Here is a 57,671-nt window from a genome sequence, read left to right on the forward strand (position 1 = left end):
ACCCATAATATAAACATCAGGGCGTGGCATATAACGAACAACACCGCCGGCATTACCTGAAGGCCAGTCACGGCCACCGTTCAGATATTTACCTGGTGTTACGTTACCGCACAGCCAGACGTTCATAAAGCTACAGACCCATGGAGAGTTGTTAAAGAACGTGCCTGGTGGAATCCAGCCGACAGAAACATCAAGGCGGTTCTCAAGCATCGATTTTTCAAAATAAGCCCAGACCAGATGCGCAACAACGTTACCACGTGCGCCATAAATCTGCTGCACCTGGTTACCATTATCCCCCATCAGGCGACTGAGATTCTGCCCGTTACCATTCACAACCAGCATGTGCAGCCACAGGTCACGGGACCATTCACCGGCATTGAGCAATTTTTCAAATTGCAGATCAAGCGTAGAACCAACCTGCCCGGCAAGAGTATGTGACTGACGTTTACCACCGACAGGGTTACCGGAAATGCCTTCATAAATATTCACGGCAAAGTAAATACCATGCTTTTGCAGCCAGGGCTGCGCGCCCCACCAGTCACCAAAGGCATGAGTTGTGCCGTAAGGCGCACCAAAAGAAGGAGGACCATAAGGTGAACGCAAAAAGCCAGGAATCGTTGGTTTGAGACGAAACTCGCCCAAAGCATATTTCTGTGCCTCGTCGGGTTTCACCGTCTGATCGACAACCTTCTTACTGACAATGGAGGAGTTTGTGGCAGGGGTACCACCCGCATCAGGAAGGGCATCGGCAGCATATGAAGATGAAACGGCAAACAACGACAACGTAAAAATTACGTATGTAACACAACGCGAAAAAGAAACTGACAGACGGGGGAACAAAAGAAACCTCTTTTCGTTGAAAATTTGAAAAAAACTCAAAAACGCGTTGCTATGTATGACCATCAGAAACTGATCGTCTTATAACTGAGAGAACCAGCACTCAGCCCTGCTACATACTCAGACCTCCGACTTAGGTGAGATAAGAACAAACATGCCTTCTGAAGAAAAGAAGGCACAGTAAAAACAAGAACATCCGCAGCCGGAGCCGCGGGAAAACCAGCTTTTACTTACCAGGCCACTACAGTTCTGCCTGAAATAAAAACAACCATAAAAAGCCTCTTTTTTTTATTTTTTCCCAAATTCTCTTTTAAAGAAAAGGCACTTTTTTCTGGTAGACAACACCTGTTATGTAACAAAAAAATATAAACTTTACAAACTTTCTTCCTGAATTTTTTTTCTCATATCCTGGTTATATATTTTCATAGCCTCGAATTTAATCGGGAAAGGTACGGCAAGAAAATGAATGAAGCCACGACGTTCAGAGGGAAATAATGCAAGATTATTTTCTTTTATTCTGTGCAGCGTGACCGCCTGACCGATCAGTTCAAAGCGGCGGATATTTGCTTTCAGGAAAATATAATTAGCAAGGCACTGGTCATAACCTATAAACGGGCGGTCCTGCCCCGTCTCCTTCCGATAAGCCTGAGCGACCTGCATAATCAGCCTGGCGTACTCACATGCTACAGAGCTATTACCATAACCTATTGATCCGGATGAAAAACCTCTCTGATGGCGATCAAACCCCATGCCATCAGCCTCCATCATGCGCCAGCCATACCAGTGACCTGATGAATTATCATTCCCTTCATTCAGCCGGCCTTCAGGTGCGACGTGAATCGCCGGTGAAAATGCAAGATCAACTAAAAGTGATTCAACCGGTTTGTTACATAAGATATCGACATCAAGATACAACAGCGGCTGCCGCGACTGAAAAAAAGCCCGATCGTAAAATCTGAAACGGGACAGGTAAAAATCTACCTCGCTGTGACAATCATCCAGCACTTCTATAGAAAAATCACCTGTGAGAGGGAGTTCCCGCTTCATCTGTTCAAGACGCGCAACACCGGCACTGTTTGTAAAGACAGCAATATCCCCCTGATACTGCCCGATATCGAGCAGTGAGCGTAAGGACAGCTCCAGAGTGTCAAAAACAATATCATCACCAAATGCAGCATAATAAATGAGAGGGTTAAAAAGCTGCAGTTGTATAAATTTCCACCTGTCTGCAAGAAAATTCAGAGTACGCAGCGAACCAGGATTGCTGCCGCATGCTTCGGGAGGCAAAGCCGCCTTCTCCACGACTTTACCGTCAACAGAAAAATGCTCTGAATCCAGAACCTCAACCGAGGCAAAACGGACCGGAGATGTTGCCAGCCAGCGATATTTTTCAAGAACAGACTGCACCATCATTATAACTTCATAAAATTGAGGATGATGCCTTTTACGCAATAAGGGCATGAGCTGTCATGCCTTTTTGATACCTCTGATCTCTAACGTATCCTGATCCGAGCGTATCCAGCCCCCAAGTGTTTCAGTTACCTCAGGCAGCGGCAGTTTATTACGCCCTTTCAAAGCACATTCCCACACATATGCCACCCGCCACCCCATCTCCCTCAGAACCGCCAGCACACGTGCATCATTCAGTTCATTTTTCGTAATCTTCTCACGCCAGAACGCCTCACGCGAAGCTGGCCATTTAAACAAATAACAGTCATGGTGATGCCAGAAGCACCCATTCACCATAACGACAGCCCGATACCGCGGAAAAACCAGGTCAGGCCGCCCCGGCAGAGCTTTAACATGAAGTCTGTACCGCAGCCCCGCCTGCCAGAGCGCTTTACGAATAATTAGTTCAGGCCTGGTGTCACTGGCACGAATAGCGGACATATTACGACTACGCGTTACCTTATCGTGCACATCTGCCATAATACTCTGCCTGTAATTCAGCTCTGGCCAGCCGGATAATATGAGGCTGCATTATCCGCGCAATGGCAGAAAAAACTGGTACGGCAACAGAATTACCAAATTGTCTGTATGCCTGCGTGTCAGATACAGGAATATTAAAGGTATCCGGATACCCCATCAGCCGGGCACACTCCCGCGGTGTCAGACGGCGTGGGTTTTTGCCCGGTCCCCGCTTAATAAGAATTTCTGATCCATCCTTATAATATCGGGCAGACAACGTGCGGGCCGTATCATCAGGACCGACCAGACCAAACCCAAAACCATTACCTGCGGCTTTATGTTTTGCTGCATAATTTTGCAGATACAGCCACAGACGGTCGGTCAGAATGTATTTTTTATCAACTTTAGCGTTAGCACCAGACGTATAAGGCAGTTCAGCTTTTTCCCTGCCGCTTTCATCATGCAGAATACTCTGTAAACGCACGCTCCCTTTCTCTGGCAGTTTAAGGGCATCCCATGAAAAAGGCACTTCCTCACGAAAGCCGACAATAGCAATACGTTCACGGTGCTGCGGCAAAAAATGCTTCGCATCAATTACACGATACGACACATGATACCCAAGCTCTTCACGCAGGGTTTTCATAATGACGGCAAAAGTATTACCCCGGTCGTGGCTTTCAAGATTTTTTACATTCTCAAGTAAAAATGCAGCCGGGCGCTTATCACGAATAATGCGGGCAACGTCAAAAAACAGCGTCCCCTGGGCATCACAGGCAAAGCCGTGACTACGCCCCAGCGAGTTCTTTTTCGAGACACCGGCAATAGAAAACGGCTGGCAGGGAAAACCCGCAACCAGCACGTCATGCGCAGGAATATCAGCCGTATCTATCTGAGTAATGTCACCATAAATCTGCCCGGCCTCAGGATAGTTCGCCTGATATGTCTGCCGGGCAAACTTATTCCATTCAGAGGTAAATACACATTTGCCACCAATGGCATCAAAACCACGTCGCAAACCGCCAATACCGGCGAATAAGTCAATAAAAGTAAATGAGTCATATAAAGAACTATCGTGACTCATAATACCTCTTAATCTTTTTATATTTCAAAACCTGACCGCAAGCTTATATCCGCAGCGCCCCTGTGTCACGCAAGAGATATCACCCTCGCGGGGTTACTGCGGCATATCTTTCGTAACATCAAAGTGATACTAGTCAGATCCTGAGAGCAAAGACAACATCTGCACCTCCATGCCACTCTCACATCTTTCTGTCTGTACGCTTTGAAAGACTACCTGTGACACGCACCTCACCATCTGCTGCTGATCTGCCCGTATGGCAACGCCGTACCGTTATGACCTGTGCTCTGCTGGGTCTGGTACTCGCTGGTATTGATGCCGCTATTGCCAATATTGCTCTGCCAACCATTGCAACTGACCTGAATACCGGTGTCGGCCCGGTGACCTGGATCGTCAACGGATATCAGATTACAGCTGCTATATTTTTGCTCCCGGCTGCTGCATTGGGTGAAACACGAGGCTTACGGGCTGTTTACGCATTCGGGCTTGGACTGTTTACGCTGGCTTCACTGGCCTGCGCTCTCTCCTCAACTCTGCCACTTTTGCTGCTCTCTCGCGTGGCTCAGGGGGCAGGCAGTGCCTTTATGGCCGCCCTGAGCGGGGCCATTGTGCGCAAAATAACGCCCCCGCCCCTCTTACACCGCGCATTTACGGCAGTCGCCTTATGCGTCGCCCTCTCAGCTGCTGTTGGGCCGACGCTGGCCTCAGCCATTCTTTCTGTCGCGTCATGGCCCTGGTTGTTTCTGGTTAATCTGCCCATCGGCATCGTAACCGTGTCACTCTATCTTTATGCCGCCCCCCACCATCAGAAACATGCTCAAACACCACGTTTTGACTGGACAGGTGCCCTGTTTAACGCAGGAGCTCTCGGCCTTGGTGTTCTGGCCGTTGATGCTCTGAGCGCAGGAGCACATAAGCTGGCTGAACTTGAAGCCGCCCTTTGCATAGCCAGCACCATTGCTCTTATTTATCATCAGCGCAAACAGCCTCATCCGCTCCTGCCACTCGATTTACTGCGCATTCCTTTATTTGCTCTCTCTATTGCTGCTTCAGTCTGTGCATATGCGGCTCAGATAATGGCTTATGTGTCCCTGCCCTTCTTCTTTGAAAACTTTTTTCACTATAGTCCGGTTATGACTGGTCTGCTGGTTACTCCATGGCCGCTCCTTGTCGCCTGTGCAGCGCCCGTCTCCGGCCATCTGGCCAGCCGCCACCCGGCTTCACTTCTCAGTAGTGTAGGCCTGGTTTTACTGGCCTGCGGCATTGGCAGCCTCGCAATGATGCCAGCAAACCCCGGACTGGCAGATATACTGCCACGCATGGCCATATGCGGCATTGGTTTCGGGTTTTATCAGACCCCTAACAACCTGACTGTTATGACAGCAGGCCCGGTGCATCGTAGTGGTGCCGCAAGCGGTATGATGGCTGTGGCACGCACAATGGGCTGGTCACTCGGTTCAGCACTGGTGGCTCTGATTTTCGATTTCGACAAAGCCAGCCCTGATGGTGGCACACGCACCTGTTTGTGGGTGGCTATGGGCATTGCTTTGCTGGGCGCAACAGTAAGCGTGGCACGCAGGTCAGTGCGCAAGGCATCGCACTGACATTTTGCTTGCCTGAGTTTACTCAGGCAACTTTAACCACAACCCGCCCTTTGACCTGACCATTCAGCAGCTTTTCAGCCTCAGACACAGCCTGCAATAAAGATATTTCAGTCGTTACACTCTCAAGCTTTGCAGGATCTGTCAGTGCTGCAAGATCCTGCCAGGCAGCAAGACGCTCTGATTGAGAGCAGTACACACTATCAACACCAGCCAGAATAACACCGCGCAGGATAAAGGGCGCCACCGTGGCCGGCAGGTCCATACCAGCGGCAAGACCACAAGCCGCAACAACACCAGATGACTGCATAGAAGCACAGACTGCAGCGAGCATCTTCCCGCCTGCCACGTCGATGGCACCTGCCCACCGCGCCTTTTCAAGCGGGCGAATTTGCCCTTCAAAAAACTGCCGGGGGATCACGTTACAGGCTCCGAGAGAGAGCAGTGTATCTTTTTCTTCCATACGCCCGGTCACAGCCGTCACGTTATAGCCCAGACGAGCCAGTAACATAACGGCCACGCTGCCAACCCCACCTGTTGCCCCGGTGACCAGAATATCACCACAATCGGGTGTCACACCTTGCTTTTGCAACATTCTGACACACAGCATAGCGGTGTAGCCGGCCGTACCCAGCGCCATAGCCTGACGCGTTGTAAACGCTGAAGGCAAAGGCACCAGCCACTCACCAGGCACACGAGCAAGACCAGAAAAACCGCCCCAGTGCTTTTCGCCGGCACCCCAGCCGTTGAGAATAACCTTTTGCCCCGGGCTGAACCTCAGGCAGGAGGAGTTTTCAACTGTGCCTGCAAAATCTATCCCTGGCACTATCGGAAAGCTGCGCAAAATCGGGCCGTTGCCTGTCAGAGCCAGGGCATCTTTATAATTCAGAGCTGAATACTCGATACGAACTGTCACATCACCGGGTGGCAGTTGCTCCTCACTTAACCGGCGCAACGTTATACTCTGGAGACCGTCCTCTGATTTTTCAGCTAACAACGCGTCAAACATGCCACCACCTGTATCATTTTATGAGAACAGCAAGAGTAGCTGAAGAGGAACTACGACATCAAATAACGAGCGCGCGTTCATTGCAAATGAAATAATCAGAGCAAAAAAATATAATATTCCTATAACTGGCCAGATTCTGGAATAGATTATAAAAAATGAAAATTGCGCGCCCCAGAAGGTGTTATGCACTTTGCGTGAGCACTCGGGCTGCGTTTTTCAGTATGAAACCTGCGAAGACTGTGGTGTGCATTGCGGCGAGTGTTGAAGCGCAACGCTCGTAGTCTTTCACAAGCCTTCTGCACCGCGTTGCCCACGCGAATGATCTCTCCACGATCCATCGTCAGGGCAGCAGCACAACACCCCGTTTTGTCTGAGGCCGCCTGACGATTTCGAGAGTAGTATTCTGCTCTTCAGCTGCTTTTGATCCGTACCAGACAGGGTGAGTGCATCCCTTATACACCATAATTTTATGACGTTGCAGGCGTAACCTTACGAAGCTGAAGGTAAGCGCCATAATAATATGGCAGATCAATTTCTGTGTGTGAGTGAACTATAATATTCCACTGAGCAGCAGTATCTTTTTGAATATGTGTTTTTTTACCATCAGGAGAGTCATCATCTTTCATAAAAATAAGACGATGACTACATTTTACCTTTTCATAGGTTACTTTTTCTGGAAATTTAGGTAGTCTGTCATAATCAGTAGACAGTGGCCCACTTATACCACCAGTAAACACTTTTTTAAAACGCCCTGTGCTGTGAGTAACGCTTTCTACTTCACATCCAAAATCTGTCAGAAGTATTTGTCGGGGAGTAATAGTTATATGTTTCTGGGGATAAGATTGTTTTGGATCAAAGTAAGTTCTGTCAATACTTTTTGACTGATAAACATGGGTTACAACCCATTCCCCCAGCATCCATTCCGGCAGAGTTTTTGTTGTAGCAGGTGCTGCTGTGACTGACTGAACTGCCAGCAGGCTGCATGTCAAAGCGAGTGCAGCACGCATGTAAACGCTCATCCTCTGTTCCTTAATAAACCGGGCATCACGTCGAGCATCAGCTGAATGTTCCATGATTTACCGAGATTTTTGATCTGATATTGCGCGTCGGTCAGCATTTTTGTTTCTCTGTCTCTGCGAAAAGCTATACCTCTGCCGCCCGCTATTAAGGTCAGCCAGCTCGATACAGCAGAAACAAAATCGAGATGGTTAATATCGTTATTGCAGCCATAAGTACCATAGCGTGAGGTGTTCCAGGCAAGGCTTAACAGCGCATCAAACTCATGCTGAAACAGTCTGCTCTGAAGTGAAACAGGTAAATGTTTCACAACCAGTGCTTCATATTTCGGAACAACTTTATAAAAAACAGCAATCTGCTCGAAAGAATTTAATATAACTTTATCTTTATGCTGAGCAACGAAATTTTTGGCATCAAAACTAAATTTACCACCTGCCGGAGCGATAATATCAGCCATCATATCAGCAACGCCGGCACTGGTTAGATCATCTTTGATATTTGCAGGTAACCTGTTGCCCATATCGTAGCCCGGGCCAATCGTAACACCACTGGCTCTATTGCCCGGCCAGTACAGTTTTGAACCATCCCCTTCTTCACCCAGAACAAAATTACGCCCTTTCAGTGAAACTCTCAGGTCAGATCGGGCAATACCTCCCAGAACATCTGCTGTGTCAGCCACCAGAAAGCCGATCCGCATCAGAACAGAAAGGGCTTTTATAAGGTCATCAGCCGTCGCTTTGGCAGCCGGTGGTGCCGCACTGGTATAAACTGCGGGGTATCCCTTAAAAAAATCTGGCCAGAGCTGTGCCTGGTTTTTCCAGACATCTGCGACATAGGTGTGGAGTTTTTCATCAGCCCCATACCCAACGACAGCGCCGGCAAGAAAACTCATACGGTTCGTATCTGGTATACTACCAGCCTTACGCTTAACCGGTGGCACATTGGTAACGGATGTGAGCTTCAACACACCCTTTTCCAGAAGAGTTTCTTCAACAGGAACAGAGGCAGGTGTTGGCTTTCTGGCTGCTGGTGAAGCAGGGTTTTTTGGCATGTTTCACACTTCAGATAAAAAATTCACCGATCGGGGCTTATATCACATTAATTATATTTAACGATATTTTTTATTTTTCCTGGTCGGTATCAGAGGCAAGACCCTTACCCAGCTCAATATATTAACAAGGCCTGAATCTACCTGTTTAGTCCCGGGGTTTGATGGGTTGCATTGATAACGAAACACTCTGTTTCTGAAGTCCAATATAAGAACCATCTCGACCATCAGCGGGCAATGATTACCCGCCGAGCCGACCTCCGCAACCTTAAACACCACCGCATCATGGCTGCGGGCAAAACCCTCTCCGTTTCCAAACGCAACCTGCAAACAGAGATACGATTGGCCGCGGCGAAAGCGCGGCTGATGACCCGACCAATATCATCGGGCTGTTGAAAACGAACAGACGGAAACTACCGTCAGGCTGGTCTTCCAGAAATGGTGGGACACGATGCCAGAGACTGAACGGAACCGACTATGGATTGCGGACATGTTTTCAATGAGGTGGCGTTTTTATACAGATGCCAGTCGTAGGGCGGCTTTGATTTCCGGTAATTCTTCAAAGGGATCAGGCAGTGATACTCCGGCCATCCACATGCGGAGCCCCACGCGCCAGCGGGAAAAGGCTGGATCCGTCATCTGGCGCTCAGAAAGCAAAAACAACTCACTCACAGGCCTGCCCTTCATCGGTAAACCTGTGAATCACAACAGCCCGCTCAGTTCAATGGATTAACAGACCCTGAGCCTGGTCGCTTAATGTTGCACGACGCAGGCAGGCGATGGATTATCTGCCAGCAAGTACCTGTTAACTGCTTGAAAAAATTGGCGCGCCCTAGTGGATTCGAACCACTGACCCACAGCTTAGAAGGCTGTTGCTCTATCCAGCTGAGCTAAGGGCGCCCGGCAGGGCAGCTATACTACCCTGAAATAACAGACCATTATTCTAGTAAATTAATGGGTCCAGTTTTCAACACGATTATATGCAAAATTATCTGCATAAATTTTAGGAGAACGAATTCTCTGTGCTGTTTTTTCTATCTCTGCATGAATACCATGACGTTCAGCGTAAGCAACAGCCTCTTCACAGGAAACGAAATAAAGCCTGATCTGAGAGATGGTGTCATCTGTGCTGCCATTCCACCCCATAAGCCTGCTACGCAGCCTAGGAGCACTCTGCCCGTATTCAAGGATCCATTCCTTCGTGCCAGCCAGTCCTGACTGACCTGCGGGTTTGGCCTGCTTATAAATCCGTGCTGGCATAATCATGCCTCCAGAGAGATATGGTCGGGGCGCCCGGACTCGAACCGGGGGCCTCTTGTACCCAAAACAAGCGCGCTACCAGGCTGCGCCACGCCCCGAACTGAGGCGGAACTTAGGGGGGTTTTTCGCAGCTGGCAACCCCAAAAATGAAAAAATTAAATCTTTTTTTCTAAAGAGCGTTCTGCAAGTGGCGCAACAAACAGCGGGGCCGTATCCCAGGGGAAAAGAACCCAGGTCTCCTGCGGTACTTCTGCAATGAAATGATCTGTCAGAGCCCGGCCATCCGGCTTAGCATAAAGGCAGGCAAAAACTGCTTTTGGCAGGCGCTCTCTCACCACACGAGCTGTCACCCCCGAATCAACCAGATCATCAATTATCAGAAAACCTTCCCCGTCACCGGCTACACTGGCTTCTTTAATGATCTGAGGTTCACCACGGTTCTCTTCATCGTAGGTTACCACAGAAATCGTATCAACCAGACGGCACCCAAGCTCACGGGCAACGATAGAAGCCGGTATCAGTCCCCCGCGTGTCACAGCAATAATCCCCTTAAAGGGCATTGAGGGCACCAGAGCTTCAGCCAGCAAACGCGCATCTCTGTGCAGCTGGTCCCATGTTACTGTGACATACTGAATGGCCATATGATGGGTAATCCTTATATTTCATGACGTACGATACTAAGACTATACTGTAATACAGATTATTATGTAAAAATCACATCATCATATTCTGTTTGTTCCTGCCGTTAAAAGCAAAGTAATACCATCATCATGACAGCATATAACCCGGCGCACCTGACCGTGCTTGATCATCCTCTTATCCAGCACAAGCTGACACTTTTACGCAGAGCCGATACCTCCACTGCCAGTTTCCGTACCCTCGTACGGGAATTAAGTCTGCTCATGTGCTATGAAGCCACACGCCACCTCCCTCTTGAAACGGTTGAAATAACAACCCCTCTTGAAACCATGCTCAGCAAGCAGCTGGCCGGCCCGGCTCTGTGCTTTATTTCCATCTTACGTGCAGGCAACGGATTGCTTGATGGCATGCTTGACCTGGCACCATTTGCAGCCGTTGGTCATATTGGCCTGTACAGAGACCCCGAAACATTAGAGGCCGTTGAGTATTATCTGAAACTACCGGCCCGTATCTCCGACCGTCTGTGCATTGTTGTTGACCCGATGCTGGCCACAGGGCACAGCGCAGCAGTTGCCCTGACACGACTCAAAGAAGAAGGGGCAAAAAATATTCTTTTTGCCTGCCTGTTATCTACCCCTCATGGTATCGAACACCTTAAGAAAACACACCCCGATGTATCAGTTATAACCTGCGCAACAGACCCTGGACTTGACGATCATGGCTATATTCGACCTGGACTGGGAGATGCTGGAAATCGCCTGTTTAAAACACGATGAATAAGAATTATTCTATAAATTTACTTTGACTTCCAACTATAAGAAATATTAAGCTTTATCCATCATATCTGTTTTTATGCGGTGAAATGATGGATAACTTTCAAAAGCCGGAAACCACGTTAACTCGTAAATCTTTTTGTTATCCATCAGCTGCAAAAGCGATCATCTCCGGGTATAAACGCCACTTTATCCCTCTCTCCCTGCTGGCTCTGAGCGCGTGCCATACCGGCGATCAGTGCAAGGTTTCCAGCTTCGTAGACCTGATCGTCATCAACGATGAGGAATCTCCTGTTATCGAGGCCGAAATCAACGGCCATAAAATAGCACTTATTGTCGATACAGGTGCACAGGGCAGCATTTTATGGCCAGGAGAGGCTAAAAAACTCGGTCTTGCCGCTAACTCAGAGCGACTCTATTTGCGCGGCTCAGGAGGCTACACATCAGCAGGAACTGCGGTCGCCGATACAATTCACCTGGGGAGTGCAGCAGCGACTAATGTATCTTTTATGACTACAGGAAAGACATCAGCTACAAGAGTTATTAATGGCAGGCCTGTTGTCGGGCTCTTTGGTAATGACTTTTTATCAAATTATGATGTTGTCTTTAACCTGCCACAGCATCGCATGAATTTATATACTTTCAGCGGATGCAAAGAGGACTACTTACTAAGCTGGTCTGGCTGGTCTGGCGAGTTTTTTAAGGTCAGAATTAACCACCCAAGAAATGATCAGAGAAAAACTGCCGTTCCTGTTAAGATCAACGGCCATGAATTTGATGCTGTTCTCGACAGCGGCGCTGCCACAACTTTGATCTCACGTGACGATGCTCTGAAAGCAGGCATAAGCAAAAACGATCTTACCAATGACCAGACCATAGATGTCTATGGCATAGATCAAACTAAACGCACAGGCTACCTGCATCGTGTTAACAGCCTGGAAGTAGGACCTTTTATTTTCAACAACCCTGAAATTCTGATTCAAAAAACGCCGACATCACTCCTGGGAGCAAATTTTTTACGCACTCACAGAGTGTGGATACCGCGAGCTCCTGATTATATTTACATTCAGCCTGCAGAACCGCTGTCTCTCCAGAATATTAACCCTGCAACACAACAGGAACATACCCCCTGAAACCGGCCATAGTTTAAGCGGCATAAAACTATCATCCCCGGCATAATCACGGCCCCCGTCTGCCTGGGGTATTCTTATGATTGCGTATTTTTTCCCAATATGTAATATTATAACATAACATTCGTGGGGATGTTATAAATTATAATGGCGTGAGTATATATTCTTTGTTAAGAAATGCCCTGCGCAAACCGGTGGTTCCCGCAAGGGATGAAAAGGGAACGCAGTGTGATGCTGCGGCTGTCCCCGCAACTGTAAGCGGTAAAGCAGACATGCAGGGACGCACTGTCCGGTCACTGGAGTTTACTCTCCGGGAAGGCTCGCTGTCTGCTCATGACCCGCAAGCCAGGAGACCTGCCACCACACACAGTCACAGACGAAGCGAATGGTCGGGGATATGCCAGACGCAGCTAACCATGCTCACCGTAGTGACGCGTACGAACCAAGGCCTGTACTCTTTATGAGGCACTTTTCTTTGTCTAAAGCGCTGCCACTTGCGGCAGCTGCTGTTTTCTACCCGTCTTTTTCTTTCGCTGCCCCTCAGGAAGACAAAAACCACCAGCAGAACAAGGCTGAGCATATTACCGTACACAGCCGGTCACAGCCGCTTAAAGAAACACCTGCAATTGGCGGTAAACTCGGCCTGTCCATACAGCACTCTCCTGCTACGATTGATGTCATTGACCGCTCAGTCATGAACCAGCGCGGCTACGCCCATGCGGAAGAAGCTGCAGACAGTGCGCCTGGCGTATCATCCGGTGGCTCGCCAGGCAGCCCGGCACAGTTTGTTATGCGTGGCTTTTCGGGCAATCAGATTCTTATGCTGCGTGACGGCATTTATTACGGCCCGACCACAATGGTGAACCGGCCACTCAACACCTTTAACCTGCAAAGTGTTCAGGTGCTTCAGGGGCCGTCATCGGTACTTTACGGCCAGGGTGCTGTAGGTGGCACAGTCGATATGCGCACACGCGACCCGGCTTTTGACCATGCTCATGCCAATGCTCTGGTATCATACGGCAGCTTTAACACCTGGAATGCAGGCATAGGCGGCTCTGTGCCGGTTACAGATACACTGGCTATTCGTACAGATTTCAGTCGCACATCATCAAATGGTTATGTCAAAGGCGCTGATCCGCACAGTAACGATTTTACAACCACACTGATCTGGAAACCAACCCGCAAATTCTCGGCCCGTTTCAGCATTGATTATCTGACGGACAGACTTTCAACCTATTACGGCACCCCTCTGGTCCCTTTATCAGAAACCGGAGGACGCGCTGGCGGGCTTTTACACTCATCACAGGGACTGGGCATCACCCGCTCTTCCATGTGGCATAATTATAATGTCAAAAATCCACAGGCCAGTTCAACTAACGTAACCCCTACCCTGCACCTGCAATGGCAGCCGACAAAGCATATCACATTTCATAACAAGAGTTATTTTGTGTATGCCAAGCGCCGCTGGAACAATGCTGAAACTTACAGCTATATCTCATCACCAGGAGCGACTGACGCAGCAGGCAATGCGATTGCCCCCGGGCGGGTCGGGCGCGACCGGTTTTATGTTTATATGAACCAGCATCAGGTGGGAGACACGCTCGACGGCACCTTAGACTTCTCACTGTTCGGGCTTAAGAACCGCCTGGTTGTGGGGGGAGATGCCTATTATATCCGCCTCATCCGTGACAGGGGCTTTCCTGATGCAACCTATGCAGACAGCGTTGCACTCGACAGCTCAAATACCGGCCCGACTGCCGGCTTTGCCGGAGAATACCCCTCACGCAAATCCCCCACCACGATGATTGATGCCGCCGTATTTATGGAAGATGTCATCACCGTTACCAGTAAACTACGTCTGGTGGGTGGCTATCGCTATGACTGGCTGCATCTTGACCGCCAGAACTATAATCAGAACGGGTCATTTAACGCAGCAAGCAGCTTTAAAAAGCTTTATAATCCATCAAATTTTCGTATTGGCCCGGTTTATGACCTGACAAAAAATATCAGCATTTACGGTGTGTTCACCACAGCTGATGACCCGCCAGGCAGCAATATCTTTCTGGTTAATAAGGGGCAGTTTAACCGCCTGAGTCATACGCGCCAGGGTGAGATCGGTGCCAAAGGCAGTTTCTGGCACGGACGCTTTACATCTGCCATCGCGTTTTATGATATTCGCCGCACGCATATTCTGGTCGCTAACGGGCAGGATTCTGTCACGACAGCAGGCGGGCAGAAGTCACGCGGCCTCGAATGGCAGGGTAACCTGGTGCTTAACCCGCACTGGAACATCTCAGGTAACGTCGCCTACACCTGGTCACGCTACGGTTCTTCCTTCTACCCTTCAGCCGGAGTCAACGCATCAGGCAATGCCGTGCCAAACGTGCCTGCTGTCACAGCCAATTTGTGGGCTGTATGGTCGCGTGTTGAAAACCTGCCACTCGATCTGGGAGCAGGCATGCGTTACATTTCCTCGCGTAAAGGCGACTATGCCAACACACTGACCCTCAAAGACTATGCCCTGGTGAACGTTTTTGCAGCATGGCATGCGTATAAGGGTGTAACTGTATATGGAAGAATTGATAACGTGGGGAACAAGCACTTCATTCAGTGGGCTTCAACTGACTACCCCTCTGAAGTGATCCTCGGTGCCCCCCGCTCATTTTCTATCAGTGTGCAGGCTGGTTTCTGACCTATGCAAGTTCCTGCTCTTCAGGCTGATGCTGCTACACATTTTGTGCTGCCAGAAAAAATCAGCCTGATCGTAGCCAGACATGAACATATTGCTATTGTCGGCCCTAACGGGGCCGGCAAAAGCACCCTTCTGCGCCTGCTGGCAGGTCTTCTCACTCCCGAAACGGGGCAGATATGGCTTGAAGGCCGGGCACTCTGCACCTTATCACGCACAGACATAGCGCAGCATATTGCCTGGCTTTCACAAACAGACAGACCCGCCCCCGAAATTATAACCCGTGATTATATCGCACTTGGGCGCCTGCCTTTTCGTCGTACCTCACAGGCAAAGCAAGACCACGCAGCCATCAATACAGCCATTGAACATTGTGAGGTTGCTTCATTACTCGACACGCCTTTTGGAAAACTTTCCGGCGGAGAGCAGCAGCGTGTCATGCTGGCACGCTGCCTGGCGCAGACACCCCAAATTTTATTACTGGATGAACCGACCAATCATCTCGACCTTGCGGCACGAAGCCGCTTTCTGAAACTCCTGGCTCAGCTACCCTGCACAGTGATTGCTGTTTTACACGACCTTGCTCTGGTGCCTCAGTTTGCTCAGCGCATAATTCTGCTTGATAAAGGGCAGATCATACTCGATGGCACTACAGAGGATGTTTTATTTTCGCCTCAGCTTCAGGCAGTTTTTCAGCTGAGCGTAGAAAAGGTGAGCCTGAAAAATGGCCAGAGCACTTTTGTTTTTACGGCGCTGCCTTCATGATGCGCTCATTTCTGCTCAGCCTCATAACAGTCAGCCTTTTTGCAACGACAACGCAGGCTACAACCTACCCCATAACGGTACAAAGCTGCGGGCAGCCAGTGACCATCACCCACCGGCCTGAGCATGCGGTCATTCATGATATTAATATGGCTGACATGGCCTTTGCCCTGCACCTGCAACCCTATATTTCAGGGTTTAGCGGTCTCTCCGGCTGGAACAAGCTCACCCCGGCATTTAAAAAACAGCAAGAAAACATTCCGGAAATTGCACCACGCTACCCGACTATGGAACAGCTGCTGGCAGCCAAAACAGACCTGTTCTTTGCCGGATGGAATTACGGTATGCATCCGGGAGGCGACGTAACCCCTGAAACACTGGCCGCGCAGGGTATTCCCACCCTTGTGCTCTCTGAAAGCTGCTTCAGAAACGGACAGAAACCTGCCCCGGCAACGCTTGACCTTTTATACCAGGATGAACTGCGACTGGGGCAGGTTTTCGACCGTGAAACCGAAGCACAGGCACTCATTACGGGCTGGAAAAAACGGGTTGCAGCGGTACAGCACCGCCTGAAAAACACCACTCCATTACGGGTCTTTTTATATGACAGTGGGCTAAGCACACCTTTTACCGCCGGCGGGTATGCTCTGGCCTCCACCCTGATCAGTATGGGAGGCGGAGAAAATATTTTTAAAGATCTGCCAGCCAGCTGGGGTAATGCCTCGTGGGAAGCCGCAGCACTCCAGGACCCTGAAGCCATTCTGATTATCGATTACGGCCAGAACCGGCAAAATATTTTTAATTTTTTGCAGCACCACAACCTGATGTCAGAAACACAGGCCATTAAAAACCGTAAAATTCTGTTTGTACGCTATGATGAAATGACCCCCTCACCTTACAATATTGATGCAATCGAAAAAATTGCTTCTTTTTTACATCCTGATGTAAAACTCTGACATGACCTTACGTTTTTCGCTCGCTGCTGTTTTTATGTTTTACCTTCTTGCAGCAGGTGAAATGATTTTGGGCAATGTCACACTCTCATGGCACTCCCTGGCCCAGGGATTACTGGAAGGGCCATTCAGCCATCAGATCACAGCCCGTATTTTATGGCTTTTTCGTCTGCCCCGTTTGCTTCTGGCTTTTCTGACCGGCGCTACCCTTGCCGCAGCTGGCGCACTACTGCAAACGGCCACCCGCAACCCACTGGCCGACCCTTTTTTGTTTGGCCTTTCAGCCGGTGCCTCAGCCGGTGCCGTTACTGTCATCATCTTTATGGGTAATATTGCCGGAATATGGACAACAACAATGGGGGCAGCAGCAGGCGCACTCTGTGCCACAACCCTGCTTCTGGCACTGATAACCCGTTCTGCTCACAGCCTGCCTCCGCAAAGGATCATACTGACAGGGCTTGCTGTCTCATTTCTTTTTACATCTGTGACAAATTTTTTGATTTTTCAGGGCGACAGAAATACCGCTCAGTCAGTTCTGTTCTGGACATTAGGAAGCTTCTCCGCCGCATCATGGTCTTCACTGCCCGTTGCGGCACTGGCTCTGCTCCTGATCTGCACCTATGGAGCCCGCTTCCGTAAAGAGCTTGATGCTCTGCTGGCTGGAGAAGACACAGCAACATCACTGGGCGTAAATGTACGCACTCTGCGACTGAGCACTCTGCTGTTATGTGCACTTAGCTGCGCCATGACGGTGGCTTTATGCGGGCCTGTTGGCTTTCTGGGCCTGGTTGTACCGCACCTGGCACGCTTCATGACGGGTAATACGCTGAAGCATATGTTTTTTCCTGCCGCTATACTGGGTGGCCTCACCGCTATGCTTGCTGACCTGCTGAGCCACAGCCTATTTGCGGCTCAGGAGATACCAACCGGCATCCTTATCTCAGGTGCCGGGGCTTGTTTCTTTTTGCTCTATTTACGTAAAATATAAAAAACCTGCATCCCTGCACGGCTTACTCTTTAAGACGCGTAACAATCTCTGCGCCGTTCGCCAGCGTTTTATGCACCGGGCAGAGATCTGCAATGTCGATAAATCTTGCACGCTGCGCATCGTCGAGTTCACCCTCAAGGGCAATGGTACGCTCAAAAATATGCCCTGAACCATCGGGCTTCTTTTTACAGGCGACAAAAGCTGATGCACGATAAAGATTATGCTCTTTCTGCGTGGCATACATACGTAGTGTCATCACAGTGCAGGCAGCCAGACCCGCTGCAAGGAAATCATAAGGTGCCGGGCCTGTATCATTACCTCCAAAGGACAGGGGCTCATCTGCCAGAAAATAGTGCTTACCGCTTTGCATCTCCAGCTGAAATGCACCCATGCCCGTTTCAGCAGCACTTACACCTGGCACCCCGGCCTCAGCTGGCAGAGCTGCCGCCTCAGGCAGATAACGCTGCCCCCACACTGACATGATGCCTGCAACATAATCGACGTCAGCATGATCTGAAAATCTGTAATCAACATTATCAAGGGCAATAAAACTTCTGGCCTGCGTTGAATCCTGAGTAACTGAGGCAACACCATCAGCATCAGGTTCATCCAAAATCAAAACTGGCTGAGGCACCTCTTTTAAATGTGTCAGTATATCCTGGCGCAGAGCATGATCTGTATCAACAGGCAGATAAAGCAGAGAAACGGCCTTAATAACCTCATCACTGATGGCAGCTGCGTCGATCACTGTACCGACTGCCAGGCTATGCCCGGCGAGCATGAAGGGCTGCATACCCATTTCGGTCATTGCGGTCACAGCACGTAAAATATCTTCTGTTTTTTCTATAACGGCAGCACTCAGGCACACAACACCTACCCCTGCACGCACAAAACTTCGTGCAATACCAGAGATAACCTGGCCCTGTTTTTCTGTATCAAAACAATGTACGAAAATAATATAACCACGCACATCTGAGTGTGGCCGCTCAAGACTGGCGGCAAGCATTTCTCCCGATGAGCCCTGAAATTTAAAAACCTGCTTTAACATTATTATTTCCCTCACATAAAAATAAGAATTGTTTTTCTAATATTCACAACTCTGGTCTGTTTTTCTTATTAGGGAAAGAGGGTTAAGCCTGAAAAATTGCATAAAAAAAGGCGCCCCCGATGACGGAAGCGCCTTTTTAAATAAAACGGTAACCGACGTTATCAGGCGTCTGTCAGGCTTTCAGCCACGATTTCACGCAGTTTACCATAAATATTACCATTACCGGCAACAATGAAGATATCATCTGGCAGATCATCAATATCTTCACCTGCCGGATTGGTCGCCTGACCACCAGCCTCACGCACGATAAGAATACCGGCAGCACAGTCCCATGGTTTAAGACCAAACTCCCAGAAACCTTCATAACGCCCGGCCGCAACCCATGCGAGGTCAAGAGCAGCAGCACCAAAACGACGGATACCTGCAACGCGTGGCATCAGGTTACCCATCACCTTAGCGAAAGGTAAACGCCGTGAGGCAGGCACTTTTGCAAACGGAATACCGGTAGCAAAAAGTGATTCTGACATTTCCCGACGCGCTGACACACGAATACGACGCTCATTGAGAAACGCACCTGAGCCTTTTTCTGCATGGAACATTTCACCGGAAGCAGGGTTGTAAACAAGGCCTGCTGCCAGCTCGATTTTACCATTTGGCAGACGACGCTGAAGGCCAATAGAAATAGCCCAGTGAGGAATGCCATGCAGAAAGTTGGTTGTGCCATCGAGCGGGTCAACCACCCAGCGCCAGGTCCAGTTATCTGTCCCTGAGCTGCCTGATTCTTCCATCAGAAAAGCATAACCAGGCCGTGCCCGGTCGAGCTCTTCACGCAGAATTTGTTCTGCACGAAGATCTGCCTGTGAAACAAAGTCACCAGGCCCTTTGATGCTGACCTGAAGCTGTTCGACTTCGTTAAAATCGCGCAGAAGACGCCTGGCTGCTTTCTGGGCGGCTGCCTGCATCACCGTCATAATGGGGGAAAGTCGAAGAGCCACTCTGCTGTGTCCTGCCTAAAAGAAAGAAATATCCGAAGTTAGTTTTTAGCGCGCTCAACGTAAGTCGCGTCTTCTGTTCTGACCACGATACGCTCACCAGCTTCGATAAACGGCGGCACCATGGTCTTTACACCATTTGACAGCTTAGCCGGTTTATAAGACGAGCTGGCTGTCTGACCTTTAACAACCGGATCAGCTTCAACCACCTCGAGAGTAACCTGAGGAGGAAGATCAACACCAACCGGGTCACCTTCAACCAGATGCAGGTTAATAGTCATATTATCCTGCAGGAACGGTGCCTGATCGCCCAGAAGGTCAACAGAAATAATAAGCTGCTCGAAAGACTCGGGGTCCATCAGCACGAGAGAGTCGCCGTCTGTGTAGGAATAGAGATACTCTCTGTCCTCGGTCATCAGACGCTCAACGCTGTCAGCTGTACGCCAGCGCTCGTTCGTTTTATTGCCGGTTTTAAGGTCGCGCATTTCAACCTGAATGAATGCACCACCCTTACCTGGGGTAATAATCTGCTGTTTCAGTACCGTCCAGCGACGGCCGTCATGCTCAATGACCTGTCCGGCCCGGATCAGGTTTGCCTGCTGTTTCATAACACGTCCCTGAGTGGATCAATGTGAGTTAGAGTTTGGGGTTCTACAACTCTGACAACGCCAGAGCAACCCGAAGAACACTTAAAGACGATATAAATGCAATTTTCTTGCATCAGGTGACTAGACAGACGGGTAAAGTCGTGATTATAAGACGGCCAAGGCGAAAGCAGGAAGGGTGGCCGAGTGGTTGAAGGCTCCAGTCTTGAAAACTGGCGTACGGGCAACCGTACCGTGGGTTCGAATCCCACCCCTTCCGCCATATTTTTAAAAAGTGAAATGTAACGCCTGCTATGCACCCGTTACATTATGCCTCCTTAAATATTAAGCCGATAATTAATCCACCCTGATTCCGCCTCTTTGTATTATCAGATCATATTCATATTAAGATTCTGCCATATTCAGCTTCTAAAGCAAAAGATCTGCTTACGAAAAATAGTTTCGCACGCAGCATCAATCCTAACCGCTTAACGTAGCAGCACTGCATTACCCAAAAGCAAAGCCCCCTTATAAAAGGGGGCTTCTTTATTTTTAACCACGCATAATGTTTCGTATCTCTTTTCTCTCAATATAATATTTATGAGATGATAAAATATCTATTTTTACAATCTTCATTTTTCCACTAACACCTGACGGCAGATCAATTGCAGCGAGCCCCGTTGTCCAGCGTCCATCACCCCCTTCATATACTGACCATCCCGACAGCTCTTTATCTTCAAGATGCTCATTAACAATCAAAATTTCATTATCATTCAGAACTTCTATATCGCCAACCCTAACCCCGAGTTCGCGCCGGTCATCAACAAATGGCCCAATTGTATCAGCCGGTCGTGAAGCCAGAGACGACAGATACACCCGGGAAACCTCATTCCTTATTGTAAAGAAGACATGCACACCGTCCTTTTTAAAAGGGTAAGTCATTGCACGCGTAACCGGATCATAAAGATATAAATCGGGATTAAGCGTTGTCTCCGTCTCTGCCTGCACTTGCCTGGCGTGACAATTATTCAGAATTTTTCTGAATACAGGCTCAACAAGCTCACGATGCGTAGCCAGAGGCGCAGCTGCATCTTCCAGCCAGCTTTTAGGTCTTTCAAAATACCCCTGAACAACGCCGGCGTCGCTCCCTCCCGGATTACTGAAAGAATTTTTATTACCCGTATTCAGATAACTCTCTGTCAGCGCACCATTCGCATCAATAACAGCATGCTGCTCTGTTTCAATGTGATAATAGTCATACTGATTTATTTCCAGATCATAATAAATATTCACACCATTAACAAGCATACGAACCGGTATAAAATTCCCGTCAATAAAGAGACTATGCTCTGGTGTAACCAGAAGATCTTTAAAAGGCACACCTTCTGCCAGGGCATCTTTTTTAATACAAACAGGATATCCGGCGAGGTCAGGATATTTTTGTGCAATTCTTACATTATGGTGTTTCCTGCCAACCCATTTTACGGTCTCCTCAGCAAAATTTCCATCTGCCTGCCGAACCATTATTTTATCGCCAGCTTTAATTTCCTCAACTTTTACATAACCAGAGACCATCTGAATGAGCGTTCCAGCCAGGAAACAAATCTCCAGGTCGATATAACCATTATCAAGCTCAAGCAATGTATATCCCGTTGAACCAATACCTGGAATATTCAACGTAAATGTTGTGTCACCCACCTGCAGTGAAATGGTATTATTGCTAGTCAGTGTAGCTTTAGTGCTTGTAAATGGCCCTTTAAAAATAATGTGGTCATAACCCGTACCCCACCCGGAAAATGTCTGAGAAACCGTCGACTTACCATCAACAACATCGTCACTCAGAACAACGTAAGAAGGATGCTCCTCACTCCCCGAGAACGTAATCGTACCTGTTCCGTTGTTACCAGCCAGTTCAAGCGTACCATCCTGCCCAATATTAGCAGTGCCCACCATGGTTGCGCCGCTACTAAGCCCTACAGTTCCACCGGAAATTGTTGTCGTACCAACGGTCCCGCCGGAGGATACATAAGTCGTACCCCCATAGTTAGAGAGAGTATTTACAACCGTCGAAGGACCACTAAGAGTTGCTATACCGCCACCACTTACAATCAGAGCCCCGCTGGTCATTCTGCCATAGGCACCAAGAAACAAGGATCCTCCCGAAGCAACCGTCCCAGAACTCAGGAGGTTGGAACCACCAGCAGAACCTGTCGCACTCAAAACTGCACCAGAACCAATAAAGGTATTGCTCACAAAATTATTTCCGGCACCGGCAGAAACCAGCTCATTGGCTACATTAACACCGGAAATAGTATTTCCACTACCAATAGTGAATGTCCCACCAGAACCTGTAAAACCACTACTATATATAGTATTTCCGTTACCAATACCAATAACACTATTATTGGTACTAACCCCATAAATACTATTATTATTTCCGTAAGTGACATCAGAATCATCAAGGTCAGTGCTATAATAAAATGTATTATTATCCGCCACGGCTCCGCTTACTATATCCACAAGCCTTAAGTCATTATTATAAACGGTATTCTGAGAGCCAAAGCTCAGCGTGCCACCTGAAATAGTTACGCCATTTGAAAAGCTATTCTGATTTCCTATGGTTGTCTGTTCAGGATCTGTTATTATAAGACCGCCGTTATCAACGCCCGGGTTGGTAATAGTATTATTATTTCCGATATAAACTGACGTTGCACCGGAAACAGTCATTCCGGAACTGATTGTGTTATTTGATATTACATTAACGTGCTGTGATCCATTACCACTTATAACCAGACCGCCGCTAATAGTGTTACCACCATTGCTGCCATCCATATCAAAGTCAGCATTTGAAACCACAACACCACCACTAATAGTGTTGTATTTATAAACACTTACAGTATTTGATCCATCACCGTAAACAAAAAGACCTGACTGAATTGTGTTGCCGCCAGCAACTTTAGCACCCCCATCTATGTTTACATTTCCACTATAAACCCTAACTCCACTAAGTATAGTATTAAAATTACCTATATCAATATAATTACTTCCATTGCCTGAAAATACGATCCCATTAACAATTGTATTTCCACCATTCAGGCCGGTAGCAGAATCATATCCTGACATAACCAGATTGACATCAGAAGTAATAATAGCACCAGAAATTGTGTTATCAAAACCTACATCAAGAGTATTTTCACCGGTCCCGTTAAAAACTATTCCACCACTAATAGTATTACCATTACCAGAGCCATTAATGGCAATACCTGCGTTTTCGCTAGGGCCTGTTAGATCTTGAAACTCTTCCCATATTGTAGAGATGGAAGAAGGAGACGGAACAGGCACTTTCACTGATGAGACATGGGCGATCTGGGAACCTCTGATTGAGGCGGTTCGCCCACGAGGCAAGACGCCGCCCCATGATCTGCGGCGCACGATTGCAGCGATTTTCTGGCGTCATGAGAATGGCGCGAAATGGCGCAGCATCCCTGCGGAACTGGGGCCATGGTGGCGGGCAGCCCAGCTTTTCATCCGCTGGGCGAAGCTCGGCGTGTGGGAACGCCTGCTCACACTGGTTCAGGAGCAACACGGAGTGGCGCTCGGAATGACTTTTCTGGATGGCACAAACATCAGGGCTCACCACAAGGCGGCAGGAGCCCAAAAAAAGGAGCCTCTTTCGAAGAGCGAGACCATCGTGAAGCACTTGGCCGCTCTCGCGGCGGCTATGGCACAAAAGTCTGCGTGATTGCTGATGGACACGGACAAGCCATCAGTTTTGCACTGGCTCCCGGACAGGCCCATGAACTGCCACTGGCGCCAGCCATGCTCAATAGTCTTCCCGCCATTCCCCTGTGGGTGGTGGCGGACAAGAGCTATGCATCGGATGCCTTCCGTGAGCATATCTGGGACATGGGAGCCCGACCGGCCATTCCCACGAAACGGCGCGATGCGCCTGTTTCCTGCCCCAAATGGGCCTATCGGTGCCGACATCTTGTGGAAAATCTCTGGGCTCGCCTCAAGGAGTGGCGCGCTGTCGCCACCAGATACGAAAAAACAGCAGCGTCATTCCTTGCCGTCATCCATATCGCAGCAACAGCAGACTGGATTAAGTTCTAACAGGCCCTAGCGCTTATTCCTTTCCTTATAGTGTTACCCAGACCAATATCAAGAACACCACTACCCGTTACAAGCAAAGGCCCATTAGATGGAGCAGAGTTATCAGTAATATCATCTAACTGATCAACTGTAACACTCTCATAAATATTAAGCGTACCGCCACTGACCTGGACATCATTTAACCATGAACCTGTAAACGCAGCTGAACCGCTATTAACGGTTAAACCAAAAATACGAGCCTGACTTGTTCCGCTGACAACACCATCATCCAGCGTTACATCTTTCGAAACCGAGTCATCTAAAAGATTAAGCTCTCCGCCACTGACACTCACACCATCAATAGCCGCTGTGAAGTCCGTATCATTACTATACGAATCTAGGGCACTTACAGTTGCACCAGATTCGATAACAGAACTCTGAAGAGAACCTCCATCCTGTATTATATAAGTGCTGCCACTCGTTACATTGATATTAGCACTTGTTTGCCCTGAACTGATATTAATAGTGGTAGACATAGCGTCTTCCTAATTTAGTTTGATTAATGTTAACTTAACCCTTTAAATATATTAAGATTTTAATAAACAAAACTTAATTTATATTAAAAAATTTTAATATATTAAACCCGAAGTAGCATAAAACATTAAATGTTTGTTAATTGTTTGTAAAAAATCGACAAAAAAATATCGCAATCTTTATTAAATAAAAATAAAAATAAAAATATTTACATGATTATAATAATAAAATTAAATATTGAAAAATAATTTAAATTATATTGTTTTATATTTATTTTTTATTTTTACTCTTCTTTTAAAAATGAATATTTACACAAATTAACTGGAATAAAATATGAATCAATTTTACTCTTCAACCCGACATCATGTTACATCTAACACACGTCAGTAGCAGCACAATGAATGACCGCAAAGCTTAGGCACTCCCTCGCCTTAGCTCTTATTTTAATATACGCTTAATTCAATCTTAATGAGGCCTCGGGGAGAGCAAAGTGAAACGTTTTTTCATTCTGGCTACAGCGCTAGCTTTAAGTGCATGTGCGAGCTCTAAGCCCGTCAATAAATGGGCGCCCTGTGGCCTGACTGAGCAGCAGGGATTCTATCTTGAATCACATGGGTTAATGAACCCCATTGAAGCTCAGGACTGGATTGTTGCCGGTGTATCCAGCCCCGAACAGATTATTGCATGGCGTGCAACGGGTCTGTCATCTCTGATGGCAAGCAAATTTATACAGGCCGGCATTACCACACCTGAAGCTGCACGTTCATGGCTTTATGCTCTTAATGCTAATCAGTCTCCCGCCACCCTAAGTGTGGCAACCATCAAAACATATAAAACTGCCGCAGATACCGGAACCGTCACCCCTGCGAATATTGGCAGTGTCATTCACTCACTCAATATAGACAGAAACAATACACGTAAGGTGCTTGCCATTGCTAAAAGCGTCAACCAGCAGGGTTTAAGCCCGGCTAAGGCGGCAGAGCAGCTAAAACTCTAAAATACAAAAACTATATATGACCATAAACTGCACAATAGTTTGTGGTCATACTATCCGCTCCCGACAGAGCAAGAAAAAATTCTATTATGTAAACCACCAGCTGGTCACCACAGCTGCTAAGGCCACACCGAGAAGAAGACACACAGGAAGCATCAGGACAGACATTAAAGACTCTCCTTCTTCCGTCATAGCCAGGTCAACGTCATCTTCATCGAAATCTGTCTGGTCTTCCATGCAACTCAATCTATGCCATAGCTTAAAAGTAAGCGAGTCAATTATATCACTCTGCGTATAATACGATGTGCAGGCCCATACTGCACAAGGCAGAACAGTCATAAACAACCGTAAAAAATATTAACCGCCACGCCATTCGCAAAACGCAGAAGACGTGCGTCTTACTGACATTGTCAGCCTTACTCTCTTGTTTTAAAGCAGAGCATTACACACAACAGAGTATCTTTTATAATGTACCAGAAGCGCGTCAGTAACAGATGGGGAGTTCAGCTTGCGCTGCGACTGCTTATCTTTCTGACGCTTACAGGTACAGTCGCACAGGTTCTGCTTCAGGGCTTTACTCTCCCTGATGAAATGCCCCGCGCGGCTATCGAGCGCCTGACCGGCATTGATATTAACCCGCAGCACCAGACTGACTGCACCATAATGCCGATGATGCACATGCATCATCATCACGGGCATCATCACGGCCCGTCGCACGAAAGCTGTATCCTCTGCCCGCTTCTGGTCATGACAGCGCTTATTCTGACAAGCCTGCCGGCCCTGCCTGGTTGCTCTGCCGAACGATACAGGCAGGAGCATCAGTCTTATCAGGCCAGAGCACCTCCCCCTGCTCCGCGCACGTTACCACCGTCGCGCGCTCCCCCCTTATCCTTCTGAACTGACCACACCGCCTCTTTTCCTGCGCTCAAAGGGTTGCTGCCGGCTGCCCTGCACACCCTGAACGAAGTGAAAAAGGCCGCGTATTTTTTTCTGTTCAGGATGATACCAATGCTTTTCACCGCAAAGCCCTGCGGCTGCGGTCGTATACGATCACACTATGCTGCATTTACATGCCTTCTGCTGGCAACGACGCCTTATACCTGCCTGACGGCAGCGTACGCAGACACACTGACACCTGTCGTCAGCACAATGACACATCCTGTGTCTCCCGCACCGGGGCAGCCCGCACCTAAAGCCGAAACGATTATCGTTAACGGCATACGCCATAGCGCCATTACCAGCCCCGACACAGCTAATCTGCTCAAAAACAGCATGGGGTACAGCAGCTACTCTGCCGGGGGTGTCTCTTCCCTGCCGGTTCTGAACGGTATGGCAGATGACCGGGTCAACACCCTGGTTGACGGCATGAACATTCCCCCTGCCTGCCCCAACCACATGAACCCGGCCATGTCGTATGTCGACCCTGACAGCGTTTCAGAAGCCGTTGCTATTGCCGGCATTACACCTGTCAGTCTTGGCGGCGACAGTACCGGCGGTACTATTCAGATCAGGCGCAAGGACCCGCTTTTTGCAAAAGCAGGTAAAATTCTTGTCACTGGTCATGTTCGTGCTGACTATAAAAGCAACGGTGCCGGGTCAGGTGTTTCCGGCAGCATTACCGCTGCTAACGACACGATAAGCCTGCGCTATACCGGGTCATATGCCCACGCCACCAATTACCGTGCCGGGGGCGGCACTCTTGTACGCTCAACCAGTTATCTCAGTTACAACCATGCCGTAACGCTTGGGATTCAGAAAAAGAATCACCTGCTTGCTATCACTTTCGGGCAGCAGGACATTCCCTACGAAGGTTTTCCTAACCAGTATATGGATATGACCAACAACCGCTCCACGTATGTTGATGGTAAGTATAAAGGTGACTTTAACTGGGGCACCCTTGAAGTGCAGGGATACTGGCAGCGTGTTTCACATGTCATGAACATGCTGGGCGACAAAGGTGGCCACTCGGCAACAACCGGCATGCCCATGAACACTGATTCACGCACAGCCGCCTATAACATTCTTGCCACGATACCACTCAGCACCAGCCACACCCTAAAAGCCGGTAGCTCTTTTAACCATAACGGGCTGAATGACTGGTGGCCACCACTACAGGGCAGCATGATGATGGGGCCGAATACCTATAAAAACATCAACAATGGCCATCGTGATCATCTGGGGCACTTTGTCGAATGGAATGCCCGGTGGACCTCTCGTTTTTCTACGCAGCTTGGCGTGCGCAATGATATTATCATGATGAACACCGGCCAGGTGACCCCCTACTCATGGAGCGGCATGATGTCAGCCGCTGATGCTGCTGCAGCCCGTAATTTTAACGCCGCACGCCGGGGACGCACTGATGTCAACTTTGACGTAACCGCCACCGGAAAATGGCTGATTACTGACAGTCTTTCACTTGAGGGCGGATACGCCCGCAAAACCCGCTCACCTAACCTGTATGAACGCTATGCATGGGGCCGTGGCAGTATGGCTACACGTATGATAGGCTGGTTCGGTGATGGCAACGGCTATGTCGGCAACCTTAATCTCAAACCAGAAATTGCCAACACCATCAGTGCGACGCTCGACTGGCATGACCCTTCTTCTCAGAAGTGGAATATCAGCGTTCAGCCCTTTTATACCTACACGCATAACTATATTAATGTGATACGCCTCTCTTCAGCGACCGCATCACCGGCAACACTTCAGTTCGTTAACCACAACGCCCGCAGCTATGGTATCAATGCCAGCGGACACCTGAATTTGTGGGATACAAACAAATATGGCAGAGCTGACCTGAAAACAAACCTTAACTGGGTCAGAGGCCAGGATCTGGTTACCCACTCAGGGCTTTACCATCAGATGCCGGTTAACGGCTCCGTTCGCCTGACAGAAACTTATGGCAACTGGTCAGGGCGTATGGACCTCACACTTGTCAAAAGCAAAACAACCGTTGACTGGCTGCGCAATGAACCGCGCACACCAGGCTATGCCCTGCTTGGGATAGGCAGCAGCTACCGATGGAAAATGTTTACCATTGACGGCAGTATCGACAATATTATGGACCAGAAATATTACCTGCCACTGGGTGGCGTTGATACAGGTGTTTATAAACAGACCGGATCTTTCGTCCCGCTTCTGGGGTTTGGCCGCTCCTTCAACCTCAGCCTGACAGCATCATTTTAAAACTTCAGCCGTAAGATCAGCGGGGCTGGATAAAGCAAAGAACAAAGGAAGACACGCGATACACCCGGTGATGACAGTGCCTTATCAGGCACTGTCACGATACCCGCTGATTACACCTGCTCAGGCACAGGCGTTGGTTTATTGTTTTCATCTACAGCAACAAAAACAAAACGCCCTTTTGTAACAAGCCGCAACCCGGGGTCACGGCGCGGGCGCGCCCATGCTTCAATATTGATTGTCAGCGACGTGCGACCAATCTTTCCGATCGATGTATAAACTGTCAACTCATCACCAACAGCAACGGGTGCATGAAAAGAAACCGCATCCATCGCTATTGTTACAGTTTTGGCACGGGCACGCTGCGTAGCAACAGACCCTGCAGCAAGATCCATCTGCGAGATAATCCACCCACCAAAAATATCACCGGCGGGGTTTGTATTTTCGGGCATAGCAATCACACGAATAGTGACATCCCCTACCGGAGCAGTCTGCACCTGCTCCGCACCTTCTGCTACATGGCTCATATGTGTGCTGTAACCTTCCCCTTTTTATGTCTGATTTTGTACTTTGTTCGTAAAAATCATGACACATGCGTCTAAAACTTATCTGCTCCGAACAGCTGCCCTGACCTGCTCAGCCGTTAAAAACGTGTCCGGCACTGTGCCGAAATTACATGTGCCGGTAAAGTCAACATTACGACAGTGAACAAGGCTGGCTCTTACGAAGCTTGTTGCGTATGAAGGGTAAGATCATGCCCAGCTCATTCCCCTCTGCCCGATATGCACCTGCCCTTATGGTTCGCCAGCACCTCTTCTCTTTACTCACAGAAGATGGCGAACTTCTGACGCTTTCAGCCTCAGAAGCATGCAGGCATTTGCGCACGATGACACCCCCTCTGGTTGTCAATGCACCCGACACACTCTCTGAGCTGGGCCTGCGCACGTCTGAGCAACCTTTTCCATGCTTCGACCTGCTTGAACTCTACACCTTTGTCTATCCGGCCCGGCCCGTCGTACCAACGCCACGCGGACTGGCTATTGCCCTGGGTCATGAGCCTGATGATATCCCATCCGAAGAGGCAGACCTGTTACATACTCTGCTCTCTCAGATACTCGCCGACCTTGAAACGCTGAGCAACGGCCCGCAGGCAGAGTTTCTCAACGCTCTGACAATACGCCTTGGGCAGGCAGAGTGGCCATGGGCCAGCACAGTTGCAGAGTGCATCAGACTAAACAGCAGGCTTACGTCATCAGGAAAACTGCCTGATGACGCCATGCAGCCAGCTGATGCGCTGCGTATCTGGCATAAACTTCCCAAATGGGAAGAAGCAGCCCCCCGCCCCCCTGCCTCAGCTTACCCGATCACGGCGGCTGAAGCCCGCACACGCCTTGCTGCCCTTCTGGGAGAAACAGCAGAAAACCGTGCCGGCCAGGCTGACTTCTCCAGTGTGTCAACCATTGCTTTTACACCAGCAACACATGCCGCAAGCCCCTCGATTGTGCTGGCGGAGGCCGGTACAGGCACAGGTAAAACTCTGGGCTACCTTGCACCGGCCAGCCTGTGGACCGAACGTAATGACGGCACGGTGTGGATCAGCACCTACACACGCCACCTGCAACGTCAGATAGAGCAGGAAACGAAACGGATTTTCCCTGATGAAGCCACCCGCCGCCGCCATGTTGTGCTGCGGAAAGGACGTGAAAATTATATGTGTCTTCTGAATATGGAAGATCTCGTCAACAGCGCCGCTTCCCGCCCGGCACGCCTGACTGTCGCACTGGCTATGCTGGCCCGCTGGGCCATGACCTCAGCCGATGGTGATCTGACAGGTGGCGACCTGCCCGGCTGGTTTGGCTCAGTCTTCGGGCATAATATTACATCAGCCGTCGCAGACCGGCGTGGTGAATGCATCCACGGGGCATGCGCGCACTACCAGCGCTGTTTCGTTGAACACACCATCCGACGCGCACGTGAAGCCGACCTGGTTATTGCTAATCATGCTCTCGTTATGGCGCAGGTTGCCTATGCCCGCCATGACGGGGACGCAACCGAAGAAACTCCGCAGGAAGAGACGATCCCCTCCCATTATATTTTTGACGAAGGCCACCACCTTTCAGATGCCGCTGATGGCGCTTTTTCAGCCGAGCTTTCAGGGCTTGAAGCAGCTGAATTACGACGCTGGCTGCTTGGTGCAGAGGGCAACCGCTCTCGTGCCCGCGGGCTGAAGCGCCGCCTTGATGACCTCGTATCCGGCCACAAAAAACTTGAAGCACAGCTGGATTCCGCTCTTATGGCAGCCCATGCCCTGCCTGCACCAGGCTGGTCCGTTCGCCTTAATGAATCAGAAACAACGCAGGAAAAGACAGACACGCCTGAGGAGGCGGACACCACACCACCAGCCCCGAAACTTGAAAACCCTACTGAAGTTTTTTTACGCCTTATTCGCCAGCAGGTCATGGCACGCAACCAGACAGACCAGAGTTACGGCACAATAGAATGTGACCTGCACCCGCCCCTGCCTGAACTGACGCATGCAAGCCATACACTGGCCCAGGCCTATATGCAGCTTGCTCAGCCTTTGCGGGCATTAGCCAGTGCTCTGAACTTCCGCCTGCAGGACGAAGCTGATACGCTCGACAGCACAACACGCGGACGTATTGAAGCCATGGTGCGCTCACTCCAGCGCCGTGCGATCACCCGCGTGGAAGCATGGATATCCATGCTTGAAACCTTTGACCAGCCAGCCAGAGAACCTGGCACTATGCCTGAGCATGTTCATTTTCTGCGCCTGACCCGACGGGGCAAGCAGCACCTGATTGAGCAGGATGTCGGTCTGCACCGTCACTGGCTTGACCCCACTATTCCATTCGCGGGCATTATGGCATTACCCGCTCAGGGTCTGCTGATTACCTCAGCTACTCTGCGTGATCGTTCAGAAAGTGCCGACCCGCCAGCGCCCTCGACGCCCGCACAGGCAGAGTTTGATACTGAGGAAGCTGAACGCTCATGGGCTGCGGCTGAAGCGCTGACCGGAGTCTGCCATTTTCCTGCCCCGGCAGTACGGGCCAGTCTGAGCAGCCCTTTTGATTATGCCAGCCAGACCCGCACCTTCATTATTAACGATTTGGACCACAATAATCTGCATGATCTTTCCGCTGCTTTCAGAACATTATTCACAGCGTCTGGCGGCGGCGGACTGGGTCTGTTTACCGCCATTTCACGCCTGAGAGGTGTGCACTCTCATATTGCCACCCCCCTCAGAGAACAAAATATCCCCCTTTATGCACAGCACGTTAACGCATTGGATAATGCAACACTGATTGATATTTTTCGTACTGAGGAAAATGCCTGCCTGCTGGGTACGGATGCCATGCGAGACGGCGTTGATGTACCAGGCCGGGCCTTAAGGCTTGTCGTATTTGAGCGTGTTCCCTGGCCGAGACCGGACATTCTGCACAGAGAACGCCGTGTGCATCTGTCAGGTGGTGACCCCAAGGGATATGACGACAGCATTGCCCGTATGAAACTGCGTCAGGCTTTTGGCCGTCTTATTCGCAGTCAGTCAGACCGCGGTGTATTTGTATTGCTGGACCGACGCACACCCTCACGTCTTCTTTCTGCTTTTCCGCATGGTGTCAGCCCTGAACGCAGGGGGCTGGCGAAAGCCGCTGAAGAAATCAGAAGCTTTCTACTCCCGAAAGATTAAAAACCTTCCGTCTGAAATTCAGCTCTTCTCTACAGAGAGTCATGCTTCCTGATTAAAGGTCACATGCACCCGCAGAGAAAATTATATTCAGACTCAGAGTGTTTTAAGGTTTGTAGCAGCTTCTTTACCACGCTCTGTAACCAGGTCGTAAGAAACTTTCTGATTTTCATCCAGGCCGCGCAGGCCAGCAGCCTGAACAGCTGTGATGTGCACGAACACGTCTTTACCGCCTTCTTCTGGGGCAATAAAACCAAAGCCTTTAGTGGCATTAAACCATTTAACTGTTCCGGTAGGCATCTGCAGGTAACTCTCTTATAGTCTTCTCCCTGCCGGACAAACCGCATGGCCGGCTGCAGGATTGTTTATTCCGGCCATGAAGCTCTGCAAATGTCAATAAAAATACCACCCTGCCTCAGGGCGGAAATGGCAGAAATGGCGTTTACCCGCTGATTATATTGAGGAAATAAAGTTTGTAACGGCAGCAGATATCGCTTCAGATATGAACGCTCAGATAACAAAACAAAAAATCAGAAAGTTTTTTTCTCCCTTCCTTGACTTGTCTGAGAGGCAGACCTATCTCCTGATTTGGCACTCCCGGGGTGGGAGTGCTAACGTAACGCGGCGTGTGTTACGCGCGGTAAACGCAGATGGTATAGCTTCCTGATAAGGATACCATCGCACAGATAAGAAACGTGGAGAGATCCATAATGACGAAATTTCGTCCTTTGCATGACCGTGTGGTCGTGCGTCGTCTCGAAAGCGAAGAAAAGACTGTTGGCGGCATCATCATTCCTGACACGGCTAAAGAAAAGCCTATGGAAGGTAAAGTTGTCGCTGCTGGTCCTGGCGCCCGCAATGAGCAGGGTCAGATCGTAGCGCTTGATGTTAAGGCTGGCGACACCATCCTGTTCGGCAAATGGTCCGGCACAGAAGTGAAGATCGACGGTGAAGACCTGCTGATCATGAAAGAAAGCGACATTCTGGGTATTATTTCCTGAGTGACGTGTCTGTGAGACGCTTTTCAATATTCAACCGATCCTCACTGGAGAAATTCTATGGCTGCTAAGGACGTAAAATTCGGTGCTGATGCACGCCAGCGTATGCTGCGTGGCGTTGACATCCTGGCTGACGCTGTAAAAGTTACACTCGGCCCAAAAGGTCGTAACGTAGTGCTCGACAAGAGCTTTGGCGCACCACGCATCACAAAAGACGGCGTGTCTGTTGCTAAAGAAATCGAACTGGCTGACAAGTTCGAAAACATGGGCGCTCAGATGCTGCGTGAAGTTGCATCTAAAACCAACGATGTTGCTGGTGACGGCACCACAACAGCCACCGTTCTGGCTCAGGCTATCGTTCGTGAAGGCCACAAAGCTGTTGCAGCTGGCATGAACCCGATGGATCTGAAACGCGGCATCGATAAAGCTGTTGCATCAGTTATCGAAGAGCTGAAGAAAAACGCAAAGAAAATCACCACACCGGCTGAAACAGCTCAGGTTGGCACGATCTCTGCAAACGGCGAAAGCGAAATCGGTAAAATGATTTCAGAAGCCATGCAGAAAGTCGGCTCTGAAGGTGTTATCACCGTTGAGGAAGCTAAACACTTCCAGACCGAGCTGGACGTTGTTGAAGGCATGCAGTTCGACCGCGGCTACATCTCTCCTTATTTCGTGACAAACACGGAAAAGATGACAGCCGACCTCGAAAACCCCTTCATCCTGATCCACGAGAAGAAACTCTCTTCTCTGCAGCCAATGCTGCCACTGCTGGAATCAGTTGTTCAGTCTGGCCGTCCGCTGCTCATCATCGCTGAAGATGTTGACGGTGAAGCTCTTGCTACCCTCGTCGTTAACAAACTGCGTGGTGGCCTGAAAATTGCTGCGGTTAAAGCTCCTGGCTTTGGTGACCGTCGCAAAGCTATGCTCGAAGATATCGCTATTCTGACCGGTGGTCAGGTTATCAGCGAAGATCTGGGCATCAAGCTGGAAACCGTTACTCTGCCAATGCTTGGCACAGCGAAAAAAGTACGCATCGACAAAGAAAACACAACCATTGTCGATGGTGCAGGTAAAGCTGACGACATTAAAGGTCGTTGCAAGCAGATCCGCGCTCAGATCGAAGAAACAACCTCTGACTACGACCGCGAAAAACTGCAGGAACGTCTGGCTAAACTGGCTGGTGGTGTTGCCGTTATCCGCGTTGGTGGTTCAACAGAGATCGAAGTTAAAGAGCGCAAAGACCGCGTTGACGATGCTCTGCACGCAACCCGTGCAGCTGTTGAAGAAGGCATCGTTCCTGGCGGTGGTACGGCTCTGGCACGTGCAACTCTGGCTCTGGCCAAACTGCACTACCACAACGAAGACCAGCGCGTTGGTGGCGAGATCATCCGCAAAGCTCTGCAGGCTCCTCTGCGCCAGATCGCTCATAACGCTGGTGAAGATGGTGCAGTCATTGCCAACAAAGTCCTTGAAAACACGGACTATGCATTTGGTTTTGATGCTCAGGCAGGTGAATACAAAAACCTGGTTGAAGCCGGCATTATCGACCCTGCTAAAGTTGTGCGCACAGCCCTTCAGGACGCAGCATCTGTTGCTGGCCTGCTGATCACAACCGAAGCTATGGTTGCTGAACGCCCTGAGAAAAAAGCAGCTCCTGCTGGTGGCCCGGACATGGGCGGCATGGGCGGCATGGGCGGTATGGATTTCTGATACCACTGTCGTCTTTCCTTCGGAGTGCTTCCGCATTCCGAAGGGGGATACAAAAAGGGCGTGCCGCTTTCATCAGTGGCACGCCCTTTTTTACATCCTCTGTGAAATACAGATCAGATAATATAGTCAACCGGCGGAAGAATCTGGTCCATTGTCAATGCAGGCATGCCTGAATGACGTGTACCGACCTTGCGGGCCGGGTTACCAACAACCGTAGTAAATGCGGGTACATTTTCGAGAACAATAGAACCCGCCCCCACCTTGGCGCCTTCACCCAGCTGAATATTACCAAGCACCTTTGCCCCGGCACCAATCAGCACACCCCGGCAAACCTTGGGGTGTCTGTCACCACTATGCTTACCCGTACCGCCAAGAGTTACCCCCTGTAAAATCGATACATCATCTTCAATAATACAGGTCTCACCCACCACAATACCGGTACCATGATCAAAGAGAATACGCTGACCGAGACGGGCCGCCGGGTGAATATCAACTGCAAATAATTCAGAAGCCCGGCTTTGCAGATGCAAAGCAAGGTGCCGCCGTCCTGCCCGCCAGAGCCAGTTCGCCACACGGTAGCTCTGCACCGCGTGATACCCCTTAAAAAACAAAAAAGGGGTCACAAAATCAGGGCATGCAGGGTCACGCTCACGAATAGCAACAAGATCAGCGGCTGAGGCGTACACTATCGAGGGATCAGCCCGGTAAGCCTCAGCCACAAGCTCTGATAATGCCGAAACTGCAACAGAGTGATCGCCAAGTTTACGACCCATAAGAGCTGCCAGAGCTGAAGCAAAATCAGCATGGTTGCGCACGCCGGTTGCCAGGAGGCCTTTGACCAGAGGGTCATAACACTCACAGGCCTGCATCGTCATATTCTGCCACAAAACATTCAGCCATGAGGCTGCGTTCTCAGCCTCAGCAAAATAACCTGAGAGAACCTGAGACGGCTGATTACGTGTCACTCACAGCTCCTTTCCGGGCAGCAGCAATAAAAAAATCGGTTTATCCTACACGCCCATCGCGTGACGTACAAACGCGCGGCGCAAAGCAGGAATACGATTAACGCCCGCCAGCCCGAGATCTCTTGTCAGACGCAGAAGAGGGTTATTATTGCTAAACAGCCTGTCAAGCACATCAGTAGCCGCCAGCATCATCATATTTGCAGGGCGACAACGCGCCTGATAACGGGCAAGCAGTGCAGGAGAGCCATAATCTTCCCCTCTCTGATGTGCTTTTATCAAAATATCACTCAAAGCAATAACATCACGAAAACCAAGGTTAAGCCCCTGCCCCGCAATAGGATGAATACCATGGGCAGCATCACCAATCAGCAGCAGTCGTGTCGCGGTATAACGCTGTGCATATTGCGCTGAGAGCGGATATGTCCAGCGACGACCCACGGGGGTCACTTTACCCAGGCGTGAATTACCCATACGACGCTCAATTTCGCGGGCAAACTGATCATCCGGCAAAGCCGCAAAACGCTCAGCGACACCGTCTTTATCACTCCAGACGATTGCTGAAAGGTTAGGATACTCCTCCGTTCCGGCCATGGGCAGCTGCGCAAAAGGCCCGGCTGGCAAAAAATGCTCCAGGGCAGCATTATCATGCGGATATTCATGGGCAATGGCCGCGACAATTGCCGTCTGCTTATAAGCCAGACGTGTCAAAGGAATACCGGCCTCATTACGCAGCCGACTTTTACGGCCATCAGCAGCAACAACCAGAGAAGCCTTGAAGCTTCTGCCATCATGCAAACGAATAACCACTGTATCAGCCTGGCGTTCAACCTTCACTTCAGCGGGAGCCAGAACTGTAAGATTAGCCTGGTGATGCATGGCTTTATTGAGTGCCACACGCAGACCGCGGGCTTCTGCCATCCAGCCAAATGGCTGACTGGCATCCTGACGGGTGAACTCTACAAACAATGACGAGGCAGGCTCACCGGGGCGGCCATCTGTTACAAGAATCTCTTCAATAGGGCATGACTCAAGTGGCAGGTGTTCCCACACGCCGGCATCCTCCAGCAACTGCCGGGGACCGGCCGCAATGGCATAAGCCCGCCCGTCAAAATCAGGATGCTCCATAGGCTCAAGCGCCATGCGATCAACTATAGCTACTTTAATACCGGCTCTTGCCAGACGACAGGCCAGAGCCGCTCCGACCGGACCAGCTCCGACAACACACACATCAACATCAGTCAAAGATGGTGTGTCAGACGTGATTTCAGATGCAGCAGCCATAACTGTTTTTCCTCATATACCTGGCAGAGTATTCTGCTGCCCGCAGCACAAAGCACGAGCACAGTTTTCACTATCTAGACCATCCCTCTTCAGATGCCAAAGAAGAAGACTCGTCAACACCGGAAAATTCTGGCAGGATGTTTACAAACAGTTACATTCGTCACAATTATTCATTTTTTACAAAAAGATAAAACGGCACATAAAACTCAGGGAACCAGACTGCAATGAAACTTGTGACTGCAATTATCAAACCCTTCAAGCTCGATGATGTGCGTGAAGCGCTTGCTCCGCTGGGCATTCAGGGTCTTACCGTCTCAGAAGTCAAAGGGTTCGGACGCCAGAAAGGCCAGACCGAGATTTACCGCGGTGCAGAATATCGTATCAGCTTTCTGCCCAAAATTAAGATCGAGGTTGCTGTCTCTGATGCCATGGCAGACCAGGCTATCGAAGCGATCCTTGATGCGGCACACACAGGCAAAATTGGTGATGGCAAGATTTTTGTCAGTGAACTGACGCGTGTTATCCGTATCCGCACACGTGAAACCAACGACGAAGCACTATAATTTTTACTACTTATCGCACCAGAGAGGAAAAATAAGATCCCTGATGTTTTTTCTGATCAAGGTTATTCTCTCTGGGCTTATTGTTGCGATTGTCTCCGGCGTAGCAAAACGCTACCCGGCGTTCGGTGCGCTGATCGCCTCCCTTCCATTCATATCTATACTCGGTATGATATGGCTGTGGACGGAAACACATGATGCAGATGGTATGAAACAACATACCTACGCAACCTTCTGGTATATTCTGCCATCGCTGCCTATGTTTCTTTTTATTCCATGGCTGATGGAAAAAAAAGTTTCATTTTACCCTGCTCTTTTGAGCGGGTGCCTGCTTACTATTGTACTTTATGTCATTACCGCATGGGGCCTGAGCCTCATAAAACCCACACCCTAAACTACATACCATCTCTGTCATTACAGATAAAACAAACGCTATTCTGGTATACATAATTCATAACCAGAGTTGATAAACAATATTTCGGCTATTAACCCGGATATGTTAGACTTATTTTTTACGAGGTTCAGAGGATAAAATGGGTTTTCGCTCTGCTGCAATAACTATGGTTTACAATGAAAGTAAAATCCTGCCTGTATGGCTCGATTATTACGGCAGCAACCTTGGCTATGATAACCTTTATATTATTGACCACGGATCAGACGATGGATCCACGACCAGAATACCAGGAAATGTTATAAAAATACCCCGTGATGAGTTTGACGACGTTCAGCGAGCCGCTTTTATCACCCATCTCCACACAGCACTGCTAAAATCTTTTGACTGCGTTATTTATACAGACTGTGATGAGTTTCTCCTCCCACGCCCCGACCGCTATAACAGCCTTGCCTCTTACCTGAAATTACAGCCACACGGCAATAATATCAGAGCAGTCGGCATTGACGTTATGCCGGGCAACCTCTCACTTCCTCCTGTCGATTTCTCACGTGATATTCTTCCTCAGCGCCCTTACGGTTTCCTTACGCCATGGGAGTCAAAGCCGCTGGTCGCAAAAATTCCGACACAGTGGGAGCCAGGCTTTCATGAATGCAACCAGCACAGCCTGCTCGATGAAGACCTCTGGCTGTTTCATCTGAAATTGTGCGACATTGATTATGCTATGAAACGCTTACATGTGACGCGCTCAATGAAATGGAACCTCAGTCACAACCCCGACAGTGGCGCGCATCAGCGGCGCAGTGACCAGGAAATGCGAGATTTTTTTGATGCCGTAGTGCGGGGCCAGGAACCCGGCTATCTCAGTGACCTGCCTCTCACAGAGCTTCTGTCGCGAGGCAGCACAAGTAAATTACGTCGTATTCCAGATATGTTTTTACAATATTTATAAATTATTGAGAGGATTTACCTGTGGCCATCAGCTACCCAGCCATTAAAGCAGGCCTGACAAACCAGAAAATCGCAATTATTGGCCTTATTCATAAAGCATTACGCGACAAAAAATCTCTGACGCTGCCTTCTCTGACATCCTATTATCCTGAAACCCGCAAACATGATTTTTGCAGTTTTGAAAAAATCTATAAAGAAGCGACCCTGGAGCGTGCGCTGAGCGCTTTTGGCCTCTCATCTGTAGCTGAGCCAGAACCCGAGATGACAGACAGCGGACAGTGCTTTTTAGAAGGAGCCGATCGCTGGGCAGAAACAGCACTTAAGGGACAGGTCGAATGGCCTGACCTGACCTGTCAGATTATACGCCACCTGCAGCCGTCTGATCTGTTACTGGATTTTTGCAGGCTGCTGCTACAGAAAATCAAAGCAGAGGGCATTACTCATGCCATACAGCTTCGCGTAGAGAATGACTGGCAGTCTTATGCCGAGCATGTTCTGGCAAGTTTTGCTGCGCCGCACGAAGAATATAAGCCCACTTTTCTGGAAATTATTCAGAAAGCAAAGCGCACATGGGGAAATACATTTACAAAAGCTTATGTTCTTTCCGATGAAGGCGGTCTGCCAGCTGACAAAGAAACCATCCGCGCTGAAGTTTTAAAAGAACTTGGTGTGGAGCTCTTCTGGAAATCAGACTTTTTATCCCCGTCCATTCTGAGCTCGAACCTGATTTCTTCCATCATTGATTTTGAAATTGCTCTGGCACTGCCATTTTTTGCGGGAAACAGCCGGTCAACCTTCGCCTGTTTTGTCTCTTTTGAAAAATTCTGCCGCACAGGGCGTTACGCAAAAAACCACTATATTTACAATAATTCAGGCCCGCACCTCATGCTCCGTTATGACAACGGTGCTCTTATGGCCCCCGAACAGCTTAAGGATGCTCTTTTTGCCCGTCAGCCACTGCTGGAAGTCAGCCCTTACGACCGGGAGTGGGCACTGACACTCACAGCACATCTGGCACAAACGGGTGATTTTATCAGCCGCACACAATTTGTTATGGGCGTACCTTCCGGCCACCTGGTCATTGATGGCTCTTCTGATCCTTTGCGCTCAATCGAAGGTTTTCAGCTTGATGTAAACTCTCCCCTCCCCTCGCTTGAATACAGAGCCCGCAATAAAGAAGGACGCCATACCCCCTGGCAGCCAGCCGGGTCATTCTGCGGCAGCAGAGGGAAAAATGCCCCTCTGACCGGCTTTAGCTTTCGCATTAAGGGCCCCGCCAGCCTGACAACTGACTGTATATATGCTGCCCGCTTTAGCGAACATTCTGAAGTGATACATGCTAAGAATGGCGAGTGGTGCACCCTGGGGAATGATCATAACCTCACGGCTATCCACCTGCTTTTCCGTCCGCAAAAACCTTTCGGACGCTGAGCGACTCTTCACCTGAATGCTGATCAGGTGCGGTTGTTTTTGTAGTTTTGCGACTTTAATACCATTTTTTAAAAATTTATTACCCAGGACTACGATACGATACAGAAACATCTTGCAGGAGGCAGAAACCTTAAGGCATACACTTAGAAAGCAAGTATCTTTCTTCTAAGGAGAGTTGTCACCATGTCTTCGCAGTTTCGCATGGTCAGGCCTGAATCTGTCAAACTGACTACACGCTGCCTTCTGCCAGCTGTTGCTGGTATTTCTTCTCTGCTTTACAGCGTGACACCTGCTCATGCGGCTGATGCTTCACCGGCTATTGACACCGGTGATACAGCATGGATGCTGACAAGCACGGTTATTGTCCTCATGATGACAATTCCGGGGCTGGCTCTTTTTTATGCCGGCATGGTGCGCAAGAAAAACGTTCTGGCAACCCTCATGCAGTCTTTTGCTCTGTGCTGCATTATCTCCATTGTCTGGATGGTTGCCGGTTACTCCCTGACATTCAGCAACGGAACAGCCTGGATCGGTGGTTTTTCACGTCTGTTTCTTAATGGGCTGGGTGAGCACATCCATAACGGCACCGATATTGCCTTTACGCTGGGAGCAGGAACAGCCGGGGCAACCCAGATGACGATCCCTGAGAGCGTCTATATGCTGTTTCAGATGACATTTGCTGTCATCACCCCCGCGCTGATTTCCGGCGCATATGCTGAACGCATGAAATTTAGCTCCATGTGTGTTTTCTCCATCCTGTGGTCATTGCTGGTATATACGCCTGTTGCTCACTGGGTCTGGAGCCCGGCTGGCTGGCTGGCTGGTCTTGGCACTGCTGACTTCGCCGGCGGCACTGTTGTGCATATTAATGCTGGTATTGCGGGCCTTGTCTGTGCGCTTGTTCTCGGGCACCGCAAAGGCTACGGCCATGACGACCTCTCTCCTTTCAACCTGACATACGCCATCATCGGCGCTTCTCTGCTGTGGGTTGGCTGGTTTGGCTTTAACGCCGGTTCAGCTGGTGGCGCTAACGGCCGTGCAGGTATGGCTATGGTCACAACACAGGTTGCGGCAGCAGGTGCTGGCGTTGCCTGGATGCTGATGGAGTGGATTTTCAAAAGCAAACCAACTGTTCTAGGTATTATTTCAGGCGCTATTGGCGGTCTTGTTGCCATCACACCGGCAGCTGGCTTCGTGCTGCCAGGCAGTGCTCTGATTATCGGCCTGATTACGGGTGCAGTTTGTTTCTGGAGCGCGACCTCTCTCAAGCACATGCTTGGATATGATGACAGCCTTGATGCCTTTGGCGTGCACGGTGTTGGCGGTATCCTTGGTGCGCTGCTGACAGGTGTATTTGCTTATGGCCCGCTTTCAGCAACAGATGCTAACCCTGCAGGCATTACCGGTTCATTCCATCAGCTGATCATTCAGGCGGAAGCTGTGGGTGTAACCATTCTGTGGTGTGGCGTTATTTCTTTCGTCCTGCTCAAACTGATTGATGCCACTATGGGCCTGCGCGTTTCGAAAGAAGAAGAACAGGAAGGTCTTGATATGTCTCTGCACGGAGAGCGCATTAACATCTGATCTACCCTCTTTAAACCTTAACCGGTTGTGGTTATGCTATAATAGACTGGCCACGACCCCGGGGTAGCATAGGGTTTACCCCGGCGTGGCTGATTTGTTCTGGGGTTTAATATGATATCTCCTTCTCGGATCACCATCGCCGCCCTGGCTCTGAGCTGCGCTGCTACGTTTTCTGCTCCTGCAGCTCATGCTCTGAGCGCCAGAGAATGTCATCAGAACTTCTCAGATGCCCGCAAAGCTGGAACAGCTGCCGGCCAGAGCTATAAAGAGTTTAAGGCGGCACATTGCGACGCCTCTGCAGCTGAAAAAACTGCACCGGCCACACCAGCTGCTGAAACCTCTGCTGCTCAGACTGCAGCCCCGGCTGATAAAGCTGAAAAAACCACTGAGAAAAAAGAAAAACACTCAGCTGTTACAGCAGCCACTGATTCCAGTGCTGTATTTCCAACAGCAATTGCTCCGCAATATGCCAAGCTGCCAGCAGGTAAAGCACGCATGAAAACATGCGTTGACCAGTACAATGCTAACAAAGCAGACGGCCACAATGGATCACTGAAATGGATTCAGAAAGGTGGCGGCTATTACAGCCTGTGCAACAATCGTCTCAAAGGCGAATAAACTTACCGATGCGTCTGGTCTGTTTTTACAGGCCGGAGTGACGGCATAATGTAGAGCTTACCTGAGCGATATGAAAGCCACACTCTGTGTGCTGCAAACCAGTCTGCTCCCAGCAACATGTCTGCATTATCTTTTAAAGGGGAAACAGTCAGTACAGGCTGTTTCTCCTCTTCCAGCCCATATTGCAGGCTGTTAAATTTATGCCAGTAATAACGCTGCTGACGGCCATCAATACCACTTGTCACACCCCCGGGGTCAGTTGCCAGTGTCTGAGCCGAAAGACCTGTTCTTAAAGCTGCCGCCTCAGAGACAATACGCGAGCGCGCACCGCTATCAACGAGAGCTTTCACAGGCATACCATCAAGAACGAGCTGTACTGACACACGCCTCCCGTCAAACTGCACAGGTAAGGCTCGGTAAATAACATGCCATCCCTCCGGGCCATCACAGCCCGATGAAGGGGCAGCGGGCTGCCATAAATTCAGCCAGCCTTCAGCAACATTAAACTCGACATCATAGCGTGAGAGAAGATCTCCCCCGACCAGGCCTTCAACAGGCGGCTGTGTTACAGGTTTACCAGGTAAATACCCGACCGGCACGGATAGAGGGCCTGTTTCGACCCCTCCGACCTTCAATGACCGGACATGCACATTAGGCACCAGCCGCTGCCCGCCGCCGGTGCCCTGCACCACCGTGTGCATCCCTTTATCAAGAGGCAGGCCCATCGCATCAGCACCATCGGGAGAGATCAGACTGCCCTCCGAACCGGTATCCATAATCATACTCACCGTATGACCATCAATCTCTACCGGGCTAATGAGAAATCCACTTTTGTTATAAAGAGGAACGTGCGCCAGCAATGTGTGCCGGCACACATGATCCGCTGCATAAGAGGCGCCCCCCCACATGACAGTGATAAGGCTGACGCCGGCACAAAGACTTCTCAGAGCCCGGTACGGTCTGACACCTGATGCTAAAGGGCGCATAATGTTCAGCTCAGTTCATGGGCAAAGCGCTCTGTGGCCCGCAGCAAAGCATTGAGAATACCCGGCTCTGAAAGCGCGTGGCCTGCCGCATCAATCAGATGAAACTCGGCCTCTGGCCAGGCTTTATGCAGCTCCCATGCCGTGCGTGCTGGTGTCGCCATGTCATAACGACCCTGCACAATAACTGCCGGGATATGCCTGATACGCTCAACATCACGCAAAAGCTGCCCTTCCTCCAGCCAGCCACCATGAACAAAATAATGATTTTCAATGCGTGAAAAGGCCAGCGCATAATCATCTTCCTGATGTTTACTTTCAATATCGGGGGCAGGCAAAAGAGTTAACGTACTCCCCTCCCATACGCTCCAGGCAATAGCAGCCTCAAGCCTTACTGCCTTATCTTCAGAGGTCAGGCGCCTGCGATACGCCGCCATCAGATCACCACGTTCTTCCGGCGGGACAGGTGCCAGAAATTTCTCCCATTTATCAGGAAAAATCCACGAAGCACCTTCCTGATAGTACCACAGAAGTTCGTCACGTCGCAGCGTGAAAATACCACGTAACATCAGTGCGGTAACACGCTCAGGGTGGGTCTGGGCATAAGCCAGCGCCAGAGTAGACCCCCATGACCCGCCAAACACAGCCCATTGCTCAACATTACACAGCCGGCGCAGACGCTCGATATCAGCCACAAGGTGCCATGTTGTATTATTTTCAAGCGACGCATGCGGCTTAGAGCGACCACACCCGCGCTGATCGAAAAGCAGAACCCGATAGCGGGCCGGGTCAAACAGCTGCCGCTGCGCAGCATTACAGCCCCCGCCAGGACCACCATGCAGAAAGACGACCGGTATTCCCTTTGGGTTTCCACATTCTTCCCAGTAAATCTGGTGTCCTTCCCCGGTATCAAGATAGCCATGAGCATAAGGCTCGATAGCAGGCCAGGGAGCGCGAAACGTGCCGGACATGTCTGTGTGATCCTTTTTTAAAAAGAGAAAAAATCTTATGAAGTAGTATGCGCTCTTGGATGTGCTTTACGCCAGACCTCAAGCAGCCGTGCTTCATCAGCCAGAGTATAGTGCTGTGTTGTTGAAAGGCTGGCATGCCCGAGAAGCTCCTGAATAACGCGCAGATCAGCTCCCCCTTCCATCAGATGCGTCGCGAAAGAATGTCGCAGAGAATGAGGTGTCGCATCCTCAGACAACCCGGCAAGGGCGCGCCATTCGCGCATTGCTTTCTGGGCAACACCGGCCTGAAGTCGTTTACCCCGCACACCAGGAAAAAGCGGTGCAGCCCCCCCCTGCGGGTCAGGGTGAACCTTTACCCATGCTTCCAGCGCGCCCCGAACCTGCGCCAGCACCGGTATAAGACGCTCCTTACTGCCTTTACCTTTGACTTTAAGAATATTACTGGCGCGCACCAGACCAATATCTCTCACATCAAGATTAAGCGCTTCAGAAATACGTAACCCACAGCCATACAGCAGCAAAAATAACGTGCCATCGCGCTGACGTGCCATGTCTGTATGTGCGCAGTCACCAATGTTCTGCGGCACAGCTTTCGCATCTTTCACGCTTAGCGGGCGCGGCAATGGTTTTTTTGTACGGGGTGTGGCCAACAGGGTCACAGCTGTATTCTCCACCCCCTGACGCTTTGCAAGATAGCGAAAAAAAGACCTCACAGCTGATACGCGCCGCGAGCGGGTACGGGCTGCACGATCAGGTGTATTTTTACGCACCGATGGCCTGACCGGCTGCACCCGCTCATGAGCAAGCCAGGCCCGCATATCCCGCAGACTGATTTTACCAAGCCCTGCCATATCGGGCAGACCGCCCAGATGCTCCGTCATAAACGATAAAAAACGTTTCAGATCATTGCGATAGGCTTCTATTGTCAGGGGGGAAGCCCGACGTTCTGTCCCCATCCAGAGTAAAAATGCCTCAGCAGCTTCTTCACCTGTCATTTTGCCTCTCTCAGCACAGATCTCCTCTCACATTTTGCGACAAGTCTCTTGTCGTGCACGATGTAAGGGGGCACTCTGCACCTTTTCTAACACAGGCCCCGTAAAAAGAGACCATGAAATCCGCTTCGCTTTTTTCGACCTTATCAGAGACACTGGCTGATGTCGCGCAGCCACAGCAGCGGGTTTCTGTTTTATTACCGATGCCTTTTAAAGGGCCATTTGATTATCTTTCTCCGCCCGATATCACACTTAATCCCGGAGATATTGTGCTGGTGCCCCTGGGGCGGCGACAAAAAACCGGTGTCGTATGGGAAACCTCATCAGACCTGCCCCCTGACCTCGCACCACCGGCAGAACAAAAAGACAGAACAGACACATCACGCCTTAAAGAGGTTGCTGAGCTTCTCGAACTTCCTCCTTTATCGGCTGACCTCCGGCGCTTTATTGACTGGGTTGCAGCCTATACGCTGACACCACCCGGCATGGTTATGGCCATGACACTCAGGCTGCATATGCACGGTGTTACATCAGCCGGAACCGGATGGCTACCAGCAGACACCATACCTGCTGACTTACGCATGACCCCTGCCCGCCAGAAGGTACTCGACCTGCTGCGCAAAGGCCTGCCACAAACAACGACTGACATCTCAGCCGCTACGGGCGTCAGTGCAGGAGTTGTCAAAGGGCTGGCTGATGCCAGAGCCCTGAGAGCCATTAAGCTGGAACCCGAATGTCCTGTAGAGGCACCCGACCCCGGCTATCGCCTGCCGGTATTAGAAGCAGAGCAGGCCAGAGCCACCACAGCACTACGTCAGAGTGTTGAGAAAGGCGGGTTCTCGGTTACGTTACTTGAAGGGGTCACAGGATCAGGCAAGACCGAAATTTACCTTGAGGCTATTGCTGCCTGTATTGAGCAGGGTAAGCAGGCTCTCATTCTCCTGCCTGAAATTGCTCTCTCTGCACAATGGACAGAGCGCTTCATTCGCCGGTTTGGTGTCGCTCCTGCAATCTGGCACTCAGACACCGGGCAGCGTATGCGCCGGCTCACCTGGCACGCCACTGCAAATGGTAATGCTTCAGTTGTAGTGGGCGCGCGTTCTGCGCTGTTTTTGCCGTTTGAAAAGCTTGGCCTTATTGTCATTGATGAAGAGCATGAGACACTCTACAAACAGGAAGAAGGCGTTATTTACAACGCCCGCGACATGGCCATTGTACGCGCACGCCTTGTGCAATGCCCGACAGTTCTTGTTTCAGCCACACCCAGCCTGGAAACTCTGGTTAATGTGCAGTCCGGCCGTTACAGGCACCTGATGCTCCCTTCCCGTCACGGTGGGGCAACAATGCCAGAAACCCGCATTATCGACATGCGGGTACATCCACCCGAGCGCGGACGCTTTATTTCTCCCGCTCTGACAGAAGAACTCTCTGCCACCCTTGCGCGGCAGGAGCAGGCAATGCTTTTCCTGAACCGGAGGGGATATGCCCCGCTAACCTTATGCCGTGCCTGTGGGCACCGTATGGAGTGCCCGCACTGCACCGCATGGCTGGTAGAGCACCGTGCCCGTAAACGCCTGTGCTGCCACTACTGCGAATATTTTGAACCTGTGCCCGTTACCTGCCCGGCCTGCCATGAAGAAAATACTCTGACATCAATTGGCCCGGGCATTGAGCGTATCACTGAAGAAGCACACGAACTTTTCCCTGATGCACGCATTCTGGTCATGGCCAGTGATACCCTCACCAGCCCGACGGCTATAACCGAAGCTGTCACGCGTATTTCAAACCGCGAGATTGACCTGATTATTGGCACACAGGTTGTGGCTAAGGGGTGGCACTTCCCTTACCTGACGCTGGTCGGTATTGTTGATGCTGACCTGGGGCTGAGCGGAGGTGACCTGCGGGCTGGCGAGCGCACATTTCAGCTGCTGCACCAGGTAGCAGGGCGAGCAGGACGTGCCAGCGCACCCGGACGGGTATTGCTGCAAAGCTATACGCCGGAGCACCCGGTGATGAGTGCATTGCTTTCAGGTAGTCAGGACCGTTTTATGGCACAGGAGGCCATGCAGCGTCAGCCAGGTTTCTGGCCGCCATATGGCCGGCTGGCCGCATTAATTATAAGCTGTGAAGATGCCGCAAAAGCTGACGCTGTGGCAAATGCCTTCGGGCGCATGGCCCCCTATGGTGAAGGTATACAGGTACTAGGCCCCACACCGGCCCCGGTTGCCGTGCTCCGCAACCGCCACCGCCGCCGTCTGCTGCTGCGCACAAAACGCACCATTGCCCTGCAACCCATCTTACACCGCTGGCTTGATATGGTGAAACCAGACCGCAACGTCAGAATTGATATTGATATCGACCCTGTTTCATTTTTATAAGAATTTAAAGGTCATGAACAGGTAATATTCAGAAGTAACATAACCTCATGCGTGTATAGCCGCTTAATTACGACTATACACATCTTCAACTCTTACAATATCATCTTCACCCAGATACGAACCAGACTGAACCTCTATCAGTGTCAAAGGAATGTGGCCTGGGTTTTCAAGCCGGTGCAGGTCACCCAGAGGTAAATAAATACTCTCATTTTCACGCACGATTAACTCTTCTTCTCCACGGGTAACAAGGGCTGTCCCCTCAACAATCACCCAGTGTTCGGCACGATGATAATGCTTTTGTAAAGAAAGCTTCTGCCCCGGTTTCACAACAATTTTCTTCACCTGGAAGCGATGCCCCTGCGTCAGCGCCTCATAATGCCCCCACGGACGATAGGTCATCTGATGGCTGTCAGCTTCAGGCATATCATTTTTCTTCAGCTGCTGAACAAGAAGTTTGACATCCTGAGCCCGGTCTTTTTTTGTAACCAGAACTGCATCCTGCGTGGTAACGACTATAAGATCGTCAACGCCAAGAACAGCGGTAAGAATACCATCTGTACGAACATAAGACCGCTGCACATCTTCCAGCATAACGTTACCATGCGCTACGTTACCTGATGCATCCTGCGGCCCCAGCTCCCACAAAGCATCCCAGCTGCCCACGTCTGACCAGCCAAAGCTACCAGGGACAACCGCGGCCATATCTGTCCGCTCGGCCACTGCGTAATCAACTGAAATATCAGGAGAGCGACAAAAACTTTCCGGCTCCAGCCGCTCGAAATCCATATCACTTTTACGATTTGCAACAGACTGTCTGACACAGGCAAAAACTTCGGGCTCATAGCGCTCTACTTCAGACAAAAACGTTGCTGCGCGAACAACAAACATACCTGAGTTCCACAAATAGCCACCCTGAGCGAGAAAAGACCGGGCACGTGACGTATCTGGCTTTTCAACAAAACGCCCGACCTGAAAGACATCTGGCATATCAGGCAAGGCTTCGCCCTGCTCGATATATCCATAACCGGTCTCAGGACGGGTTGGCGTCATACCGAAAGTAACCAGATATCCTTTTTTTGCAGCTGTAATTGCACTACTCAGCGCCTGGTGCAGGCTCGCTTCATCCTGAATGGCAGCATCTGCTGTCATAATCCACAAAATAGCATCCGGGTTATGTTCAGCCACAATAAAAGCTGCGGCTGTAATTGCAGGCGTGGAGTTACGTCCCTCTGGCTCCAGAACAATACGGGCATCCTGTATGCCTGCATCACGCAACTGCTCTGCGATAATAAAACGATGCGCATCGTTGCAGACAACAACCGGCCCGGCTGTTCCTTCAGCCTGACCACGTAATGCTGTCTCCTGCAAAAGTGTCTGCTCAGTCAGCAGCGGCCAGAATTGTTTGGGAAAGCTCTTCCGTGACACAGGCCACAACCGGCTGCCAGCTCCCCCTGAAAGAATAACAGGCACGATCGCATGCTCTGCACTATTCATTTTTTGTAAAACAGAAGGACTTGGACTCTTAGCCATATATTTTGTTCCAGACACACTTCCGAGACTAAAAATTATATTTCAGCCCCTAAAAACGAGAATAATTTTAACATCTATTACTCTTACAGAAAAGAGAATGTTAATTACTTACATCTTATTATATTATATAATTTTAATTTTATTCTTAGGTAAAAAGAACAGGAGGTAATATCTTCCACAAATTATGGTCAGTTCTGCCACATTTAGTAAGTTATGATGCCTGCCTGAACATCAGCCACTCTGAGCAACCATATTTATTGGTCTTCAGGCCCTCACCTGGTGGAACAATGCGACCATTCTTCCTGCCTGACATATAAAAAATAATTATAAAATTATGAAAGAATTATTAATCAGGTATAAATTTTAATATAAAAATATACAGCAGCTGAAAATGAAAATGCTCATAATAAAAGCGGGCTGTCTGACAACCCGCTTTTTACTCATAAATTACAAAATGTTAAAATTATTTCTTCACTGCTTTAGGTTCGTCATTTGCAGGTTTCGCACTGCTGGTCAGAACACTTGAAATAGTTTCACGCACGATCATCACACGCACACCAGGCGCAATTTCAACTTCAACCTCGTTACTGTCCTCACGGCTTTTCTGCACTACGCCAACCACACCACCGGCCGTTACAATACGGTCACCACGACGGAGCTGCTTTTGCTCATTACGCAGCTGCTTCTGACGCTGCTGCTGTGGGCGTATAAGCAAAAAATACATAATGGCAAAAACAGCCACAAACGGCAGAAATGAAATAATATTTGACATGCCACCGCCACCACCACCGGCTGTTTGTGCGTAGGCTGTAGAAATAAAGAAATCTGACATCAAACTCTGCTTTCACCAGTAAGAAACTATTTTACCATTAATGAACGGGCAAACTTTTCCCATTCCGGGCAGCTCCGTCAAGCACCTGTGTGCAGACCCGCCCTTTTCTCATGATGGCATCTACCCTATTTCTGACTTTTGTGCTCAGGAAAAATAACACCCACCAGACAGAGGAACCCTATGCCATGACATTTCCTCCCTCTCAGCTCCCGGCTCTGGAGCGTATTGCTGCAGCACTTGAGCGTCTTTCCCCTCCGCCACCGGTACTCTCCGACCTTGATGAAGCAGATGCCTTTATATGGGAACCACAGTCTGGCAGGTTACGCCCCGTTCTGCGCGTTGCTCATATATCTGCCACTCTGCTGCAGGGCGTTGAGCACCAGCGTCAGACCTTACTTGAAAACACACAGCATTTTGCCGCTGGTCTGCCCGCTAACAATGCCATGCTGTGGGGAGCACGTGGCATGGGCAAATCGTCACTGGTCAAGGGTATTCACGCTCAGGTCAACCAGAAGGAAGGGCACCCTCCCGTGCCGGGCCAGGGTGCCCTGGCATTGATTGAAATTCAGCGTGAGGATCTGACAAGCCTGCCTGAGCTGCTATCCCTGCTGCGGAGCAGCACCCGGCGCTCCATTATTTTCTGCGATGATCTCTCTTTTGAGAAAGAAGATCGTGATTATAAGGCACTCAAATCCGTGCTTGACGGTGGCATTGCCGGCCGCCCTGAAAATACCCTGTTTTACGCGACGTCTAACCGTCGCCACCTGATGCCTCGTGACATGATTGAAAATGAGCGTGCCTCGGCCATTAATCCGTCTGAAGCGACAGAGGAAAAAGTGTCACTCTCTGACAGATTCGGGCTGTGGCTTGGTTTTCATGCCTGTACACAGGACGTCTATTTCGACATGGTGCAGACTTACGCAAAAGAACGCGTGCTTGCCATCAGCGATGATGAACTTAAAGCTCAGGCCAGTGCATGGGCCGTGACACGCGGCAGCCGCTCCGGTCGTGTTGCCTTTCAGTTTATCGAAGATCTTACAGCCCGCCTTGCCTCTCACTCATCAGAGCACACAACATGACCACCGCCCCTCACTCCGCACCACGCAAACTCCTGCTTGTTTCTGCGGTTGCCCTTATTAATGAAAACCGGCATGTGCTGCTGGCTCAGCGCCCCGAAGGCAAATCACTCGCCGGGTTGTGGGAATTCCCAGGTGGAAAAACCGAACCAGGCGAATCCCCTGAAGCCACGCTCATTCGTGAAGTGGATGAAGAGCTGGGACTACATATTTCAGCTGACAACATCACCCCCCTGACTTTTGCCTCACACAGCTATGCTGACTTTGACCTGCTCATGCCACTTTATCTGTGTCGCACATGGCAGGGCATTCCCCATGGCCGTGAAGGGCAAAACATCGCCTGGGTACCGCTGACAGATTTATATGATTACCCCATGCCACCGGCTGACCTGCCGCTCATCCCGTTTCTTCAGAAGTTTGTTTAGCACTTTTGTTTCCCGGCTTGACGAAACACCAGGAGATTTGCATAAATTACGGTGTCAGACGCATAATAACTTTATATGCACCTGACCCTCGGGATTTGTACGGCCGGCTTGCGCCGAGGTAAAAGAAACGCGCTAAAGAGGCTCTGGGCAAAGGACTATCTGCATGCCCATGGTTTCTGAGGTCATCAACGAATCAGGCGTGACTGAAACCGAACCTGTTTTTACCCCCGGTTCTCTTTCAGTCATTATGAACAGGTAAGAACCGGATATCTGCCATGAGTATTAAAAAAACGCCGTCAGCCTGGCGTCAGGCAACCCGACTGCTTCACGCTGAAGCAGAACGTACCGAGTTTGGCGAAACCAGCGAGGCTCTCTTTCTCACCTCAGGCTTTATTTATGATAATGCTGAACAGGCAGCCAAAACCTTTACCGGTGAAGTGCAGCATTATCAGTACAGCCGCTTTGGCAACCCGACTGTTGCCGCTCTTGAACGCCGCCTGGCAAACCTTGAAGGGGCCGAAGCCTGCGTGGCCACAGCCACAGGCATGGGAGCTGTTTCATCCGCTCTTCTGGCGCACGTCAAGGCCGGAGACAGAGTTGTAGCCTCACGCGCGCTGTTTGGCTCATGTCACTGGATTGTTTCAGCACTGCTGCCACGCTACGGTGTAGAGACCATATTTGTTGATGGCTCTGACCTCTCAGCCTGGGAAGAAGCTTTGTCTCAGCCTGCTGCTGCGGTGTTACTCGAGAGCCCGTCGAACCCCATGCTCGACATTCTCGACATCCGCGCCATCTCAGCTCTGGCACACAAAGCCGGGGCTCTGGTTGTCGTTGATAATGTCTTTGCCTCCCCGGTTTATCAGAAACCTCTCGAACTGGGTGCTGATGTCGTCGTTTATTCGTGTACAAAACATATAGATGGCCAGGGCCGGGTTTTAGGTGGTGCTGTTCTGGGCCGCAAAGACTGGATTACTGAAACCCTTCAGCCTTTCACACGCAACACAGGCAATGCGCTCTCTCCTTTCAATGCATGGGTCATGCTTAAAGGACTTGAGACCCTCGTTCTGCGCGTTGATGCTATGACCCGCAATGCAGCGGCTGTTGCTGACTATCTGGCCCAGGCCCCTGGCATTTTGCAGGTCCGCTATCCGGGCCGTAAAGACCACCCCCAGTATGACCTGGCCAGAAGCCAGATGAGCGGGGCTGGCAGCCTCATTGCCTTTGAGGTGGACAAAGGGCAGAAAGGCGCTTTTGCTTTTATGAATGCCCTTGAACTGATTGCCATCTCAAACAATCTGGGAGACAGCCGTTCTCTCATCACACACCCTGCGACTACAACTCACATGAAAGTTGGTGCTGACGAACGGACCCGCCTTGGCATTTCTGATGGTGCCATCAGGCTTTCAGTCGGCCTGGAAGACAGCGCAGATCTGATTGATGATCTCGCACGTGGCATAGCACAACTTCAGAAAGCCTGATTTTACCCTTCCTGCATCGTATTTGTTGCCTGATAAACGCACTCTGACGTAAAATCAGAAATACGATGCGGGAAACTTTCCCCTTTCGAAAAATCATGATAGGGCGACAGACCCTAGACCTCACTGCCGGATCTCGTCTGCCTCCCCACGTCACTGAGCGCAGGCATCCCGCACCCCAGGAGAACGAAAGCTCATGTCTGACTGGTCGGCTTCACCGCCCATGTCCAACGATGCGGGAGACGTACTTAGCGAACTCCTTTCGTCTGTTCCTGGCTACAAAAGCGAAACTGAAGGTGTTCAGGTCATGGTCCAGGTTTTCTGGCTGCCCGAACAATCTGAACCCGATGAAGACCTTTATTGCTGGGCCTATCGTATTCGTATTGAAAATACAGGGAAAGCATCTGTCAGACTGACAGAGCGCACCTGGTATATTACTGACTCCTCCGGGCATACTGAATGCATTCATGGTGAGGGTGTCGTTGGCGAACAGCCTGTGCTGAAACCTAAAGCAGACTTTGACTATACGTCAGGTGTCTCCCTCAAAACTGCGGGAGGCTTCATGAGCGGCACCTATCTGATGCGTGACGTAGATACCGGGCGGTGTTTTGACATCGAAATACCGGCCTTCAGCCTCGACAGCCCGTTTCAGACACAGCAGGTCCATTAAGCTTTTACTATTCTGCAGGAGAACAATATGAGCGACGCCCCTCCTTCTGGCAACGCACGCCCTACACGAGAAGAAGCTGAGCAGGCTGTACGCACTCTTCTGAGCTGGGCCGGCGATAACCCTGCACGCGAAGGCCTTCAGGATACACCAGCACGTGTTGCCCGCGCCTATGAAGAGTTTTTTGAAGGCTATGAGGTCGAACCCCATGACCTGCTGAAACGCACATTTTCAGAGGTTGAAGGCTATGATGAAATCGTGCTTCTGCGCGATATTCGTTTCGAAAGTCACTGCGAACATCACCTTGCTCCCATCATTGGCAAGGCACATGTGGCTTATCTGCCGCGCAACCGCGTTGTGGGCATTTCGAAACTGGCACGTGTGGTTGATGCCTATGCCCGTCGCCTGCAAATTCAGGAGCGCATGACAGCACAGATCGCCAACACGATTAATGATGTTCTCGAACCACATGGTGTTGCTGTCATTATTGAATCTGCTCATGAATGCATGACAACACGTGGCGTGCACCGCCCCGGCGTTTCTATGGTAACCAGCACTATGCTGGGTGTGTTTCGTGAAAACGTACAGACCCGCCAGGAGCTGATGGCAATGCTCAACCGGCCGGCTGTCAGCGGCATCTGAGATCATACAAGCCCCTGCCTGAAGCAGGGGCTTGGCACTGACCTGACTGGTCAGATAGAAACAGTAACACCCAGAACGGTGAGAAACTGTGCGAGCCAGGCCGGATGAGCCGGCCACGCCGGAGCGGTCACCAGCTCACCATCTGTGATTGCCTGATCAACCGGAATATCAGCATAAATCGCACCAGCCAGCTCAACCTCAGGGCGGCATGCCGGATAAGCTGACACGCGACGCCCCTTAATAACACCAGCCGCAGCAAGCAGCTGAGCCCCGTGGCAGATTGCAGCCAGAGGGCGGTCAGCAAACGCCTTAACAATTTCAATCACACGCGGGTTAAGCCGCAGATATTCAGGAGCCCGTCCACCAGGAACGATCAGGCCGATATAATCATCCGTATCGATCTCATCAAATGTCGCATTCAGCACAAAATTATGACCAGGCTTTTCGCTGTAAGTCTGTGCGCCTTCAAAGTCATGAATAGCTGTAATAATTTTGTCGCCGGCCTTTTTGCCCGGGCTGATAACATCGACCTTGTAGCCCAGCATTACCAGCGCCTGATATGGCACCATAACTTCATAATCTTCGACATAATCACCTGCAACCATCAGGAGTTTTATCTCATCAGTCATGATCATGTCCTTCTTTCAGTTCTTCTCTTAAACGTGGCATAAGATCGACAAAGTTACAGGGGCGATGGCGGCTGTCGAGCTGGAAGAGCAGAATATCATCCCAGCCATCTTTCACAGCACCAGTCGAACCTGGCAAAGCAAAAAGATACGTGCCCTGCGCAACACCGGCCACAGCGCGTGACTGAATGGTTGATGTGCCAATTTTCTGATACGACAGCATCCGAAACAGCTCACCAAACCCTTCAATACGTTTTTCGAGAACACGATCAAAAGCTTCGGGGGTAACGTCACGACCGGTAACACCAGTCCCGCCGTTTGTAATCACAACATCAATATCAGGCGTGCTGATCCAGCTCTGCAATTGTGTCGTAATCAGCCCGACATCATCTTTTACGATAGCCCGGTCTGCCAGTACGTGCCCTGCACGCTCCAGACGGTCAACCAAAGCCTGACCAGATGTATCGGTGCTCAGTGTACGCGTGTCAGACACTGTCATGACAGCAATACGCACAGGCAAAAACGGCAAACTCATATCCAGTTTACTCATCAGCAGATCTGCTCCCTCATCTCTGGCACACCGTCATATCACTGTTCACCTACAAAACAATGTTTGTAAGACAGTCATACACGCAATTCTGCCATCTCCTCACACGGACGAAGATGCAAAGTGTGCCCTCCGAGCTCTGAGAGAATATCATCACGGCACGTTAAAATAAGAATCTGGAAATGCCTGGCCGCATCAGTCAGCACCTCAAACAGGCGCTCTCGCCGCTGTTTATCAGAAAAACTGAGCGCATCATCCAGCACAAGCAGACTTTTACCCTGCTGCTGATGCAGAAGCTGCGCAAAACCAAGACGCGCCAGCACTGCGATCTGCTCACGGGTTCCCATAGACAAATCGCTAAACTGCTCTGTCTGGCGCCGGGTTATAGCCTGCACACCAAAACTGGCATCAAGTGACAGCGTCATATCAGGGAAAACTGTCGAGAATGCAGGCTGCATCACTTTTACAAGCGGGGCAAGGTAACGCTCGGTCTGCTCCTGCTCTACGGCCTCAAGCGTCTGCTTCAGCAATGTCAGAGCAGCACTTTCACGCGCATACCCCCGGCACTCATGCTCAGCCTGCTTTATCAGACGCTCTGTTTCAGCAATCTGCTCATCAAGGCCTTCGCCTTCTGCCTGACGCACCCGTTCCTCACAGGCCCTTACATCACCATGCAGTCCCCTGATACGTCCATCCTGTGCAGAAAGAGCTTCTTCACGGCGCCTGATATCCCCTTCAAGGTCAGAGAGTGAACGCGCCTCAGCTGCCATCTCCTGCGCAAGAGTCTCTTTTTTGCTCTGTGCATCTTTCAGACTCAGCTCAGCCTGAGCACTCTCGGCTTCAAGAGCTGCATCTGTTTTGTGTTTCTGTGCCGTCTCCTCTTCATGCCGGGCACGCTCAAGAGCTCTGCCAAGCTCAGAAACATCAGCTGCTTTTTGAGTTTCATCACTCTGTATGCTTTTCAAAACAGCGACTTTGTCTTCTTCTTCTCTCTGCGCTTCTCTGAACACAGATAAGGCCTGCTCAACCTCAAGGTCACTCTCTGCTACCTGCAATATTTCACCCTCAGCAAAGAGGGTGGCCTGCTCAGTGGTCAGCTCAGCAGAACGCTGCCGCAACGTGGCTTCCTTGTCAGCAATCTGCTCCTGATACGAGGCAATAACTGCACTGACCTGGTCAGTGCTCTGCCGGTTCTCAGGCAGGCAGGACAGGA

At 50.1% G+C, this 57,671-nt stretch carries 53 protein-coding genes, 3 tRNA genes, 2 pseudogenes and 2 riboswitches (2 of these 60 running past the window's edge); of the genes and pseudogenes, 27 read left to right on the top strand and 31 right to left on the bottom strand.

Translation table 11 applies throughout. The features are described from left to right. The 4 genes from GOB58_RS03435 to dcm form a co-directional block, all read right to left on the bottom strand. Positions 1-840: the 5' portion of a carbohydrate porin gene (locus GOB58_RS03435; RefSeq protein ID WP_212337472.1), read on the bottom strand. 699 nt of this gene lie to the left of the window's left edge; the window shows 840 of its 1,539 coding nt (coding positions 1-840); the start codon lies at positions 838-840; its stop codon lies off the left edge, out of view. A gap of 369 nt (positions 841-1,209) precedes the next feature. Beyond that, positions 1,210-2,250 carry a hypothetical protein gene (locus tag GOB58_RS03440; protein ID WP_173559359.1) on the bottom strand — a complete coding sequence of 347 codons (1,041 nt, stop codon included), beginning with the start codon at positions 2,248-2,250 and terminating at the stop codon, positions 1,210-1,212. 54 nt (positions 2,251-2,304) lie between these two features. Next, positions 2,305-2,766, bottom strand: coding sequence for a very short patch repair endonuclease (locus tag GOB58_RS03445; RefSeq protein ID WP_173559360.1), 462 nt, complete (start codon positions 2,764-2,766; stop codon positions 2,305-2,307). Continuing rightward, positions 2,747-3,826 (bottom strand): DNA (cytosine-5-)-methyltransferase, encoded by a 1,080-nt coding sequence (dcm, locus tag GOB58_RS03450; RefSeq protein WP_173559361.1) that lies wholly within the window; start codon positions 3,824-3,826, stop codon positions 2,747-2,749. Before dcm ends, GOB58_RS03445 begins: the two co-directional genes overlap by 20 nt. 215 nt (positions 3,827-4,041) lie before the next feature. On the opposite strand from dcm, the gene GOB58_RS03455 reads away from it, so the two are divergent. Further along, positions 4,042-5,427, top strand: coding sequence for an MFS transporter (locus GOB58_RS03455; protein ID WP_265792320.1), 1,386 nt, complete (start codon positions 4,042-4,044; stop codon positions 5,425-5,427). Positions 5,428-5,449: 22 nt separating this feature from the next. Here the strand turns inward: GOB58_RS03455 and acuI are convergent, their stop codons facing one another. The 9 genes and pseudogenes from acuI to gpt all read right to left on the bottom strand — a co-directional run bounded on the left by acuI (position 5,450) and on the right by gpt (position 10,399). Next, positions 5,450-6,433 carry an acrylyl-CoA reductase (NADPH) gene (gene acuI, locus GOB58_RS03460; protein WP_173559362.1) on the bottom strand — a complete coding sequence of 328 codons (984 nt, stop codon included), beginning with the start codon at positions 6,431-6,433 and terminating at the stop codon, positions 5,450-5,452. 181 nt (positions 6,434-6,614) lie between these two features. Next, a pseudogene (locus GOB58_RS03465) lies at positions 6,615-6,851 on the bottom strand (transposase); the annotation flags it as partial. A 49-nt stretch (positions 6,852-6,900) separates the two neighbouring features. Beyond that, positions 6,901-7,452 (bottom strand): hypothetical protein, encoded by a 552-nt coding sequence (locus GOB58_RS03470; protein ID WP_173559363.1) that lies wholly within the window; start codon positions 7,450-7,452, stop codon positions 6,901-6,903. After that, positions 7,449-8,501, bottom strand: a complete 1,053-nt coding sequence (locus GOB58_RS03475; RefSeq protein ID WP_173559364.1) for a lysozyme family protein — start codon at positions 8,499-8,501, stop codon at positions 7,449-7,451. Before GOB58_RS03475 ends, GOB58_RS03470 begins: the two co-directional genes overlap by 4 nt. Positions 8,502-9,011: 510 nt before the next feature. Then, positions 9,012-9,185: a hypothetical protein gene (locus tag GOB58_RS03480; protein WP_173559365.1), complete on the bottom strand. Its 174-nt coding sequence runs from the start codon at positions 9,183-9,185 to the stop codon at positions 9,012-9,014. A 136-nt stretch (positions 9,186-9,321) separates the two neighbouring features. Then, a tRNA-Arg gene (locus GOB58_RS03485) sits at positions 9,322-9,398 on the bottom strand. Positions 9,399-9,449: 51 nt separating this feature from the next. Further along, positions 9,450-9,758: an ETC complex I subunit gene (locus GOB58_RS03490; protein ID WP_173559366.1), complete on the bottom strand. Its 309-nt coding sequence runs from the start codon at positions 9,756-9,758 to the stop codon at positions 9,450-9,452. 21 nt (positions 9,759-9,779) lie between these two features. Then, positions 9,780-9,856, bottom strand: a tRNA-Pro gene (locus GOB58_RS03495). Positions 9,857-9,913: 57 nt separating this feature from the next. Further along, positions 9,914-10,399, bottom strand: coding sequence for a xanthine phosphoribosyltransferase (gpt, locus tag GOB58_RS03500; RefSeq protein ID WP_086554895.1), 486 nt, complete (start codon positions 10,397-10,399; stop codon positions 9,914-9,916). 129 nt (positions 10,400-10,528) lie between these two features. On the opposite strand from gpt, the gene upp reads away from it, so the two are divergent. The 6 genes from upp (at position 10,529) to GOB58_RS03530 (ending at position 17,692) form a co-directional block, all read left to right on the top strand. Then, complete coding sequence (gene upp / locus GOB58_RS03505) at positions 10,529-11,173, top strand: uracil phosphoribosyltransferase (RefSeq protein WP_086554894.1); 645 nt, start codon at positions 10,529-10,531, stop codon at positions 11,171-11,173. A gap of 86 nt (positions 11,174-11,259) precedes the next feature. Next, positions 11,260-12,303, top strand: a complete 1,044-nt coding sequence (locus GOB58_RS03510) for an aspartyl protease family protein (protein ID WP_173559367.1) — start codon at positions 11,260-11,262, stop codon at positions 12,301-12,303. A gap of 175 nt (positions 12,304-12,478) precedes the next feature. Then, positions 12,479-12,676: riboswitch (cobalamin riboswitch) on the top strand. A gap of 84 nt (positions 12,677-12,760) precedes the next feature. Then, positions 12,761-14,992 (top strand): TonB-dependent receptor, encoded by a 2,232-nt coding sequence (locus GOB58_RS03515; protein ID WP_173559368.1) that lies wholly within the window; start codon positions 12,761-12,763, stop codon positions 14,990-14,992. Between the two features lie 3 nt (positions 14,993-14,995). Then, positions 14,996-15,754: an ABC transporter ATP-binding protein gene (locus GOB58_RS03520; RefSeq protein WP_173559369.1), complete on the top strand. Its 759-nt coding sequence runs from the start codon at positions 14,996-14,998 to the stop codon at positions 15,752-15,754. Further along, positions 15,751-16,707: an ABC transporter substrate-binding protein gene (locus GOB58_RS03525; RefSeq protein ID WP_242005213.1), complete on the top strand. Its 957-nt coding sequence runs from the start codon at positions 15,751-15,753 to the stop codon at positions 16,705-16,707. Before GOB58_RS03520 ends, GOB58_RS03525 begins: the two co-directional genes overlap by 4 nt. Position 16,708: 1 nt before the next feature. Then, the gene (locus tag GOB58_RS03530; RefSeq protein WP_173559370.1) at positions 16,709-17,692 is read left to right on the top strand and encodes a FecCD family ABC transporter permease; all 984 of its coding nucleotides are present in this window, start codon (positions 16,709-16,711) and stop codon (positions 17,690-17,692) included. A gap of 22 nt (positions 17,693-17,714) precedes the next feature. Here GOB58_RS03530 and GOB58_RS03535 read toward each other — a convergent pair whose 3' ends face one another. The 3 genes from GOB58_RS03535 to efp form a co-directional block, all read right to left on the bottom strand. Continuing rightward, entirely contained in the window at positions 17,715-18,740 is a 1,026-nt protein-coding gene (locus GOB58_RS03535) for a bifunctional alpha/beta hydrolase/OsmC family protein (RefSeq protein WP_173559371.1), read from the bottom strand. A gap of 161 nt (positions 18,741-18,901) precedes the next feature. Then, the gene (locus GOB58_RS03540; protein ID WP_086554888.1) at positions 18,902-19,711 is read right to left on the bottom strand and encodes an inositol monophosphatase family protein; all 810 of its coding nucleotides are present in this window, start codon (positions 19,709-19,711) and stop codon (positions 18,902-18,904) included. A 62-nt stretch (positions 19,712-19,773) separates the two neighbouring features. Then, complete coding sequence (efp, locus tag GOB58_RS03545; RefSeq protein WP_086554887.1) at positions 19,774-20,340, bottom strand: elongation factor P; 567 nt, start codon at positions 20,338-20,340, stop codon at positions 19,774-19,776. 169 nt (positions 20,341-20,509) lie between these two features. On the opposite strand from efp, the gene GOB58_RS03550 reads away from it, so the two are divergent. Further along, positions 20,510-20,599 (top strand) — tRNA-Ser (locus GOB58_RS03550). 269 nt (positions 20,600-20,868) lie between these two features. Here the strand turns inward: GOB58_RS03550 and GOB58_RS13265 are convergent. Next, complete coding sequence (locus GOB58_RS13265; RefSeq protein ID WP_338421271.1) at positions 20,869-23,748, bottom strand: Hint domain-containing protein; 2,880 nt, start codon at positions 23,746-23,748, stop codon at positions 20,869-20,871. On the opposite strand from GOB58_RS13265, the gene GOB58_RS03560 reads away from it, so the two are divergent. Beyond that, a protein-coding gene (locus tag GOB58_RS03560; RefSeq protein WP_198911773.1) for an IS5 family transposase occupies positions 23,633-24,429 on the top strand; the annotation gives its coding sequence in 2 pieces (ribosomal slippage) (positions 23,633-23,972 and positions 23,972-24,429; 798 coding nt in all). The two genes, GOB58_RS13265 and GOB58_RS03560, sit on opposite strands and share 116 nt — an antisense overlap. Here the strand turns inward: GOB58_RS03560 and GOB58_RS03565 are convergent. Further along, positions 24,426-24,944, bottom strand: coding sequence for a hypothetical protein (locus tag GOB58_RS03565; RefSeq protein ID WP_086554634.1), 519 nt, complete (start codon positions 24,942-24,944; stop codon positions 24,426-24,428). The genes GOB58_RS03560 and GOB58_RS03565 overlap by 4 nt on opposite strands. A 488-nt stretch (positions 24,945-25,432) precedes the next feature. Here GOB58_RS03565 and GOB58_RS03570 point away from each other — a divergent pair, with 488 nt between their 5' ends. Beyond that, the gene (locus tag GOB58_RS03570) at positions 25,433-25,939 is read left to right on the top strand and encodes a hypothetical protein (RefSeq protein WP_173559373.1); all 507 of its coding nucleotides are present in this window, start codon (positions 25,433-25,435) and stop codon (positions 25,937-25,939) included. An 84-nt stretch (positions 25,940-26,023) separates the two neighbouring features. On the opposite strand, the gene GOB58_RS03575 is transcribed toward GOB58_RS03570, so the two are convergent. Next, a complete protein-coding gene (locus GOB58_RS03575; protein WP_173559374.1) occupies positions 26,024-26,173 on the bottom strand; it encodes a hypothetical protein in 150 nt (49 codons plus the stop codon). A 231-nt stretch (positions 26,174-26,404) separates the two neighbouring features. Between GOB58_RS03575 and GOB58_RS03580 the strand changes: the two genes are divergently transcribed. Both GOB58_RS03580 and GOB58_RS03585 read left to right on the top strand, forming a co-directional pair. Next, the gene (locus tag GOB58_RS03580) at positions 26,405-26,833 is read left to right on the top strand and encodes a DUF2946 family protein (protein ID WP_086554632.1); all 429 of its coding nucleotides are present in this window, start codon (positions 26,405-26,407) and stop codon (positions 26,831-26,833) included. 102 nt (positions 26,834-26,935) lie between these two features. Further along, positions 26,936-29,122, top strand: coding sequence for a TonB-dependent receptor (locus GOB58_RS03585; RefSeq protein ID WP_173559520.1), 2,187 nt, complete (start codon positions 26,936-26,938; stop codon positions 29,120-29,122). A gap of 110 nt (positions 29,123-29,232) precedes the next feature. Here the strand turns inward: GOB58_RS03585 and GOB58_RS03590 are convergent, their stop codons facing one another. Beyond that, the gene (locus GOB58_RS03590; protein WP_086554631.1) at positions 29,233-29,646 is read right to left on the bottom strand and encodes an acyl-CoA thioesterase; all 414 of its coding nucleotides are present in this window, start codon (positions 29,644-29,646) and stop codon (positions 29,233-29,235) included. A 227-nt stretch (positions 29,647-29,873) separates the two neighbouring features. Here GOB58_RS03590 and GOB58_RS03595 point away from each other — a divergent pair, with 227 nt between their 5' ends. Then, positions 29,874-32,828, top strand: coding sequence for an ATP-dependent DNA helicase (locus tag GOB58_RS03595; RefSeq protein ID WP_173559375.1), 2,955 nt, complete (start codon positions 29,874-29,876; stop codon positions 32,826-32,828). Positions 32,829-32,921: 93 nt separating this feature from the next. Here the strand turns inward: GOB58_RS03595 and GOB58_RS03600 are convergent, their stop codons facing one another. Beyond that, positions 32,922-33,125, bottom strand: coding sequence for a cold-shock protein (locus GOB58_RS03600; RefSeq protein WP_086554629.1), 204 nt, complete (start codon positions 33,123-33,125; stop codon positions 32,922-32,924). 410 nt (positions 33,126-33,535) lie between these two features. Between GOB58_RS03600 and groES the strand changes: the two genes are divergently transcribed. Together groES and groL are read left to right on the top strand one after the other, a co-directional pair. Further along, on the top strand, positions 33,536-33,826 hold the full coding sequence (gene groES, locus GOB58_RS03605; RefSeq protein WP_086554628.1) for a co-chaperone GroES: 291 nt from the start codon (positions 33,536-33,538) through the stop codon (positions 33,824-33,826). 57 nt (positions 33,827-33,883) lie between these two features. After that, positions 33,884-35,533 (top strand): chaperonin GroEL, encoded by a 1,650-nt coding sequence (groL, locus tag GOB58_RS03610; protein ID WP_086554627.1) that lies wholly within the window; start codon positions 33,884-33,886, stop codon positions 35,531-35,533. Positions 35,534-35,646: 113 nt separating this feature from the next. Here the strand turns inward: groL and cysE are convergent, their stop codons facing one another. Continuing rightward, positions 35,647-36,408 (bottom strand): serine O-acetyltransferase, encoded by a 762-nt coding sequence (cysE, locus tag GOB58_RS03615; RefSeq protein ID WP_086554646.1) that lies wholly within the window; start codon positions 36,406-36,408, stop codon positions 35,647-35,649. Between the two features lie 135 nt (positions 36,409-36,543). Beyond that, a complete protein-coding gene (locus GOB58_RS03620; protein WP_173559376.1) occupies positions 36,544-37,779 on the bottom strand; it encodes a UbiH/UbiF/VisC/COQ6 family ubiquinone biosynthesis hydroxylase in 1,236 nt (411 codons plus the stop codon). A 224-nt stretch (positions 37,780-38,003) separates the two neighbouring features. Here GOB58_RS03620 and GOB58_RS03625 point away from each other — a divergent pair, with 224 nt between their 5' ends. The 6 genes from GOB58_RS03625 to GOB58_RS03650 all read left to right on the top strand — a co-directional run bounded on the left by GOB58_RS03625 (position 38,004) and on the right by GOB58_RS03650 (position 43,314). Further along, positions 38,004-38,342, top strand: a complete 339-nt coding sequence (locus GOB58_RS03625; RefSeq protein WP_086554625.1) for a P-II family nitrogen regulator — start codon at positions 38,004-38,006, stop codon at positions 38,340-38,342. Between the two features lie 43 nt (positions 38,343-38,385). Continuing rightward, entirely contained in the window at positions 38,386-38,733 is a 348-nt protein-coding gene (locus tag GOB58_RS03630) for a DUF3147 family protein (RefSeq protein ID WP_173559377.1), read from the top strand. Positions 38,734-38,872: 139 nt separating this feature from the next. Beyond that, complete coding sequence (locus GOB58_RS03635) at positions 38,873-39,682, top strand: glycosyltransferase family 2 protein (RefSeq protein WP_086554623.1); 810 nt, start codon at positions 38,873-38,875, stop codon at positions 39,680-39,682. 20 nt (positions 39,683-39,702) lie between these two features. Beyond that, positions 39,703-41,112, top strand: coding sequence for an O-fucosyltransferase family protein (locus GOB58_RS03640; protein ID WP_173559378.1), 1,410 nt, complete (start codon positions 39,703-39,705; stop codon positions 41,110-41,112). Positions 41,113-41,295: 183 nt separating this feature from the next. After that, complete coding sequence (locus GOB58_RS03645; protein ID WP_369822929.1) at positions 41,296-42,696, top strand: ammonium transporter; 1,401 nt, start codon at positions 41,296-41,298, stop codon at positions 42,694-42,696. A 111-nt stretch (positions 42,697-42,807) separates the two neighbouring features. Then, positions 42,808-43,314: a hypothetical protein gene (locus GOB58_RS03650; RefSeq protein WP_173559379.1), complete on the top strand. Its 507-nt coding sequence runs from the start codon at positions 42,808-42,810 to the stop codon at positions 43,312-43,314. Positions 43,315-43,316: 2 nt separating this feature from the next. On the opposite strand, the gene GOB58_RS03655 is transcribed toward GOB58_RS03650, so the two are convergent. The 3 genes from GOB58_RS03655 to GOB58_RS03665 are packed head-to-tail and all read right to left on the bottom strand — an operon-like array spanning position 43,317 to position 46,263. Continuing rightward, positions 43,317-44,300 carry a retroviral-like aspartic protease family protein gene (locus GOB58_RS03655; RefSeq protein WP_173559380.1) on the bottom strand — a complete coding sequence of 328 codons (984 nt, stop codon included), beginning with the start codon at positions 44,298-44,300 and terminating at the stop codon, positions 43,317-43,319. 5 nt (positions 44,301-44,305) lie between these two features. After that, positions 44,306-45,268, bottom strand: coding sequence for a prolyl aminopeptidase (pip, locus tag GOB58_RS03660; RefSeq protein WP_086635888.1), 963 nt, complete (start codon positions 45,266-45,268; stop codon positions 44,306-44,308). Positions 45,269-45,303: 35 nt separating this feature from the next. After that, positions 45,304-46,263: a tyrosine recombinase XerC gene (locus GOB58_RS03665; protein WP_086554619.1), complete on the bottom strand. Its 960-nt coding sequence runs from the start codon at positions 46,261-46,263 to the stop codon at positions 45,304-45,306. 113 nt (positions 46,264-46,376) lie between these two features. Here GOB58_RS03665 and GOB58_RS03670 point away from each other — a divergent pair, with 113 nt between their 5' ends. Next, complete coding sequence (locus tag GOB58_RS03670; RefSeq protein ID WP_173559381.1) at positions 46,377-48,638, top strand: primosomal protein N'; 2,262 nt, start codon at positions 46,377-46,379, stop codon at positions 48,636-48,638. A gap of 63 nt (positions 48,639-48,701) precedes the next feature. Here GOB58_RS03670 and GOB58_RS03675 read toward each other — a convergent pair whose 3' ends face one another. Both GOB58_RS03675 and yajC read right to left on the bottom strand, forming a co-directional pair. Continuing rightward, positions 48,702-50,168 (bottom strand): mannose-1-phosphate guanylyltransferase/mannose-6-phosphate isomerase, encoded by a 1,467-nt coding sequence (locus tag GOB58_RS03675; RefSeq protein WP_173559382.1) that lies wholly within the window; start codon positions 50,166-50,168, stop codon positions 48,702-48,704. A gap of 463 nt (positions 50,169-50,631) precedes the next feature. Then, a complete protein-coding gene (yajC, locus tag GOB58_RS03680) occupies positions 50,632-51,003 on the bottom strand; it encodes a preprotein translocase subunit YajC (protein ID WP_173559383.1) in 372 nt (123 codons plus the stop codon). A gap of 182 nt (positions 51,004-51,185) precedes the next feature. Between yajC and GOB58_RS03685 the strand changes: the two genes are divergently transcribed. The 5 genes and pseudogenes from GOB58_RS03685 to folE all read left to right on the top strand — a co-directional run bounded on the left by GOB58_RS03685 (position 51,186) and on the right by folE (position 55,285). Beyond that, entirely contained in the window at positions 51,186-52,079 is an 894-nt protein-coding gene (locus tag GOB58_RS03685) for an ATP-binding protein (RefSeq protein WP_173559384.1), read from the top strand. 5 nt (positions 52,080-52,084) lie between these two features. Then, positions 52,085-52,501: pseudogene (gene mutT, locus GOB58_RS03690) on the top strand (8-oxo-dGTP diphosphatase MutT); the annotation flags it as partial. A 77-nt stretch (positions 52,502-52,578) separates the two neighbouring features. Continuing rightward, positions 52,579-52,658: riboswitch (SAM riboswitch) on the top strand. Between the two features lie 118 nt (positions 52,659-52,776). Continuing rightward, positions 52,777-53,979: an O-succinylhomoserine sulfhydrylase gene (gene metZ / locus GOB58_RS03695; protein ID WP_173559386.1), complete on the top strand. Its 1,203-nt coding sequence runs from the start codon at positions 52,777-52,779 to the stop codon at positions 53,977-53,979. A gap of 193 nt (positions 53,980-54,172) precedes the next feature. Continuing rightward, complete coding sequence (apaG, locus tag GOB58_RS03700; RefSeq protein ID WP_086554613.1) at positions 54,173-54,646, top strand: Co2+/Mg2+ efflux protein ApaG; 474 nt, start codon at positions 54,173-54,175, stop codon at positions 54,644-54,646. A 27-nt stretch (positions 54,647-54,673) separates the two neighbouring features. Beyond that, positions 54,674-55,285 (top strand): GTP cyclohydrolase I FolE, encoded by a 612-nt coding sequence (folE, locus tag GOB58_RS03705; protein ID WP_086554612.1) that lies wholly within the window; start codon positions 54,674-54,676, stop codon positions 55,283-55,285. Positions 55,286-55,335: 50 nt separating this feature from the next. On the opposite strand, the gene GOB58_RS03710 is transcribed toward folE, so the two are convergent. The 3 genes from GOB58_RS03710 to GOB58_RS03720 form a co-directional block, all read right to left on the bottom strand. Beyond that, a complete protein-coding gene (locus tag GOB58_RS03710; RefSeq protein WP_086554611.1) occupies positions 55,336-55,914 on the bottom strand; it encodes a DJ-1/PfpI family protein in 579 nt (192 codons plus the stop codon). Beyond that, the gene (moaB, locus tag GOB58_RS03715) at positions 55,907-56,461 is read right to left on the bottom strand and encodes a molybdenum cofactor biosynthesis protein B (RefSeq protein ID WP_086554610.1); all 555 of its coding nucleotides are present in this window, start codon (positions 56,459-56,461) and stop codon (positions 55,907-55,909) included. Before moaB ends, GOB58_RS03710 begins: the two co-directional genes overlap by 8 nt. A 74-nt stretch (positions 56,462-56,535) precedes the next feature. After that, positions 56,536-57,671: the final stretch of an AAA family ATPase gene (locus GOB58_RS03720; RefSeq protein WP_173559387.1), read on the bottom strand. Its footprint extends 1,579 nt past the window's final position; only the last 1,136 of its 2,715 coding nucleotides appear in the window; its start codon lies off the right edge, out of view; it ends in the stop codon at positions 56,536-56,538.

This window comes from Acetobacter thailandicus (genome assembly GCF_011516655.1).
GTDB lineage: Bacteria > Pseudomonadota > Alphaproteobacteria > Acetobacterales > Acetobacteraceae > Acetobacter > Acetobacter thailandicus.

Excerpts from the sequence above, each read along its gene's own strand:
- upp (WP_086554894.1), top strand. The coding sequence starts at position 10,529 with ATGACAGCATATAACCCGGCGCACCTGACCGTGCTTGATCATCCTCTT.
- GOB58_RS03575 (WP_173559374.1), bottom strand. The coding sequence starts at position 26,173 with ATGGAAGACCAGACAGATTTCGATGAAGATGACGTTGACCTGGCTATG.
- GOB58_RS03600 (WP_086554629.1), bottom strand. The coding sequence starts at position 33,125 with ATGCCTACCGGAACAGTTAAATGGTTTAATGCCACTAAAGGCTTTGGT.
- GOB58_RS03650 (WP_173559379.1), top strand. The coding sequence starts at position 42,808 with ATGATATCTCCTTCTCGGATCACCATCGCCGCCCTGGCTCTGAGCTGC.
- cysE (WP_086554646.1), bottom strand. The coding sequence starts at position 36,408 with ATGACGATGCAGGCCTGTGAGTGTTATGACCCTCTGGTCAAAGGCCTC.
- groL (WP_086554627.1), top strand. The coding sequence starts at position 33,884 with ATGGCTGCTAAGGACGTAAAATTCGGTGCTGATGCACGCCAGCGTATG.
- gpt (WP_086554895.1), bottom strand. The coding sequence starts at position 10,399 with ATGGCCATTCAGTATGTCACAGTAACATGGGACCAGCTGCACAGAGAT.
- GOB58_RS03655 (WP_173559380.1), bottom strand. The coding sequence starts at position 44,300 with ATGCGCCCTTTAGCATCAGGTGTCAGACCGTACCGGGCTCTGAGAAGT.
- GOB58_RS03445 (WP_173559360.1), bottom strand. The coding sequence starts at position 2,766 with ATGGCAGATGTGCACGATAAGGTAACGCGTAGTCGTAATATGTCCGCT.
- GOB58_RS03510 (WP_173559367.1), top strand. The coding sequence starts at position 11,260 with ATGATGGATAACTTTCAAAAGCCGGAAACCACGTTAACTCGTAAATCT.
- GOB58_RS03480 (WP_173559365.1), bottom strand. The coding sequence starts at position 9,185 with ATGAAGGGCAGGCCTGTGAGTGAGTTGTTTTTGCTTTCTGAGCGCCAG.
- GOB58_RS03470 (WP_173559363.1), bottom strand. The coding sequence starts at position 7,452 with ATGAGCGTTTACATGCGTGCTGCACTCGCTTTGACATGCAGCCTGCTG.
- GOB58_RS03520 (WP_173559369.1), top strand. The coding sequence starts at position 14,996 with ATGCAAGTTCCTGCTCTTCAGGCTGATGCTGCTACACATTTTGTGCTG.
- GOB58_RS03515 (WP_173559368.1), top strand. The coding sequence starts at position 12,761 with ATGAGGCACTTTTCTTTGTCTAAAGCGCTGCCACTTGCGGCAGCTGCT.
- acuI (WP_173559362.1), bottom strand. The coding sequence starts at position 6,433 with ATGTTTGACGCGTTGTTAGCTGAAAAATCAGAGGACGGTCTCCAGAGT.
- folE (WP_086554612.1), top strand. The coding sequence starts at position 54,674 with ATGAGCGACGCCCCTCCTTCTGGCAACGCACGCCCTACACGAGAAGAA.
- efp (WP_086554887.1), bottom strand. The coding sequence starts at position 20,340 with ATGAAACAGCAGGCAAACCTGATCCGGGCCGGACAGGTCATTGAGCAT.
- GOB58_RS03620 (WP_173559376.1), bottom strand. The coding sequence starts at position 37,779 with ATGGCTGCTGCATCTGAAATCACGTCTGACACACCATCTTTGACTGAT.
- GOB58_RS03595 (WP_173559375.1), top strand. The coding sequence starts at position 29,874 with ATGCCCAGCTCATTCCCCTCTGCCCGATATGCACCTGCCCTTATGGTT.
- GOB58_RS03440 (WP_173559359.1), bottom strand. The coding sequence starts at position 2,250 with ATGATGGTGCAGTCTGTTCTTGAAAAATATCGCTGGCTGGCAACATCT.
- GOB58_RS03565 (WP_086554634.1), bottom strand. The coding sequence starts at position 24,944 with ATGTCTACCACTATTAATATCAGTTCAGGGCAAACAAGTGCTAATATC.
- metZ (WP_173559386.1), top strand. The coding sequence starts at position 52,777 with ATGAGTATTAAAAAAACGCCGTCAGCCTGGCGTCAGGCAACCCGACTG.
- GOB58_RS03540 (WP_086554888.1), bottom strand. The coding sequence starts at position 19,711 with ATGACGGTGATGCAGGCAGCCGCCCAGAAAGCAGCCAGGCGTCTTCTG.
- GOB58_RS03580 (WP_086554632.1), top strand. The coding sequence starts at position 26,405 with ATGTACCAGAAGCGCGTCAGTAACAGATGGGGAGTTCAGCTTGCGCTG.
- GOB58_RS03710 (WP_086554611.1), bottom strand. The coding sequence starts at position 55,914 with ATGACTGATGAGATAAAACTCCTGATGGTTGCAGGTGATTATGTCGAA.
- GOB58_RS03635 (WP_086554623.1), top strand. The coding sequence starts at position 38,873 with ATGGGTTTTCGCTCTGCTGCAATAACTATGGTTTACAATGAAAGTAAA.
- GOB58_RS03685 (WP_173559384.1), top strand. The coding sequence starts at position 51,186 with ATGACATTTCCTCCCTCTCAGCTCCCGGCTCTGGAGCGTATTGCTGCA.
- GOB58_RS03625 (WP_086554625.1), top strand. The coding sequence starts at position 38,004 with ATGAAACTTGTGACTGCAATTATCAAACCCTTCAAGCTCGATGATGTG.
- moaB (WP_086554610.1), bottom strand. The coding sequence starts at position 56,461 with ATGAGTAAACTGGATATGAGTTTGCCGTTTTTGCCTGTGCGTATTGCT.
- GOB58_RS03530 (WP_173559370.1), top strand. The coding sequence starts at position 16,709 with ATGACCTTACGTTTTTCGCTCGCTGCTGTTTTTATGTTTTACCTTCTT.
- GOB58_RS03630 (WP_173559377.1), top strand. The coding sequence starts at position 38,386 with ATGTTTTTTCTGATCAAGGTTATTCTCTCTGGGCTTATTGTTGCGATT.
- GOB58_RS03675 (WP_173559382.1), bottom strand. The coding sequence starts at position 50,168 with ATGGCTAAGAGTCCAAGTCCTTCTGTTTTACAAAAAATGAATAGTGCA.
- GOB58_RS03475 (WP_173559364.1), bottom strand. The coding sequence starts at position 8,501 with ATGCCAAAAAACCCTGCTTCACCAGCAGCCAGAAAGCCAACACCTGCC.
- GOB58_RS03645 (WP_369822929.1), top strand. The coding sequence starts at position 41,296 with ATGTCTTCGCAGTTTCGCATGGTCAGGCCTGAATCTGTCAAACTGACT.
- GOB58_RS03590 (WP_086554631.1), bottom strand. The coding sequence starts at position 29,646 with ATGAGCCATGTAGCAGAAGGTGCGGAGCAGGTGCAGACTGCTCCGGTA.
- GOB58_RS03490 (WP_173559366.1), bottom strand. The coding sequence starts at position 9,758 with ATGCCAGCACGGATTTATAAGCAGGCCAAACCCGCAGGTCAGTCAGGA.
- GOB58_RS03585 (WP_173559520.1), top strand. The coding sequence starts at position 26,936 with ATGATACCAATGCTTTTCACCGCAAAGCCCTGCGGCTGCGGTCGTATA.
- groES (WP_086554628.1), top strand. The coding sequence starts at position 33,536 with ATGACGAAATTTCGTCCTTTGCATGACCGTGTGGTCGTGCGTCGTCTC.
- GOB58_RS03525 (WP_242005213.1), top strand. The coding sequence starts at position 15,751 with ATGATGCGCTCATTTCTGCTCAGCCTCATAACAGTCAGCCTTTTTGCA.
- GOB58_RS03535 (WP_173559371.1), bottom strand. The coding sequence starts at position 18,740 with ATGTTAAAGCAGGTTTTTAAATTTCAGGGCTCATCGGGAGAAATGCTT.
- pip (WP_086635888.1), bottom strand. The coding sequence starts at position 45,268 with ATGTCCGGCACGTTTCGCGCTCCCTGGCCTGCTATCGAGCCTTATGCT.
- dcm (WP_173559361.1), bottom strand. The coding sequence starts at position 3,826 with ATGAGTCACGATAGTTCTTTATATGACTCATTTACTTTTATTGACTTA.
- apaG (WP_086554613.1), top strand. The coding sequence starts at position 54,173 with ATGTCTGACTGGTCGGCTTCACCGCCCATGTCCAACGATGCGGGAGAC.
- GOB58_RS03670 (WP_173559381.1), top strand. The coding sequence starts at position 46,377 with ATGAAATCCGCTTCGCTTTTTTCGACCTTATCAGAGACACTGGCTGAT.
- GOB58_RS03665 (WP_086554619.1), bottom strand. The coding sequence starts at position 46,263 with ATGACAGGTGAAGAAGCTGCTGAGGCATTTTTACTCTGGATGGGGACA.